Annotated in this window: 57 protein-coding genes (1 of these 57 running past the window's edge); 23 read left to right on the top strand and 34 right to left on the bottom strand. The window is 42.9% G+C overall.

Annotation, left to right across the window (positions count from 1 at the left end; translation table 11 throughout):
• Positions 1-66: 66 nt before the first annotated feature.
• The 4 genes from DKT75_RS18955 to folD form a co-directional block, all read right to left on the bottom strand.
• Positions 67-873: a TatD family hydrolase gene (locus tag DKT75_RS18955; protein WP_109825758.1), complete on the bottom strand. Its 807-nt coding sequence runs from the start codon at positions 871-873 to the stop codon at positions 67-69.
• A 12-nt stretch (positions 874-885) separates the two neighbouring features.
• Entirely contained in the window at positions 886-2,010 is a 1,125-nt protein-coding gene (locus DKT75_RS18950) for a mechanosensitive ion channel family protein (protein ID WP_109825756.1), read from the bottom strand.
• Positions 2,011-2,073: 63 nt separating this feature from the next.
• Positions 2,074-3,390, bottom strand: a complete 1,317-nt coding sequence (locus tag DKT75_RS18945) for a hypothetical protein (RefSeq protein WP_109825754.1) — start codon at positions 3,388-3,390, stop codon at positions 2,074-2,076.
• A 64-nt stretch (positions 3,391-3,454) separates the two neighbouring features.
• Positions 3,455-4,327, bottom strand: a complete 873-nt coding sequence (gene folD, locus DKT75_RS18940) for a bifunctional methylenetetrahydrofolate dehydrogenase/methenyltetrahydrofolate cyclohydrolase FolD (RefSeq protein WP_109825752.1) — start codon at positions 4,325-4,327, stop codon at positions 3,455-3,457.
• Positions 4,328-4,486: 159 nt separating this feature from the next.
• On the opposite strand from folD, the gene DKT75_RS18935 reads away from it, so the two are divergent.
• Positions 4,487-5,947, top strand: a complete 1,461-nt coding sequence (locus DKT75_RS18935; RefSeq protein ID WP_211665497.1) for a cobyric acid synthase — start codon at positions 4,487-4,489, stop codon at positions 5,945-5,947.
• A gap of 13 nt (positions 5,948-5,960) precedes the next feature.
• On the opposite strand, the gene DKT75_RS18930 is transcribed toward DKT75_RS18935, so the two are convergent.
• The 8 genes from DKT75_RS18930 to DKT75_RS18895 form a co-directional block, all read right to left on the bottom strand.
• The gene (locus DKT75_RS18930) at positions 5,961-7,202 is read right to left on the bottom strand and encodes an RDD family protein (RefSeq protein WP_109825750.1); all 1,242 of its coding nucleotides are present in this window, start codon (positions 7,200-7,202) and stop codon (positions 5,961-5,963) included.
• Positions 7,202-8,902, bottom strand: a complete 1,701-nt coding sequence (locus tag DKT75_RS18925; RefSeq protein WP_109825748.1) for an Hsp70 family protein — start codon at positions 8,900-8,902, stop codon at positions 7,202-7,204. Before DKT75_RS18925 ends, DKT75_RS18930 begins: the two co-directional genes overlap by 1 nt.
• A 116-nt stretch (positions 8,903-9,018) precedes the next feature.
• Positions 9,019-10,161 (bottom strand): methyltransferase, encoded by a 1,143-nt coding sequence (locus DKT75_RS18920; protein ID WP_211665496.1) that lies wholly within the window; start codon positions 10,159-10,161, stop codon positions 9,019-9,021.
• Positions 10,162-10,248: 87 nt separating this feature from the next.
• A complete protein-coding gene (locus DKT75_RS18915; RefSeq protein WP_109825746.1) occupies positions 10,249-10,668 on the bottom strand; it encodes a hypothetical protein in 420 nt (139 codons plus the stop codon).
• A gap of 168 nt (positions 10,669-10,836) precedes the next feature.
• The gene (gene scpB, locus DKT75_RS18910; RefSeq protein ID WP_109825744.1) at positions 10,837-11,508 is read right to left on the bottom strand and encodes an SMC-Scp complex subunit ScpB; all 672 of its coding nucleotides are present in this window, start codon (positions 11,506-11,508) and stop codon (positions 10,837-10,839) included.
• Positions 11,495-12,331, bottom strand: a complete 837-nt coding sequence (locus tag DKT75_RS18905) for a segregation and condensation protein A (protein WP_109825742.1) — start codon at positions 12,329-12,331, stop codon at positions 11,495-11,497. The genes scpB and DKT75_RS18905 overlap by 14 nt, the downstream gene beginning before the upstream one ends.
• An 18-nt stretch (positions 12,332-12,349) precedes the next feature.
• Positions 12,350-13,573, bottom strand: coding sequence for a tryptophan--tRNA ligase (locus DKT75_RS18900; protein ID WP_109825740.1), 1,224 nt, complete (start codon positions 13,571-13,573; stop codon positions 12,350-12,352).
• Between the two features lie 48 nt (positions 13,574-13,621).
• Positions 13,622-14,248, bottom strand: a complete 627-nt coding sequence (locus tag DKT75_RS18895; RefSeq protein ID WP_109825737.1) for an L-threonylcarbamoyladenylate synthase — start codon at positions 14,246-14,248, stop codon at positions 13,622-13,624.
• 164 nt (positions 14,249-14,412) lie between these two features.
• Between DKT75_RS18895 and DKT75_RS18890 the strand changes: the two genes are divergently transcribed.
• From DKT75_RS18890 to DKT75_RS18835, 12 genes are all read left to right on the top strand, one after another.
• A complete protein-coding gene (locus tag DKT75_RS18890; protein WP_109825734.1) occupies positions 14,413-14,712 on the top strand; it encodes a YciI family protein in 300 nt (99 codons plus the stop codon).
• 20 nt (positions 14,713-14,732) lie between these two features.
• Positions 14,733-15,641, top strand: coding sequence for a peptidylprolyl isomerase (locus tag DKT75_RS18885; protein ID WP_109825731.1), 909 nt, complete (start codon positions 14,733-14,735; stop codon positions 15,639-15,641).
• 4 nt (positions 15,642-15,645) lie between these two features.
• On the top strand, positions 15,646-16,686 hold the full coding sequence (gene ygfZ, locus DKT75_RS18880; RefSeq protein WP_109825728.1) for a CAF17-like 4Fe-4S cluster assembly/insertion protein YgfZ: 1,041 nt from the start codon (positions 15,646-15,648) through the stop codon (positions 16,684-16,686).
• Complete coding sequence (locus DKT75_RS18875; RefSeq protein WP_342767374.1) at positions 16,673-17,299, top strand: esterase/lipase family protein; 627 nt, start codon at positions 16,673-16,675, stop codon at positions 17,297-17,299. The genes ygfZ and DKT75_RS18875 overlap by 14 nt, the downstream gene beginning before the upstream one ends.
• 327 nt (positions 17,300-17,626) lie before the next feature.
• Entirely contained in the window at positions 17,627-19,228 is a 1,602-nt protein-coding gene (locus DKT75_RS18870; protein ID WP_109825723.1) for a cytochrome ubiquinol oxidase subunit I, read from the top strand.
• Positions 19,229-19,239: 11 nt separating this feature from the next.
• Entirely contained in the window at positions 19,240-20,385 is a 1,146-nt protein-coding gene (cydB, locus tag DKT75_RS18865; RefSeq protein WP_109825721.1) for a cytochrome d ubiquinol oxidase subunit II, read from the top strand.
• A 12-nt stretch (positions 20,386-20,397) separates the two neighbouring features.
• The gene (cydX, locus tag DKT75_RS18860; protein ID WP_109825718.1) at positions 20,398-20,508 is read left to right on the top strand and encodes a cytochrome bd-I oxidase subunit CydX; all 111 of its coding nucleotides are present in this window, start codon (positions 20,398-20,400) and stop codon (positions 20,506-20,508) included.
• 2 nt (positions 20,509-20,510) lie between these two features.
• Positions 20,511-22,334 carry a thiol reductant ABC exporter subunit CydD gene (gene cydD / locus DKT75_RS18855; RefSeq protein WP_109825716.1) on the top strand — a complete coding sequence of 608 codons (1,824 nt, stop codon included), beginning with the start codon at positions 20,511-20,513 and terminating at the stop codon, positions 22,332-22,334.
• Positions 22,331-24,007 (top strand): thiol reductant ABC exporter subunit CydC, encoded by a 1,677-nt coding sequence (gene cydC / locus DKT75_RS18850; RefSeq protein ID WP_109825713.1) that lies wholly within the window; start codon positions 22,331-22,333, stop codon positions 24,005-24,007. Before cydD ends, cydC begins: the two co-directional genes overlap by 4 nt.
• A 63-nt stretch (positions 24,008-24,070) precedes the next feature.
• On the top strand, positions 24,071-24,778 hold the full coding sequence (locus DKT75_RS18845; RefSeq protein ID WP_109825710.1) for a Crp/Fnr family transcriptional regulator: 708 nt from the start codon (positions 24,071-24,073) through the stop codon (positions 24,776-24,778).
• Between the two features lie 407 nt (positions 24,779-25,185).
• On the top strand, positions 25,186-26,664 hold the full coding sequence (locus DKT75_RS18840) for a mannitol dehydrogenase family protein (protein WP_109825707.1): 1,479 nt from the start codon (positions 25,186-25,188) through the stop codon (positions 26,662-26,664).
• 15 nt (positions 26,665-26,679) lie between these two features.
• On the top strand, positions 26,680-27,762 hold the full coding sequence (locus tag DKT75_RS18835; RefSeq protein ID WP_109825704.1) for a class I mannose-6-phosphate isomerase: 1,083 nt from the start codon (positions 26,680-26,682) through the stop codon (positions 27,760-27,762).
• Between the two features lie 132 nt (positions 27,763-27,894).
• Here DKT75_RS18835 and DKT75_RS18830 read toward each other — a convergent pair whose 3' ends face one another.
• The 3 genes from DKT75_RS18830 to DKT75_RS18820 all read right to left on the bottom strand — a co-directional run bounded on the left by DKT75_RS18830 (position 27,895) and on the right by DKT75_RS18820 (position 30,209).
• Positions 27,895-28,098: a hypothetical protein gene (locus DKT75_RS18830; RefSeq protein ID WP_109825702.1), complete on the bottom strand. Its 204-nt coding sequence runs from the start codon at positions 28,096-28,098 to the stop codon at positions 27,895-27,897.
• Positions 28,099-28,230: 132 nt separating this feature from the next.
• Positions 28,231-28,632, bottom strand: coding sequence for a hypothetical protein (locus tag DKT75_RS18825; RefSeq protein WP_109825700.1), 402 nt, complete (start codon positions 28,630-28,632; stop codon positions 28,231-28,233).
• Positions 28,633-28,760: 128 nt separating this feature from the next.
• Positions 28,761-30,209 (bottom strand): FAD-dependent oxidoreductase, encoded by a 1,449-nt coding sequence (locus DKT75_RS18820; RefSeq protein WP_109825698.1) that lies wholly within the window; start codon positions 30,207-30,209, stop codon positions 28,761-28,763.
• 193 nt (positions 30,210-30,402) lie between these two features.
• Here DKT75_RS18820 and DKT75_RS18815 point away from each other — a divergent pair, with 193 nt between their 5' ends.
• Together DKT75_RS18815 and DKT75_RS18810 are read left to right on the top strand one after the other, a co-directional pair.
• Complete coding sequence (locus tag DKT75_RS18815; RefSeq protein ID WP_109825696.1) at positions 30,403-30,693, top strand: putative quinol monooxygenase; 291 nt, start codon at positions 30,403-30,405, stop codon at positions 30,691-30,693.
• Between the two features lie 4 nt (positions 30,694-30,697).
• Entirely contained in the window at positions 30,698-31,129 is a 432-nt protein-coding gene (locus DKT75_RS18810) for a MarR family winged helix-turn-helix transcriptional regulator (protein WP_109825694.1), read from the top strand.
• Between the two features lie 25 nt (positions 31,130-31,154).
• Here DKT75_RS18810 and DKT75_RS18805 read toward each other — a convergent pair whose 3' ends face one another.
• The gene (locus tag DKT75_RS18805) at positions 31,155-31,418 is read right to left on the bottom strand and encodes a hypothetical protein (RefSeq protein WP_146201407.1); all 264 of its coding nucleotides are present in this window, start codon (positions 31,416-31,418) and stop codon (positions 31,155-31,157) included.
• A gap of 249 nt (positions 31,419-31,667) precedes the next feature.
• Positions 31,668-32,321 (bottom strand): peroxiredoxin, encoded by a 654-nt coding sequence (locus DKT75_RS18800; RefSeq protein ID WP_109825690.1) that lies wholly within the window; start codon positions 32,319-32,321, stop codon positions 31,668-31,670.
• Between the two features lie 240 nt (positions 32,322-32,561).
• Here DKT75_RS18800 and DKT75_RS18795 point away from each other — a divergent pair, with 240 nt between their 5' ends.
• The gene (locus tag DKT75_RS18795) at positions 32,562-33,272 is read left to right on the top strand and encodes a rhomboid family intramembrane serine protease (RefSeq protein ID WP_109825688.1); all 711 of its coding nucleotides are present in this window, start codon (positions 32,562-32,564) and stop codon (positions 33,270-33,272) included.
• 19 nt (positions 33,273-33,291) lie between these two features.
• On the opposite strand, the gene DKT75_RS18790 is transcribed toward DKT75_RS18795, so the two are convergent.
• Positions 33,292-34,131, bottom strand: a complete 840-nt coding sequence (locus DKT75_RS18790) for a protein-tyrosine phosphatase family protein (RefSeq protein ID WP_109825686.1) — start codon at positions 34,129-34,131, stop codon at positions 33,292-33,294.
• 150 nt (positions 34,132-34,281) lie between these two features.
• Complete coding sequence (locus tag DKT75_RS18785) at positions 34,282-35,157, bottom strand: LysR family transcriptional regulator (protein ID WP_109825684.1); 876 nt, start codon at positions 35,155-35,157, stop codon at positions 34,282-34,284.
• 128 nt (positions 35,158-35,285) lie between these two features.
• Here DKT75_RS18785 and DKT75_RS18780 point away from each other — a divergent pair, with 128 nt between their 5' ends.
• Positions 35,286-35,960, top strand: a complete 675-nt coding sequence (locus DKT75_RS18780; RefSeq protein ID WP_109825682.1) for a type 1 glutamine amidotransferase domain-containing protein — start codon at positions 35,286-35,288, stop codon at positions 35,958-35,960.
• 15 nt (positions 35,961-35,975) lie between these two features.
• Complete coding sequence (locus DKT75_RS18775; protein WP_109825680.1) at positions 35,976-36,404, top strand: organic hydroperoxide resistance protein; 429 nt, start codon at positions 35,976-35,978, stop codon at positions 36,402-36,404.
• Between the two features lie 76 nt (positions 36,405-36,480).
• Here the strand turns inward: DKT75_RS18775 and DKT75_RS18770 are convergent, their stop codons facing one another.
• The gene (locus DKT75_RS18770) at positions 36,481-37,260 is read right to left on the bottom strand and encodes a TSUP family transporter (RefSeq protein WP_109825678.1); all 780 of its coding nucleotides are present in this window, start codon (positions 37,258-37,260) and stop codon (positions 36,481-36,483) included.
• A 545-nt stretch (positions 37,261-37,805) separates the two neighbouring features.
• On the opposite strand from DKT75_RS18770, the gene DKT75_RS18765 reads away from it, so the two are divergent.
• A complete protein-coding gene (locus DKT75_RS18765; protein WP_109825676.1) occupies positions 37,806-41,249 on the top strand; it encodes a pyruvate carboxylase in 3,444 nt (1,147 codons plus the stop codon).
• A 353-nt stretch (positions 41,250-41,602) separates the two neighbouring features.
• On the top strand, positions 41,603-43,144 hold the full coding sequence (locus DKT75_RS18760; RefSeq protein WP_158278920.1) for a PcfJ domain-containing protein: 1,542 nt from the start codon (positions 41,603-41,605) through the stop codon (positions 43,142-43,144).
• A gap of 357 nt (positions 43,145-43,501) precedes the next feature.
• Here the strand turns inward: DKT75_RS18760 and DKT75_RS18750 are convergent, their stop codons facing one another.
• The 13 genes from DKT75_RS18750 to DKT75_RS18695 all read right to left on the bottom strand — a co-directional run bounded on the left by DKT75_RS18750 (position 43,502) and on the right by DKT75_RS18695 (position 53,735).
• A complete protein-coding gene (locus DKT75_RS18750; RefSeq protein ID WP_109825672.1) occupies positions 43,502-44,188 on the bottom strand; it encodes an RluA family pseudouridine synthase in 687 nt (228 codons plus the stop codon).
• 9 nt (positions 44,189-44,197) lie between these two features.
• Positions 44,198-44,440, bottom strand: a complete 243-nt coding sequence (locus DKT75_RS18745) for a Rho-binding antiterminator (protein WP_109825670.1) — start codon at positions 44,438-44,440, stop codon at positions 44,198-44,200.
• A gap of 96 nt (positions 44,441-44,536) precedes the next feature.
• A complete protein-coding gene (locus DKT75_RS18740; RefSeq protein WP_158278919.1) occupies positions 44,537-44,854 on the bottom strand; it encodes a polymorphic toxin type 17 domain-containing protein in 318 nt (105 codons plus the stop codon).
• Entirely contained in the window at positions 44,851-45,177 is a 327-nt protein-coding gene (locus DKT75_RS21860; RefSeq protein WP_158278918.1) for a hypothetical protein, read from the bottom strand. The genes DKT75_RS18740 and DKT75_RS21860 overlap by 4 nt, the downstream gene beginning before the upstream one ends.
• Before the next feature lie 80 nt (positions 45,178-45,257).
• On the bottom strand, positions 45,258-46,610 hold the full coding sequence (locus tag DKT75_RS18735) for a DUF3696 domain-containing protein (protein WP_109825666.1): 1,353 nt from the start codon (positions 46,608-46,610) through the stop codon (positions 45,258-45,260).
• 82 nt (positions 46,611-46,692) lie between these two features.
• Entirely contained in the window at positions 46,693-47,325 is a 633-nt protein-coding gene (nth, locus tag DKT75_RS18730; RefSeq protein WP_109825664.1) for an endonuclease III, read from the bottom strand.
• Positions 47,318-48,043 (bottom strand): electron transport complex subunit E, encoded by a 726-nt coding sequence (locus tag DKT75_RS18725; RefSeq protein ID WP_109825662.1) that lies wholly within the window; start codon positions 48,041-48,043, stop codon positions 47,318-47,320. The genes nth and DKT75_RS18725 overlap by 8 nt, the downstream gene beginning before the upstream one ends.
• On the bottom strand, positions 48,043-48,720 hold the full coding sequence (gene rsxG / locus DKT75_RS18720; protein ID WP_170310686.1) for an electron transport complex subunit RsxG: 678 nt from the start codon (positions 48,718-48,720) through the stop codon (positions 48,043-48,045). Before rsxG ends, DKT75_RS18725 begins: the two co-directional genes overlap by 1 nt.
• Positions 48,717-49,766, bottom strand: a complete 1,050-nt coding sequence (locus DKT75_RS18715) for an RnfABCDGE type electron transport complex subunit D (RefSeq protein WP_109825660.1) — start codon at positions 49,764-49,766, stop codon at positions 48,717-48,719. The genes rsxG and DKT75_RS18715 overlap by 4 nt, the downstream gene beginning before the upstream one ends.
• The gene (gene rsxC, locus DKT75_RS18710; RefSeq protein WP_109825658.1) at positions 49,756-51,558 is read right to left on the bottom strand and encodes an electron transport complex subunit RsxC; all 1,803 of its coding nucleotides are present in this window, start codon (positions 51,556-51,558) and stop codon (positions 49,756-49,758) included. The genes DKT75_RS18715 and rsxC overlap by 11 nt, the downstream gene beginning before the upstream one ends.
• On the bottom strand, positions 51,555-52,130 hold the full coding sequence (gene rsxB, locus DKT75_RS18705) for an electron transport complex subunit RsxB (RefSeq protein ID WP_109825656.1): 576 nt from the start codon (positions 52,128-52,130) through the stop codon (positions 51,555-51,557). Before rsxB ends, rsxC begins: the two co-directional genes overlap by 4 nt.
• 7 nt (positions 52,131-52,137) lie before the next feature.
• Positions 52,138-52,722, bottom strand: a complete 585-nt coding sequence (rsxA, locus tag DKT75_RS18700) for an electron transport complex subunit RsxA (protein WP_109825654.1) — start codon at positions 52,720-52,722, stop codon at positions 52,138-52,140.
• A 119-nt stretch (positions 52,723-52,841) separates the two neighbouring features.
• Positions 52,842-53,735, bottom strand: coding sequence for a LysR substrate-binding domain-containing protein (locus DKT75_RS18695; protein ID WP_109825652.1), 894 nt, complete (start codon positions 53,733-53,735; stop codon positions 52,842-52,844).
• A 106-nt stretch (positions 53,736-53,841) separates the two neighbouring features.
• Here DKT75_RS18695 and DKT75_RS18690 point away from each other — a divergent pair, with 106 nt between their 5' ends.
• Positions 53,842-54,066: a hypothetical protein gene (locus DKT75_RS18690; RefSeq protein WP_109825650.1), complete on the top strand. Its 225-nt coding sequence runs from the start codon at positions 53,842-53,844 to the stop codon at positions 54,064-54,066.
• Between the two features lie 407 nt (positions 54,067-54,473).
• On the top strand, positions 54,474-55,874 hold the full coding sequence (locus DKT75_RS18680; RefSeq protein WP_109825646.1) for a cytochrome-c peroxidase: 1,401 nt from the start codon (positions 54,474-54,476) through the stop codon (positions 55,872-55,874).
• Here the strand turns inward: DKT75_RS18680 and tsaD are convergent.
• Positions 55,839-56,852 (bottom strand): tRNA (adenosine(37)-N6)-threonylcarbamoyltransferase complex transferase subunit TsaD, encoded by a 1,014-nt coding sequence (gene tsaD / locus DKT75_RS18675; protein WP_109825644.1) that lies wholly within the window; start codon positions 56,850-56,852, stop codon positions 55,839-55,841. The two genes, DKT75_RS18680 and tsaD, sit on opposite strands and share 36 nt — an antisense overlap.
• 77 nt (positions 56,853-56,929) lie before the next feature.
• Between tsaD and creD the strand changes: the two genes are divergently transcribed.
• Positions 56,930-57,671, top strand: the 5' portion of a protein-coding gene (gene creD, locus DKT75_RS18670) for a cell envelope integrity protein CreD (RefSeq protein ID WP_109825642.1). 629 nt of this gene lie beyond the right edge of the window; 742 of the gene's 1,371 nt are visible here — the first part of the coding sequence; it begins with the start codon at positions 56,930-56,932; the stop codon falls past the right edge of the window.

The following is a 57,671-nucleotide window of genomic DNA, read 5'->3' as shown; positions in this document are numbered from 1 at the left end:
ACAAGTGTCAGACTATTTCCCAATGCCTTATTTGTGGCTATTTTGTGCAGATTTCGCGTAAAAAGTTCAAGTATTAAAGAAAAGCCCCATACTATTTTTCCAAACTTGAGGTAATAACTCTTCAACGGGTACCTGCTTCACACTAGCTATATGCTCAGCAATAAATGGTAAGTACTTTGGCTCATTGACTGTGCCGCGATACGGTACTGGTGTTAAGTACGGTGCATCCGTTTCAAACAGAATCTTTTCAACGGGTGTAAGTTCGACTATTTCACGAACATTCTCAGCCGTTTTAAACGTGCTAATGCCGTTAAATCCTAAGTGAAACCCCTCGCCTAAGCAATACTCTGCAAGCGACTTGCCTGAGGTGAAGCTATGAATAACGCCTCGCTTTGGCATTTGACCAACAAAGTTTTGTAGAATTGCCTGTGTGTCTTCATCTGCTTCACGCGTGTGCACAACAATTGGCATTGCCAAATCAATGGCAATTTGTAACTGACTTTCAAATGCAGCACGTTGCTTCGCTCTATCACAGTGGTCGTAGAAATAATCTAAACCAATTTCGCCAATCGCTACGATACGCTCATTAGTCGCGTTTTCACGAATCTTAGCTTCTACATCATCGTTATACTCGTCAGCATCATGTGGATGAATACCCTGAGTCCCCCAAATCGTTTCATTGGCCTGAGTCATCGCTAAGACTTTATCTAAATTACCCGCTGAAACAGCAATGGTTATAATGCGCTCGATGTTAACGAGCTTTGCATCATTAACGACTTCATCCAGCGTACGGTCTTCAAGATAATCCAAGTGACAATGCGTTTCGATAATAGGATGCTCGAAAACTGGGATATCGCGTTTTTTCTTAGCCATGTAAATTACTTGTTATGGGTTCGGGTTCAGATTGTCTTCAATTTTGCTGTTAGAAGCAACGGTGCAGACCTCTGGAATTCGTTGATATAAATCAGGTGTTGATAAACTAATGCCTGATCGTATGGATTCTTTAAGGGCCAGTTCTTTAAATAACTGTCTTGTTTTAAGCATATAACGTACTTTTTTGGTGTAATAAAACACCGCCCACTCAACGGCGTAGTCGCCAGTATCTTGGACTCTGATTTCTAAGGCATGATCACCTTCAATTGCTATTTCACTGTCAGTCAGTGCAAGCTCATAGGTGCGTTCAAACAGCGCTTTAACCTCGGCGACATCCGCATCATAACCAATCTTAAACACCAACTTTTCACGGTAACCTCTCGCAGAAGAAAACTTAGAAAGGTTATGAATGGTCATGTCTCGTAACTTAGCGTTCTTAATCAGGATACGGTTGTTATGTACCAAATCAAGCAACTCGGTGTGGAATAGCTTTATTCTAAAAACTTGGCCAACGATTTTGCCATCATCAATCTCCACAATTTCACCACTGTTCAGTAAGTCACTGTTTAGAATAACTAAGCCGCTGATAATGTCAGGTGCCCATGCCCCTTGAGTCAGCGCTAACATAACGCCGATAAAGCCGATGACTCCACCTGCTTCTAGCAAACTATCTAAACCCAGTAACTGCACAATACTAATGATCGAAAATATCACCACTAGTACCGTCACAAGTACGCTCAATAAACGGCTATTGTAACTATCAGTAATGATTTTTTGTCCTGACACTTCAGTGTTTTGTCCGTACTGGCGTCGGATTAAAAAGTGTAGGATTTGTACCGTCCAGAACGCACAAAAAATGATAATGATAATGCCTAGCAATTTTGTGGCAACACTGTCGTGACTAGCATCTGAGAATATTAGGCGATTAAGTACTATTGCCGCAATCGTCAGAAAAGCGATGTCTCTAAATGTTTGTAGCTTATTAGAATACTGATTGCTATCGACGGGCAATCGGAAGATATGTTTGAAAATGAGTCGAGCAGTAGTAATCAATAAGATACAACTGGCTAATAAAATGTATTCTAAGGTAGATAAGTGACTCAACTGCTGCCAACTGTTTTGTAAAAATTCTGACATGATTATTATTTTTTAAGTGAGTAGCTTGAAGATACGTGAAGAAAAAACCGCATGCAAGTGATGCTACTCAATAGTCTTTATCGAATTATCATCGCCTGTAACCACCCCATTCCCAGATTCATTACTAGGCTTAACGCTAGTGCCTACTACAATACTATTAGTGGTTCTATATTGAATGAGCGCATTACTGGTATCTTTATCAACTGGCTCGAGAGTATTAAAAAAGTTATCTTTAACGGTTACAAATCTAACATAACCGTGACCCTCATTTGCATCTTCAGTATTGTTTGGGTTGCAGTCAATATTCTTGTCTTCAAGGTAGCCAGTCTCAGCGTAACCACCTAAAAGCAAGTCGCCATAATAGCTTCTTGATGCGGTATTTCCAGTCAATGTAATGTGACTCGATGTAAGGCAATTTTCAGAGCCGACATCATAAGCCCAAGGTGCGTTTACAACGGTGTTATCTTTAATTTGAATATGGTGTCCACCGTCCACGTATATCGCTCCAGCCCAAGTGTAATCATTGCCATAGGCGGGATTATCTTTGGTACTCATATTGGTCACAGAGTTACCTTCGATAAAGCCATTTCGAGCGGCATCAAATTTACCGGGTAGTTGACGACCATGCTCGTCAGTGGCGAGTTTCGTTGAAACACCTTCACCACCAATTGCATCTATCGCGATATTATTAACATCGTAAATTTTGTTGTTGGTGATTTCCCAGCCACTGACATTACCATTCACCACTAGGCTTTCACTGGAACCCGTTCTCATGGTGTGAATGGTGTTGTTATCAATCACTACGTTTGTAATAGCCTCTTGTTCTGTAATGCCCGTACCAAAAACTGCAATACCATGAGCATTTTCATCACTATTAAACTCAAAAATCATATTGCTTTTGATGAGAATATTATTGATTTTTTTGCCTTCAACAACGATAGCGAATAATTCGTCTTCACCGACATGACGCCCTTTAAGCGTTAGGCTTTCAATGACTACATTTTGAGTATTTTCACCTATATAGATAAACGTACCATTTTTACTGGGTATGAGAGGTGTTGTTCTATTTGAGCCGATAATCTTGGTATTAGAGCGAAAAATGTCAACAGCAGCGCCCGTTGTTGAATCACTGACTGTAACCACACAATATTTATTACCCCCCGCAACTTCATCACAAGCATCGATAGCTTCACTCAGAGAGCCGTCCGCGGTTACAACTTTTGCATCGCTAAAATTATCGATCCAGTTCAATGAAGGACGATAACGCTGATCGACTGAGTCACTTCCCCAACCCTCTTGGTTGATATCTGTGTTTGCAACGCCGCAGGCAGATAACGTTAAGAGTATCGGTAGCGCGAAAAGCTTGTGATCAATAATCATTTTAAATAACCAATAAAAAAGCGGACTAAAAAGCCCGCTCTTTAAAATACACAACAAACAATAGTTACGCTATGCCAGATAATTTCTTAGCCGCTGCAACCGTGTTATACATCAAGCAAGCAATGGTCATTGGACCTACACCGCCTGGAACAGGAGTGATTGCACCTGCCACATCTTTTGCCGCATCGAAGTCAACATCACCAACCAATCTGTTCTTACCTGTTTCAGGATCTTGAATGCGGTTGATACCAACGTCAATAACTGTAGCGCCTTCTTTAATCCAGTCAGCTTTAACAAAATGAGGAATACCCACTGCCGCTACCAAAATATCTGCACCGCGACAAACTGCCGGTAAGTCTTTGGTACGTGAATGAGCTACTGTTACTGTGCAGCTTTTCTGTAGCAATAAGGTAGCCATTGGCTTACCAACGATATTAGAACGCCCAACGACAACAGCATTTAGGCCGCTTAAATCACCTAGCTCATCTTCTAATAGCATCATCGAACCAAGCGGTGTACATGGCACCATATTATTCTGGCCAACAGCCATTGCGCCAACGTTACTGATATGAAAACCATCGACGTCTTTATCAGGGCTGATTGCATTGATCACCGCTTCTGAATTGATCTGCTTAGGTACAGGCAGTTGTACTAAAATGCCATGTACTGCTGGGTCATTATTTAAGCTATCAATTAGAGAAAGTAATTCCTCTTCGGAGGTAGTTACATCCAAATGATGAGAGCGAGAGTCAATCCCTAATTGCTCGCAACGTTTTACTTTTGCGCCAACATACGTTGCACTAGCAGGGTCTTCACCAACGAGAACCACGGCAATACAAGGTGTAAGCTGCTTTTCGCTTTTCAGTGATGCAACCTCTTCAGCTAAGGTTTCACATAGGCGGTTAGCAAATGCTTTGCCATCGATTAATTTACCCATTAATTAGCTCCAATTCATACATGTTTTAAATAGATGCCAATAGTGTTCATGTGACTATTTAGAGTCAATATATTTCCTCACTTTTTAGATAATTGTCACAGAAGCGACACGTTCGCGTTATGATTCGTCACGCATTTTCACTCACGACTATAAAACACTATGCCTAACTCAAAAAAACTCTCCCCACTGATGATACAAGGCTGTACCTCTGATGCAGGTAAATCTTATATTGCCGCTGGCTTCTGTCGACTCTATGCTAATCGCGGAATCAAGGTGGCTCCTTTTAAAGCGCAAAACATGAGTAATAATGCAGGTGTCACCATCGATGGCGGAGAGATCGGTCGCGCACAGTTACTACAAGCACAGGCGGCACGTGTTACTCCAACCGTCTTGATGAATCCTGTCCTACTAAAACCAGAAGCAGACTCAATGTCGCAAGTTATTCTGCTAGGTAAAGCCCAGCCTCATTTGAAAAAAATCCCGTGGCAAAAACGCAAAGAACACTTGTGGGAAACGGTTAAAAGTAGCATTCACACCATGAAGAATGACTATGATCTTGTCATAATCGAAGGTGCAGGCAGTCCTGCTGAAATAAACCTACGCTCAGGTGACATCGTTAATATGAGTGTGGCTATTGAGGCTGATGCACAAGTCCTTATTGCTTCTGACATTGATCGTGGTGGTGCATTCGCGCATCTGCTAGGTACATGGCACTGCCTTGCGGCTAATGAGCAGCAACGTGTTGCAGGTTTTTTACTGAATAAATTTAGAGGCGACTCGACGTTATTAGGTAACGCGATGGATTGGTTGGAAGAAAAAACTAATATCCCAACCGTTGGCATTATTCCCATGTTGAATCTACCCTTGCCCACTGAAGATGCTTACTCTCACAACACACACGTTGAGCATTCTGAGAAGCCTGAAGTGGCCATCATACGAACGCCTTATATGTCGAATTTTGACGAGTTTGATGCGTTGGTTAATGACTCAAGTATTCAGCTAAACTTTGTCGATAAAGTCAGTGATTTAAACAATGTTGCTGCGGTTATCTTGCCTGGTTCTAAGCATGTGAGTCATGACCTAGACTTTCTTAAGAAAAATGGTTTTGCAGCAAAACTTCATGAGTTAGCCAATCAAGGTGTTCAGATATTAGGAGTTTGCGGTGGTATGCAAATGCTGGGTAAAACACTCCAAGACCCGCACAACTTAGAAGGCGGTTTTACTAGTCAGGGCCTCAATCTACTCAGCATCGATACCACTCTAGAATCTGAAAAAATCACACAGCAAACACAAGCGAAACTGGTTGATGGCGGTGCGCAGGTGCTGGGTTATGAGATTCATCACGGTAAAACAGTTGCAGACATTAACGCTAAACCTTATTTGCTAAACCAACAGCAGAAAGTCATTGGCTATATTCAGGGCAATATTGCGGGCATGTACGCTCATGGTTTGTTTGATAATGCAGTCTACCGTCAGGTTTTCTTACAGAAAATTGGCATTCAAAGTGAGTCAGGTGAATGGGCTGAGCAAGTCGATGCAGCGCTAGATACACTCGCGCTACACCTTGAAACTCATTGTGATATGGATGCCATTGATCGTGCCATTGGCCTAATTGATTAGGCCAGAATATTGCTTAATCTTTTCTAGCATTTAATACAATGTAAGAACGACTGAGTCTGTCTTGAAGTAACTCGTTTTTCCACCACGATAGAATGAGATTGATCCAAAGCACAAATTTAAACAGTGAGCAGCAAATTATGGTTGTAAAGCTTCTGCCCAATGCATGAAAGAAGCCTAAGCGCTTACCTTTCATGTCAATCACTTGCAGGTTCATTATCCGTTTGCCTATCGTCGCTTGGTGGTGAGAACATTCTTGAATCGGTGTCAGCACTAGTTGGTAAATAAAGCCCCACCCTATTAGCCATAGAACACCATCTTCTGTCGAAGTAAGGTTATTACCGATTGTAAAAAGTAAAAAGCCAATGACTGCAAAAATGGCGACATCAATAGCAAATGCAGCAATACGACGGTAGTAATGCACTTCGCGGCTGATATAGGATCCCGGTACCACTTTTTCGGTTTCTTCAAGGTAGGGAAAAACGGCTTCGTGTAACGAAGCAGAGTAACGGTATTCGTATTCTTGCCAGTGTTTATCCCACTTAAATAGATTGTTTAAATGGTTTATAACCGGACGTTTAATGTAGAGGCTTTTCTTCTTAAGTGACTCTTCATTAAGCTCAGAAACGACTTCAAATAGACTGTCCGCAACATTTTTGCGGAATTCTAAATCCTGCATCGCTGGCATTTCTTCTAAAAATGACCAGTTCGCCACTACATTACAGGCTTTGTGATCTGCAACTAAGGTATTCACTTGTTCACGGAATGACTCCCAGCTTTCTGCAAGTGCGTCCTCTTGCTCTCGAATATCATCAAGAAGCTGTAAGTCTTCTTTACTCAATTGTTGAACGGGTTCTTCTATCAAATCCACACTGGGTAGCGTTGACTCAATTGTTTCTGTGACTGAGTCATTATCCATACTTTCCGAATAAGTAACTGTTACCTCTAAGGGTTTAACATCTTCAGAAAAGACGTAGTCAGCACTAGGTGATGCAAGTGTCACATCATTTGGAGACTCACTATTATCTACCGAAAGTACAGCAGGTTCAGAGGCGCTTTTAGTTGAGTCCCACTCTGACTCATCCTCTTCGTAATAATAGTCTTCCCAGCTTTGCGCTTCTTTATAAGCAGAGTGCAGTCTTTGAAAACCTTCAGGGTCTTCATCAGGACGCGTCTTTTTAAGCAGCTTTGCATACGCAATTTTAATTGTCTTTTTATCAGACCTAGGCTCAATACCTAATACTTCCCAGCAATCCATCAGAATAACCGATCCTGTTCAAAACGCTCTAAAAAGTCAGAGAATTCGACCTGACCTTCTTGAATCTCACGTTTATCCTGTTTTTCAAGTAACTCTTCAAACCAACGTAAACTGTTTTGAATGGTCACTCGGTCATCAGCAAGTCGGCTTTCAAAGAGTCGCTCAGCACGGGCAATTAGCAACTGATTAGTTTCTTCTTCACGTGGGTGAAATTTCAACTTAGACAATTTTTTGCGGGATGCTTCAAGCTCCGCTTCCGATAGTTCACCGGGCGCATTTTGAATCATCTTATTATAGGTTTCGCCGGTACTAATCACTTTGATGTCGACTTCGAGTAAGCCGTTCATGTCATAACTAAAACGTACCTCTGCACCCTCTTCGCCTTTTTTGTTTTTAGGGATTTTAACGGTTATCTCACCGAGTGGGATGTTGTTTTTTACGAGGCGGCTTTCACCTTGGTAAATATTGAACTGTAATGCTTTCTGATTATTTGCGACAGTGTAATAACTCGACACACGACTTGCTGGAATCACGGTATTGCGCTCAAGTATCGGGCTAAACAAGTCACCTTGAACACCGCTCACATCCGCTTCGTTATGAGTACCTGTGCCTAAGGTATAAGGACACACGTCCGTCAAAACCACATCATCTAACGCTTTATCTTTTGCTTTTAAACCACCTTGAATAGCGGCGCCCATTGCAACCACTAAGTCAGGGTCAAGATTCGCCATTGGCAAACGTCTAAACATCTTAGCGACCGCAGAACGCAAACTTTGCATACGGGTTGCGCCTCCGACTAAGATCACTTCATCCAAATCAGAAGCGCGTAAGTTGGCATCACGCAGTGTAGTTTCAACTGGCACTTGAATACGTTGTAATAAGCTCTCTGTCGCTTTTACAAACTCATCTCGAGTCACGGTTATTGATTCTGTTTGTGACGCTAAAATAGGTTCGATATTTACTGTGTCAGCAACATTGAATTCGCGCTTTGCTAATTCCATCTGCATTTGGATTTTTTGTAATTCTTGACGACTTAATTTTTCACGCTTTAACGATGCTTTTTGCAAATAAAGATCAACAAGCAGATCAAGAAAGTCCTCGCCACCTAAAAAGTTATCACCCGATGAGGCGTGAACTTCTAATACACCAGAGAAATACTCCATGATAGAGACGTCAAACGTTCCACCACCAAGATCAAGAACCATAAATTGTGAGTGTTCAGGCTTATCGTGTAGGCCATAAGCTATAGCCGCTGCGGTAGGTTCGTTAACCAAACGCTCGACGCTTAGACCTGCCATTTCACCGGCCTGTTTAGTCGCTTTACGCTGCGTGTCATTAAAGTAGGCGGGAACACTAATAACGGCCTGCGTTACAGTCTCACCTAAGTGCTTTTCTGCGTCTTCTTTAAGACGAGATAATACAAAACTAGATAGCTCTACGGCAGTGTATTCACGTTTGCCAAGCTTGATTTGCTTGCGTGAGCCCATATAGCGCTTAAATACTTGAGCAGTATCATTAGGGTGGGTAACAGAGCGTTCACGGGCAACTTTGCCGACATGTACCCGTTCATCACTATCAATATAAATAGCGGAGGGTGTCAAAAAGTCGCCTAAAGAGTTAGGGATTAGCTCAACTTTGTCGTCACGCCACACGCCACACGCGCTATTGGTCGTACCAAGATCGATACCTAATATTGTCATTTATTTGTTCACTTAATACTGAAAGTCAATAATAGCTCAAGTATAGCAAACTAGAAAAAACTTGCTGTTTTTTCGGATAAACAAAATATATTAAGTATCGATTTATTGGCTGATAATTAGCGCTTAATTACTTTCATGACAGCGAATCGCTTATCGCTATCAACCGTTCTGCAATTTCCGAACATTTGAGTCAGTTTAGCTTGGTAAGCGAGATGTACATTCGCTACTACCCAAAGTGAACCACCTTGAGCTAAGCAACGCTTGCTCTCAAGAAACATATCCATCGCGATTTGCTCGCCCACGACATGTTGCTGGTGAAACGGAGGGTTACATAAAATCAAGTCAACAGACTGAGACTCTATGCCTCTTAAGCCATCTGTTGCTAAAAAGCTTGCCGCTGCTTCGATATCAGGAAACGTTGCTTCGTAGTTCTCTTTAGAAGACGCAACCGCCATGTATGACTCATCAAGAAAGCTGATTTGCGCATCTGGACTCATTTGCTGATATTTAATACCTAGCACACCATTACCAGAGGCAAGGTCGATCACATGCTTTGCGTTCTTTGGCATCTCAGTGTATTGCGTTAAAAAGAAACGCGCACCTAAATCCAAGTGCTCACGAGAGAATAAATTAGCGTGGTTACTCAGCGGTACACCAACATCAGGCTCAATGTAAGTCGTTGGGTAAGGACTTACCTGCTCTGCTAGGCTTTCATCAACTTCAGCAAAAAGTAAGCGCGCTTTTTTCTTAGCTAATGAAGTCGTCACCGGCCCCATAATGCGTTCGAAACACTGGAACGCCGACTTTTGTAAATGCTTAACCATGCCAGCCGCAATAATAACGGTGTCTTTCGTGACATGAGGCTTTAAACGAATCAGCTGCTCTTCCAAGAATGACGTCGTTTTAGGGATTTTAATGATCACTACGTCATAATGACCTTCTAGGTCTTGTAGTGACTCAATGGTGTTGAGGTCCGTACTGAATTCATTTGCCTTCAGGTTTTCTTTAGCTGCCATGTGGGCAATGCTAGAGTCTGACCAGTTATCTGGCGCAAAAGAATGCAGTGCACAAGAAAGTGCTCCGAAGCTATCGTTTACTATTAAAGTACGTTTAGATGTATCTGGAGTCAGAACGGCTTGTTCGTGTAGATGATTTAAGATGTACTCATCTGCAGCATCCCAAGCACGTAATAACTCCATTTTACGTTGTGGCCAACGCGCTAATTGAATCTCACCAAACGGTGATAGAAAGGTTTCCACTAATCTTGAAGCTCCAGAATGTCTTAAAATACAGTGAACACTTTGTATTATTTAACAAAGTGTTCACGCTGGAGTTATTTTAACATATTAAATGGTACTACTCGCTTGAATATAAGCAGTACAACCGCTTCCAGTTGGGATTTTTTGGTGGTAGCGAGCGCGAAGTGTTACTTTTTTATTCGGTAATAAGCGGGACAGCTTACAACTCACTACATTGTTATCACCAATAGACTTGGCTTTACCGCAATTTGCAGAGGTTTTACTCGGCGAAATGACACGAGCATCGAGTAACCGAGCGTTCTTTGGTAAAAGAATCAGGGCGGTTGTCGTACTTGAGTGTCGCGAATACTTACTGTCAACAGTGACTGAGCAAAAGCGTGTGCCTTGGTTTCTCAAATTTCGGCCTGCGGCGACGTCCATTGTTGATGCCAGCACTGGTAATGATTGTGCATAAACCGAACTCACCAACATAGACGTCGTGAGTATTATCATAGTACAAATTTTCATGAGAATTCCTTTTCCTATTAATTTATCCGGGGGAGATAAATACATGCTGCAACACGTCCTTGTGCTGCAGCGGACTAAGAGTTCTTCCTCCATATCCTGAGACTACAATCAGAACACAAAGTTTAAGACATTGCGCTCGTAGTTTTTTATGAAGGTATTTGAAAAATTTTATTCTTTGTTATCGAAAAGATCTTCAGTGATACTTTCTGATGTTTCAATTGGTTTGTTTTTAAGCGGTTCTGGGGTTTCGCTGTTAACAGCACTCAAAAGTGGCTTTTTAGGCGCATCTTTAGTTAGTTCAGGGTAAATCTCATCAAGGTTCTTTAGCTCTGGTAGTGCTGGTAGCTCATCTAGCGAGTTAAGGTTGAAATAATCTAATAGTTGCGGCGTTGTACCAAACATCTCAGGACGACCTGGAACTTCTTTGTGCCCAACAACCCTAATCCACTCACGCTCAACCAGTGTTTTGATGATGTTAGAACTCACCGCTACACCACGCACTTCTTCAATTTCAGCACGAGTCGTAGGCTGGCGGTAAACGATCAAAGCCAATGTTTCTAGTAGCGCACGTGAATAACGCGGTGGCTTTTCGTCCCAGTGCTTAGATACCCAGTATTTATACTCTGAGCGTGTTTGATAGCGGTAACCATTAGCTACCTGCTTAAGCTCAAAACCACGTCCTTCACAACGTCCAGATAGCTCAGCCAAAGCTTGTCGTACCGCCACTTTAGTCACTAATTCTTTCACGGGGAAATACTTCATCAGTTCTGCAAACGATAGTGGCTTTTCAGCACTCATTAAAATCGCTTCAAGTACTCTGACTAACTCACTCGGATTCATCTAAACCAACCTCTTCTGAAGCACTAACGGGTATTACATATATTGAACCAAAAGGCTCATCTTGCTTTAGATCAATCACTCGAGATTTTAGTAGCTCAAGTATCGCCATAAACGTCACAACAACACCCAAACGGCCTTGCTGACTGAGTAGTAATGACTCAAATGATACAAACTCACCAATCTTTAAACGATCAAGTACATCCGTCATACGCGCGCGTATTGAAATAGTTTCACGTTTGATTTGATGACTAATCTTGAGGTCAACACGCTGTAAGATATCGTTAAATACGTGCATTAACTTATCTAAACTGACCTCTGGCTGTGGGATTTCTTTTTCCTCAGTCACAGGGGTAATTTTAATAACACTAAAGTCACGCTCTTCACGATCTAGGTCATCAACGTCCTCAGCTGCTTTTTTAAAGCGCTCATACTCTTGCAAACGACGGACTAACTCAGCACGAGGGTCTTCTTCCTCTTCTGCGTTAGATCGTTGTGGTAGTAACAAGCGCGACTTGATCTCAGCTAATAAAGCCGCCATCAGCAGGTACTCTGCTGCAAGGTCAAGGTGCTGTTTATGCATAACTTGGACATACGCCATGTACTGAGTGGTTATTTCAGCAATAGGAATATCTAGGATATTGAGATTTTGGCGACGAATCAGGTAGAGCAAAAGATCGAGCGGCCCCTCAAAGCTATCTAAAATAACTTCAAGCGCATCCGGAGGAATGTATAAATCCTCCGGAAACGTAGTGAGCTGCTCGCCTTGCACAATAGCTAACGGTAGCTCCTGCTGAACAGGCGCTGTCGTATCAGTAGTAGACACTAAGTTTTATCAGCCGTATTAACGAGAAAAGCTTGAGAAGCGCATTGCTTCAACAACGTCATCCAATGTTTCGCGAGCAACATCACGTGCTGCTTCACTGCCATCGGTAATGATTTGACGGACTAGCTGGCGGTCTTGTTCAAACTCTTCAGCACGGTCACGCATTGGCTTTAGCTCATTGATGACTGCATCGATTACTGGTTGCTTACACTCAAGACAACCAATACCCGCAGAGCGACAACCCGTTTGTACCCAGTCTTTAACTTGGTCATCGGAGTAAACGATATGGAACTGCCATACTGGACACTTATCTGGATCACCCGCGTCAGTCAAACGAACACGTGCTGGGTCCGTTGGCATTTTACGAATTTTTAGCTCAACGTCTTCAGGCGCATCGCGTAGTGCGATAGTGTTGCCATAAGACTTAGACATCTTTTGACCATCAAGACCCGGCATCTTAGACGCAGGCGTTAAGCGAGCTTGAGGCTCAGGTAGGATGATCTTACTGATTCCTTCAAGGTAACCAAATAGACGCTCTTGATCACCGACAGAAATATTCTGCTGCGACTCAAGTAATGCTTTAGCCACTTCTAGTGCTTCAGCATCGCCCTGCTCTTGGTAAGCTTTACGATAGTTACGGTATGCCTTAGCATTTTTCTTACCCATCTTTGAAATAGCTTCTTCAGCACGCTTTTCAAAATCAGGCTCACGACCATAAATATAATTAAAGCGACGGGCTACTTCACGCGTCAGCTCGATATGTGAGACTTGATCTTCACCTACTGGTACGTAATCAGCTTTATACATAAGTATGTCAGCAGATTGCAGTAGTGGATAACCTAGGAAGCCATAAGTCGCTAAATCTTTCTCACGTAACTTAGCTTGCTGGTCCTTGTAAGTAGGGACACGTTCTAACCAACCAATCGGCGTCATCATAGACAACAGCAAATGCAACTCTGCATGCTCTGGGACTTCTGACTGCAAGAAGATTGTTGCTGAGCTTGGGCTAATACCTGCTGCCAACCAATCGATAACCATATCTTCAACATGTTCAGGTGTGCGACTTGGGTCATCGTAATGCGTGGTTAGCGCATGCCAATCTGCCACAAAGAAGAAGCACTCATAGTTGAGTTGCATTTCCACCCAGTTCTTTATAACACCGTGGTAATGTCCAAGGTGAAGTCGACCAGTGGGGCGCATGCCAGAAACGACACGTTCATTGTGTGATGGATTGGTGCTCAAGAATTTACTCTCATTAGTTAATATATTAGATACAGTATAAAACAGCTATCAGTGACGTACCAGCCAATCAACCTCACCTTTACCTTCACGCAGTACAACTGGATCATCATCAGTTAAGTCAATCACGGTAGTAGGCAGGTGCCCGCTATAGCCGCCATCAATAATTAAATCGACATGATTTTCAAGTTGTAGCTGGATCTGGTATGGATCAGTCATTGGAAACTCGTCATCTGGCATTATTAATGTACTCGACATTAAAGGTGCTTGAAGCTCTGTTAACAATGCTTGTGTAATTTGGTTGTCAGGTATGCGCAAACCAATCGTTTTACGACGGGCATTTTGCAAACGCTTCGGCACTTCCCCGGTAGCCGGCAATATAAAGGTAAATGGGCCGGGTGTCTGTGCTTTAAGTAGACGGTAGTTAATATTATCTACCTTAGAATACTGCGCAATCTCCGACAGGTCACGACACACTAGTGTGAAGTTGTGATCTTTGTTTAATTGACGGATTCTACGGATTCGTTCTGCTGCTTGCTTATTGCCTAACAAGCAACCAATTGCGTAGCTAGAATCTGTAGGATAGACGACCACGCCACCTTTGTTTATAATTTCCACAGCCTTGGCAATCAAACGGTGCTGTGGATTATCTGGGTGGATCTGAAAATACTCGCTCATATCACTGCCAAGCTCGGAAAAATCGGTTATTCTACACTATGATTTTTTAGGTTTGTACGATAGATGTGCATCAATCTCTATATTAATAAGGCTTAATTTGCGAAACTGCTCTAAAACTGTTCGAATAGAGTGGCAATAAAGGCTTTGTATTACAGGAATTTTTTATGCTCTATGCAGTTATATCTCAAGATATTGCAAATAGTTCAGAAAAACGGGCAAGTGTTCGCTCAGCTCACCTTGAGCGATTAAATAAGTTGAAAGATGAAGGACGCTTAGTAATAGCGGGCCCTCATCCAGCAATTGACAGTGAAGACCCGGGTGAAGCTGGATTTACTGGCAGTTTGATCGTTGCGGAATTTGATACCTTGGATGCCGCTCAGGCTTGGGCTGATTCAGATCCTTATATTGCCGCGGGCGTTTATAAAAAAGTGACCGTAAAACCATTTAAAAAAGTGTTACCTTAAACTTAGGATTATAAAAAGACATGATAATTACAAAAAAACTACTTATTGCGGGTATTAGCGTTGCATTAGCAGCTGGCTTATCACAGGTTGCATTCGCAGATAGTCACGCAGAAAAGAAGCCTGCTGAAACGACAATTGAAGTTATGGCACCAAGCAAAGCGGTTGTTGCTGTGGTAAATGGTAAAGAAATTACGCAAGACGTACTTAACCAGTACCTGAGTGTTGTACAGCGCTCTGCAGATCCTAAGAAGAACGACCCTCGCGCTGCACTTGATGACCTTGTTGCAACTGAGATTGCACTTCAAGCCGCTGGTGAGACAGATATTCTAGAGCGTGCTGAGATCAAGCAACGTATCGAAGACTTTACTCGTAATATTCTACTAACGACTTGGACGAAAGAAAAAGTTGAAGGGTTTGAGGTTACTGATGAAGAAATCACAAAGGTTTATGAAGAGCGTGTTCAGAAAGACGCGAATGACGAGTTTAAAGCACGTCACATTCTTCTGAAGACTGAAGACGAAGCAAAAGCAGTTATCGCTGAAATTGCAGCGGGTGCAGACTTTGTTAAAGTTGCTGAAGAAAAATCAACAGGCCCTTCTGCAAAGAACGGTGGTGATTTAGGTTGGTTCAAATCAGCGACAATGGTTAAGCCATTCTCTGATGCGGTTAAAGGCATGAAGAAAGGCGATGTATCTGCAGAGCCAGTTAAGACGCAGTTTGGTTTCCACGTAATCAAACTTGAAGAAACTCGTCCTGCTAAATTGCCGCCAATGGACTCTCTTAAGCCACAGCTAACGCGTATGTTGGCACAGCAAAAGATGATGGCATTTATGGATGAGATGAAAGAAAAAGCTGAGATCAAAATCATGCTGCCAGAAATTAAAGTACCAGCCGTTGAAGTAACTGCTGAACCAGCAAAATCGGAGTAATAGTATGAAGTCTGCATGGAAAGCATTTCTGATCGACCAAGGTGCAGAGTTCGAAGAGGAACGCCTAGTATCATTTGGCAACCCTAACCGTGAAAGACGTATCGCACCTCAGGGTGCGGTACTGTCTAACTTGGCTGATCGTGGTTTACTTGAAGTGAGTGGCGCTGACGCTGAAAGCTTTTTACAAAATCAGCTGACAAACGACATCACAAAAATTGACGATAAAACGCATCAGCTTACTGCTTGGTGTAGCCCTAAAGGCCGTGTTATCGCTAACTTTCGTGCGTTTAAGCGTGGTCAAAGCATCTTCTTGATTATGTCTCGCGACATGGTTGAGACGGTTATGACTAAGCTAAGTCGTTACATCATGATGTCTAAGGTATCGATCAGTGATGCTACGGACAGTCTTGTACACTTTGGCTATGCGGGTGAAAACGCACAGTCTGACCTAGAGTTGATCTTGGACAAAGTACCGACTGAACCCAATCAAACAATGAGTGTTGGGCAGTTAACGATTCTTCGTTTGCCGGGCAATACACCACGTTTTGAAGTGTTTGGTGATGTTGCTGAAGCTTCTGCGTTATGGGTTAAGTGCAACGTTCGCGCTGCGCCTGTGAGTAGCCAAGCATGGGATTACATTAATATCCTTGCGGGTCGCCCTGTGATTACGGCTGAAAGTACTGAAGTCTGGATTCCGCAGATGATAAATCTGACGGATATCGATGGCGTAGACTTTCAAAAAGGCTGCTACCCAGGTCAAGAAGTGGTTGCCCGCTTGCATTACTTAGGTAAAAACAAACGTCGTATGTTTAATGTGGAAATCACAACACATGACGTGCCGAAAGCTAATGACAGTATCGTTTTAGAAGACGGAACTGAAGTTGGTAAAATACTTAATGCAGTTATTAATCCTGATGATAATGTGCAAGCATTGGTAATCCTTAAGATTGCAGATAGTGAAAAGCCATTGTTTTTAGCGCAAGGTGAAACCCTCGCTGCGATTAAGGTACTCACACTGCCTTACACCGTTAATGACGACAGCTAATATTGTATTAATCCACGGAGTTCTCATGAACTCTGTGGAAATGCTCTACCTTAATCACCAACTCTCCAAGGCTAACTTCACTGTTCACAGCCTGTCCTACCCTAGTGCTAAGCACGATATCGCTCACAACACTCAGTTGCTCAAGCAAAAGCTCCTAGCGCTTAACTTAGATAGTACTTACATTGTTGCACATAGCCTCGGCGGCATAATGTCCATGCACTTGTTGGCGCTAGATGGCTTACCAAAAATAGAACGCATTGTTTTGTTAGGAAGTCCGCTTAATGGAAGTTATATCGCTGATAAGTTTATGACTTGGCCACTTGTTAATAGATTGCTGAAAAACAGTATGGGTAATGGCTTAGACGGAAACTTCACAATGCCCAGTATGCCTTATGAAATCGGCATGATTGCAGGGGTAAGTGATTCATTAGGAGTTGGTACGCTAGTAGGTGGTTTACCAGAAGAAAGCGACGGTACGGTTCTCCTGAGTGAAACACAGCACGAAATCTTGAAAGAACACATAGTGGTAGATAAGAACCATACTGGTTTATTGTTTTCTAAAGATGTGGCTGATTTGACGGTTAGTTTTTTGAATACGGGCAGCTTTCAATAAACTTAGAAACTAACTTATCAACTTCACACCTACTCAAAGTAGTATTAATCTTCTTTAAAAGGCTACCTCTAGCCTCTAAAACCCTAAAGGCAACTTCCCCGTTTCCTCACCAAATATCAGCCCAGCTTTATATCATATTTTCACCTTTTAATTAGTATAGTTTTGCTCATCCAACGAGTTACTTTTATGCCTTAAAAGCCTAGTAAAACCTCCCTATTTCCACCTTTCTACCACTTCTTGATATATATCAAGGACGACTTCCTAGTTCTCATTTATAAAGCAGTTTAAACCACCCTAATAGATGAGTTACTAAGGAGCATTAGTATCATGATCGCACAAGAAATAGTCGATATATCGCGATTGCAGTTCGCAACAGTAGCGTTATATCACTTTATATTTGTACCCCTAACCCTAGGAATGACCTTCCTGCTAGCCATTATGGAGTCGGTCTATGTCATGACCGGTAAGCAGGTCTACAAGGACATGGTTAAGTTTTGGGGAAAGCTATTCGGTATCAACTTCGCTTTAGGTGTTGCTACTGGTTTGACCATGGAATTCCAGTTCGGAACTAACTGGTCGTATTACTCACATTATGTGGGTGATATTTTCGGGGCCCCGCTGGCTATTGAAGGTCTGATGGCTTTCTTCTTAGAGTCTACCTTTGTGGGTATCTTCTTCTTCGGTTGGGATCGTTTAAGCAGAGTGTCGCACTTAACGGTTACTTGGCTGATGGCGATTGGAACAAACTTTTCTGCGCTTTGGATTTTGATCGCAAACGGCTGGATGCAAAATCCTGTTGGGGCTGAGTTCAATGTCGAAACCATGCGGATGGAGATGACCAGTTTCACCGAGATTCTATTTAACCCAATCGCACAGGTGAAATTCATTCACACCGTGTCTGGTGGTTATGTAGCGGGTTCTATGTTCGTTTTGAGCATCAGTGCTTGGTACTTGCTAAAAGGTCGTGACACAGGCTTTGCGAAGCGTTCATTCGCGATAGCAGCCGGTTTCGGTCTAGCGTCTATTCTGTCCGTTATCTTGCTGGGTGATGAGAGTGGTTATGAGACGGGTGAGCTACAGAAAGCTAAGCTAGCAGCGATTGAAGCTGAGTGGGAAACAGAGCCTGCACCTGCAGCGTTCACCCTATTTGGTTTTCCTGATCAGGAAGCTAAAGAAACACATAATGCGGTTAAAATCCCTTATGTGATGGGCATCATCGCTACTCGCTCTTTTGATGAAGAAGTAAAAGGCTTAAACGACATCATCAAGGAAAACGAAGTTCGTATTCGTGATTCTAAAGACACTTACGCGCTGTTTGAGAAAGTCCGTAAAGGTGAAGCGACTGAGGCTGAAAAACAAAGCTTTGAAGAAACCAAAGGTGAGTTAGGTTACGCGTTACTCCTTAAACAGTATGCACCGAACGTAGTTGATGCGACTGAAGAGCAGATCAAAGCGGCTGCTGAAGGTTCTATACCTCATGTAGCACCTGTGTTCTGGTCATTCCGCATCATGGTTGCTTGTGGCTTCGCTATGCTGGGGCTTTTCTTGCTTGCCTTTATATTCACGGCTCGCCGTACTGCGTTTAAAAAGCGTTGGTTCTTATGGTTATCATTCATCAGTCTGCCACTGCCGTGGATTGCGATTGAAACCGGTTGGGTAGTTGCTGAGTATGGTCGTCAGCCTTGGGCAGTCGGTGAAATATTACCAACTTCTGCAGCAGTATCATCTCTGACTTACAACGACATCTTGTCTAGTTTGATTGGCTTTGTGATTTTCTACACCATCTTGTTGATCATCGAAGTTTACTTAATGCAGAAATTCGCGCGTCTTGGACCGAGCAGCCTACACACTGGCCGTTACTTCCACGAAAAGCCTGGTGGCTCTATGTACCATGCGCCTTCGACTAACCCAGAAGCTGAGCTACTGTAAGGAAATTTGTTATGGAATTTATTGATTATCCAACACTGAAAATGGTGTGGTGGTTATTGGTTGGGATCCTCTGGTTAGGCTTTGCCATGACCGAAGGCTTCGACATGGGTGTCGGCATCCTGTTGCCTTTCGTAGGTAAATCAGATGAAGAGCGTCGAGTGGCGATTAATGCAGTTGCGCCTCACTGGGATGGTAATCAGGTTTGGTTGATTCTAGCCGCTGGTGCAGTGTTTGCAGCTTGGCCAATCTTGTATGCGACGGCTTTCTCAGGCTTTTATTTAGCACTGATGCTGATGCTGTTTTCATTATTCTTCCGTCCGGTTGGTTTTGATTACCGCTCTAAGCTAGAACACAAGCAATGGCGCAGCACTTGGGATTGGGGGTTATTCATCGCCGGTGTGGTTCCTCCGCTCATTCTTGGTGTCGCGTTTGGTAACTTGTTCTTAGGGATACCTTTTCATTATGACGACTACTTGCGTTCTTATTACGAAGGTAACTTCTTCGGCTTGCTACACCCATTTGCAGTACTGTCTGGTTTGCTAGCAATCTCTATGTTCACAATGCATGGTGGTGCTTACTTGATGATGCGTACGCGTGATGATGTTCAGTCACGTGCTCGCAAATACACACAGTGGGCTGCTTTAGCGGTATTAGGTTTGTTTATCATTGAGGGTATTTGGTTGTACTTCGGTATTGATGGCTATGTCATCACTAGCGTAATTGATCAAGCTGCTCCAGCAAACCCATTGAACAAGACTGTTGAGATCGTTGAAGGTGGTTGGTTTAATAATTACTCTGAGTACCCACTCACTATGATTGCACCAGTGGTTGGTATTGCAGCGGCAGCGGGCGCTTACCTAATGGCTAAGCTTAACAATGCTGGGACTGCATTTGCTTTCACGACTGTTAGCATGTTCGCTATTATTCTGACTGGCGCATTTGCATTGTTCCCGTTTGTGTTTCCTTCAAGCACTGACCCTAGCCACAGCCTGACAATTTGGGATGCTGCATCAAGTGAGCTAACCTTATCGATTATGTTGTTTGCAACGGTATTGTTTATCCCTATTATTTTGATCTACACCGTATGGTGCTACGTCAAACTTTGGGGTTCTTATGGTGTTGAAGATATCCGTGCTAACGAGCACTCACTTTACTAAAAGGAGCTAATCATGTGGTATTTTGCTTGGTTACTAGGCGTTTTATTGGCCTGTGCTTTCGGCATCATTAACGTGATGTGGTTAGAACTAAACGGCTTGGATGATGATGAGAAAGAAGACTAATAATGTCTAAGGTGACTGATGCAGCTATCCCTGCATTTTTAAAGGCCCAAAAGCCATTGGCAGGTTCATATTTGAAACTGTCAGTGGGTTTGGGTTTGCTTTCAGGTCTGTTGCTTATCGCACAGGCCTGGAGCCTTGCCAGTATTATTAATGCAGTGATTTTTGAGAAGGCAGCACTTGCTGATGTCGTTCTCTATCTCGCTGCATTACTGGCCATATTTTTACTTCGCGCTGCACTAAACTGGGCGTCGGAGCAAACGGCTGTTATAGCGGCCATGCGGGTCAAACGTGACGTACGTAAAAGGTTACATCAACGATTGTTTGATGGTGGCCCGCTATTATTAAATGATGAACGCAGTGGCGAGTTGGTCAACACGCTCGTTGACGGTGTTGATGCGCTTGAAAATTACTACGCACGATACCTCCCAGTTATGTCATTAGTAGCGTTAATTCCTTTATCAATTCTTGTGTTTATCTTTCCTATTGATTGGATTTCAGGACTAATCTTAATGGTGACAGCACCATTGATTCCGTTCTTTATGATCATGATTGGTAAAGGCACTGAACGGCTTAATAAGAAGCAATGGCGCAAGCTGGCACGTATGAGTGCGCACTTTCTGGATATGATTCAGGGTTTAACGACGCTTAAGTTGTTTAATGCGAGCCGTCGTGAAGCAAAGGTCATTGCAAAAATTTCAGATGATTATCGTCGTAGTACGATGTCAGTATTACGTGTGGCATTTTTGTCATCACTGCTGTTGGAGTTTTTATCAACGGTGAGTATTGCGATGGTCGCGGTGATCATTGGTTTCCGTTTGATGTATGGTGAAATGGACTTCTTTTTTGGGTTCTTTGCGTTGCTATTGGCACCGGAGTTTTATTTGCCGTTGCGCAATATGGGAACGCATTATCACGCACGAATGGAAGCGATTGGTGCGGCTGAGAAGATGGTTGAAGTACTTGGGGACTCAGTTTCTGACCCGAAACTAGCTCCTACTGTTGATCTCAAATCATCAACAAAGACAACGGAACAGGTGAACACTGCCACTTCTAGTGAACGAGATGCATCTAGCCAACTTAATACATCAGGCTCTGTCAGCATTGATTTCAACGGGGTTAGTTTTGACTATGAAGTTGGCCGCCCTGCACTTAAAAATATTAGCCTCAGAATAAAGCCTAATGAGAAAATTGCTATTGTTGGCGGGAGTGGTGCAGGTAAAAGCACGCTAATGAATTTGTTATTAGGGTTTATCACGCCACAATCTGGTGAGATTCAAATTAATAACACACTACTACAACCTCAACACCTCGAAGCATGGCGTAAGCAAATCGCTTGGATGCCACAGAAAGCGCATTTATTCCATGGCTCGGTTCGAGATAACATTTATTTAGGCCAAGACGACGCCAACCAGCCAGCAATGGAAGCGGCCGCTAACGCTGCACAAATTTCAGATTATATAGAATCACTTCCAAATAGGTACGACACGCATGTCGGAGAGCGTGGCGCAGGTTTATCGGGTGGGCAAATTCAACGAATCGCACTAGCACGCGCATTTCTAAAAGATGCGCCTGTGATGTTGTTAGATGAGCCGACGGCACATCTTGACCAAGAAAGTGAGCAGAAGATTCGCCAGAGTTTAAAGAGACTGTCTGAGAATCGTACGGTGATTAGTATTGCACATCGTTTAAATACGGTTGAGCAAGCGGATCGTATTGTATTGCTAGATGCTGGTGAAATACTGGCGGTAGGCACTCATGAAGCGCTACTTGCAGAACAGCCATTGTACAAAGAAATGGTGTCACGATTTCAAGAAGGTGCACTATGAGTAACTGGCAAGTCACCAAGCGACTTCTAATACTGATGCGTCCTTGGTACGGCTGGATGTTGTTAGGCACCCTGCTTTCGTTGATTACTATTATTGCCAATATCAGTTTGATGGCACTGTCTGGCTGGTTTATCGCGACCATGGCGATGGCGGGTATTTCGGGAGCGAGTGTTAATTACTTCACCCCTGCTGCTGGTATCCGTGGGTTTGCTATCGCGCGTACTGCGAGTCGTTACGGTGAGCGCCTAGTAACGCATGAAGCCACATTCCGACTGTTAGCCACATTGCGAACTTGGTTTTATGAGCACCTTGAGCCGCTTGCACCTGCTATTTTACAAAATTACCGAAGTGGTGACTTGTTAAGTCGTATCCGTGCAGACATTGATGCATTGGAGAACTTCTATCTGCGAATTTTAGCGCCGCTCTTAGTGGCCGCGATTACCAGTCTAATCATTCTATTGTTCTTATTGCAGTTCAGTACTTTATTAGCCTTAATCGAGCTGGTGTTTTTAATGATCGCAGGCATCGTGGTGCCGCTATTTGTTAACAAGCTAGCGCAGCAAGCCTCGACACGACAAATTGAAACCAATTCTGAACTACGCTCTGCGGTTATTGATAGCACGCAAGGTATGAGTGAGTTATTGATTTACGGTGCGGCAGTTAAGCAAACTGAGCGTGTGAATGCGCTCAGTGATCAGTTGTTAGATGATCAACAGCACTTAGCAAAATTGAATGGCGGCTCAGCCTCAGCACTTGGTTTATGCGCCAATTTGACAATGTGGTTGATGTTGATTGTGGCTATTCCAATGGTGACATCAGGTAATCTTGCCCCGGCAAATCTACCCATGCTTGCGTTATTTGCGCTCGCTAGTTTTGAGGCGATTTTACCGTTGCCTCTAGCATTTCAAACACTCCCCGGTACGCTGGCTGCAGCTCGGCGCTTATTCGAGATAGTGGATACAAAACCAGCAGTAATTGAGCCTGTTACTCCAGCGGTTATGCCGGAACGGTTCGATATTGAAATAGACAATGCCAGTCTGTGCTACCCAATTAGCCAAATCAATGCGCTAGAGTCTATTAGTCTCAGCATTCCCCAAGGTACTCACCTTGCGATTGTTGGTCCAAGTGGTTCTGGTAAAAGTACATTGATCAATGCGTTAATGCGTTTTTGGCCTATCGAGTCTGGCAGCATTCAATTGGACGGTGTCAATATCGAGCAATTTAGTGGTGAAGACTTACGCTTACAGTTTGCCGTAGCGACACAGCAAAGCACCCTATTTAACAGCACCATCAAACGTAATTTGTTATTGGCTAAGCGTGATGCGACTGATGACGAAGTTGTACAGGCGTGTAAGTTGTCACAGATTCATGAGTTTATTGAATCATTGCCCGAAGGCTATGAGACTTGGATTGGTGAAGCGGGGCATAAATTATCTGGCGGGCAGATTCGTCGATTAGGTATTGCGCGTGCGCTATTAAAGCCTGCGTCGGTATTGATTTTGGATGAGCCAGGTGAAGGCTTAGACAGTGTCACTGAGCAGAAAATGCTTCAAGCGATTAGTGAAAATGCTAAAGGTAAGACCTTAATATTGATCACTCATCACTTGGTTGGGCTTGAGAATATGGATCAAATAGTTCAATTAGAACAGGGGCATATTGTAAAAGACCAATAATCTAGACTATCCTATACCCTCGAATTAATAGTTACGCGGGTGCGTTTGGGAGTCTGGGGAAACATGGCAAAACTACAAGGTAAAGGCAACTGTCAGACCTGTCCTATCCGCTATCGCAGTATTTTTGCAGACATCCCTGAAGATAAACTACCAGAAGTTATAGGTGACTTTCGCACATCTATTCTCACTTTAACGCATAATGAAGTCATTTATTCTGAAGGTGATGCACCAACACATACCTATACTTTGCGCAAAGGCTTAATCAAACTCACTAAATCCTTACCCGATGGTCGCATCCAAATCGTGCGAATTATTGGTCACGGAGAGCTATTTGGTTTTGATGGTTTGGCTAACGAAAATCATAACCATACTGCTTTAGCACTGACAGACATTGAAATTTGTAAACTACCCATGTCAGGTTTAGAGAGAATTCGTATCAATAATCCTTCGGTTGATAAAGCCATGATGCAAGGCTGGATTCAGGGTTTGAGAGCTGCGGAAAACATGCTGTTGGATTTGGGTGCAAAGAAAGCACCAGAGCGCCTCGCCAGCTTCTTGCTTAAATGGTGTAAAGATACAGAGCAAGGCCAGTGGATAGATTTACCATTGTCTCGTACTGAAATAGCAGAGCTATTAGGGTTAACCGTTGAAACAGTGAGTCGGTTTTTATCTGACTGGAAGCGCAAAGGCTATATTGAAGACACCCGTAGCACTGTCCGATTAGTTGATTCTGACGGGTTAAACCAAGTGGTTGATGGTTATTCTAAATAAGCTTCAACTTCACAATCGTTGGTAATTGCTTAGTCACTTTAATCCGCCCTATAGCGTTAAAAGTCAGGTAATCAGAGCTTCTAAGGCAGGTTTTTGAGCCAATCCAGCGACGAGCCATCCCATACCTGAATCTCAATAAAATTTTCAAAGTCTTCATTAGCATAGTTCTTATACTCCTTTCGAAAGTCATCATTCGGAAGTCCGTACTTCTCAATTAGCCTATGCAATTTTTATATATCTGTTAGTAATGAAGCTTCTTTGTCAGCCAATAATCCTATTGGAATACCATTTTCGTTCACCACTACTACCTTTTCTATTCATACTGTAGTCATTAAGTAATATACTAGGCACTGCATTGAAAACGATGCTCTAATATTACCTGAAATTTAAACCATAGGAGGCAAATCGTGGGCCAAAATATCTCGAATACCGAATTGAAAACTCAAGTTGTACGCCCGAGTTTCGATAGGTCAGCTTTAAAGTCCCGAATTGTCCACATTGGTTTTGGCGCATTCCATAGAGCGCATCAAGGTTTATACACCAGTGAAATGCTAGAAAAAACAGGCTTAGACTGGGGAATCTGTGAGATTAGTTTATTTGGTGTTGATCTCATTAAGCAGCTACGTGCTCAAGATCACCTCTACTCAGTATTAGAAAAAGACACAGACACCATCACTGCAAAAATCAGTGGCTCAGTGGTCGAGTCAGTACATCCTAAGCTAGACGGCACACAGGCCGTTTTAGATAAAATGGCAGAGCCTCAAGTCGCTATCGTCTCGTTAACGATTACTGAGAAAGGCTATTGTGCTGATTTAAGTACAGGTCACTTAGACCTAAATAACGCATTGATCATCGCTGACCTAGCAGAACCACAAAGTCCTAAGTCTGCCATTGGTTATATTGTCGAAGCACTGCGCATACGTAAAGAAGCGTCAATCACACCGTTTACGGTAATGTCTTGTGACAACGTACCTGACAACAGTCGTGTTGCTAAACAAGTCATTCTTGATTACGCAAACCAGCTTGATAAAACACTGGGTGCATGGATTGAGCAGAACGTCACCTTCCCTTGCACAATGGTTGATCGCATCGTTCCTGCAATCACCGACGAAAGCTTTACCGAGCTAACCGAACACCTAGGCGTTAATGACCCTTGTGGTATCGTTTGTGAGTCATTCTCCCAGTGGGTTATCGAAGACGATTTCGTCAACGGCAGACCCGAGTGGGATGCTGCCGGCGCAACGTTCGTTAAAGACGTTAGACCCTTTGAAGACATGAAGCTTCGTCTACTTAATGGTAGTCACTCATTCTTAGCCTATCTAGGTTATTTGGGTGGTTACCGCTACATCTACCAAACAATGGCTGATGACGCCTTCCGTAGTGCGACACTAAAGCTCATGTTGGATGAGCAAGCAGTGACATTATCAATGCCTGAAGGTACAAACCTTAGCGCATACGCAAATATGCTAATTTCACGTTTTTCAAACGCAAATATCAAGCATGAGACATACCAGATCGCTACTGACGGTAGTCAGAAATTGCCACAACGCATGTGTGAATCACTTCGTTTCCACCTAGAAAACGGCACGCCAACGCCTTGGTTGATTCTGGGTATGGCTGGCTGGATGGTTTATGTCGGTGAGCAAGATGAAAAAGGCGAAAAAATCATTGTTAACGACCCTATGATCGAACAGCTTAGAGAAGCTTATAGCGGTGCGGAAACCGCTGACGAAATCGTGCTTGCCCTACTCGGTTTAAGCAATATCTTTGGCACAGACTTAATCACGAACAAGACGTTTGTAAGCACCCTTACCAACGCTGTCGATCAATTGAAACAATTTGGCGCTCAAGCCGTTGTTGTTAAAACGCTCCAATCCACTCTTTAAATACGCGGAATTATTATGAATTACACAAACAAGCTCGTTCGTTTCCCACCAAACCGCGTATGGCGCACCTACACAGGTGGCATGATTCTGGATCAGATGGAAAACAAGGAAGTACCAGAAGATACTCACTTCCCTGAAGACTGGATTGGTTCAACAACACAAGCACTAAACCCTGATAGAGAACACATCGTTGAAGGTGTTTCTCATGCGGTTGTTGGTGAAGACACTATCCGTTTTGATGAGCTACTTAAGTTAGATCCTAGTTACTTCTTAGGCGCAAAGCACACAGAAGCATTTAAGCTAAACCCAATGCTACTAGTGAAGTTTTTAGACTCATCGGTTCGTTTGCACTTTCAAGCGCACCCGACAGCTGAGTTCGCGCGTGAGTTCCTAGACAGCGACCATGGTAAGGCTGAAGGTTATTACATCCTAGATGTGCGTGAAGGTCATGACCCTTACGTTTATGTTGGCTTCCAGCACCCGCCAACCCGCGAAGCGTTTAAGGAAATGATTGAGTCTCAAGACATTGACGCAATGGAAAAGTGTTTTGAGAAAGTCCCTGTAAAAGCGGGTGATTGCTTATTTATCCCTGGCGGCTCACCTCATGCGATTGGTGAAGGTATTTTGATGGTTGAGATCATGGAGCCTTCTGACTGGGCTGTACGATTTGAATTTACAAAAGCCGGTTACACGATGCCTGAGTCTGCGCGTTTCATGAAGCGTGACCTAGAGTTCTGTATGGATGTGTTTGACTTCACACAGTTATCAGTCGCAGAAGCGATTGAGAAGTTCTATCAGCAACCACATCCTGCGCGTAATTACTCTGACACGTCATTTCAGGAAACATTGATTGATGAGTCTGCGACGGACAAGTTCCGCGTTAAGAAGTCGACGATCAATGGAACAGTTGATAAAGCTGAAGATGACTTTTATATCGGTATCGTAGTGAAAGGCGAATGTACGATTACGATTGGTGAAGAGACGACTAAGCTTAATAAGTTAGACCGATTTCTCTGTCCAGCAGGTGTTGATGCCGCGACTATTAGCTCTGAAGCAGGTGTTGAGATTCTTGAGTGTTACCCGCCAGCAGTTAAGTAATAACTGGATGAGGTAATATTTAGACCAAAAAAAGGCGCCTACTAAGGGCGCCTTTTTTATGCGTTGTGTGTCCCGTCTTGAAAGACGTTTAATCTCAGATTACTGAGGTTAATGACACAAAACAGGTATTCATTACTTTGCGTTTTGAAGCACTCTAAGCTCTTCACTTAGTACTTTAATTTTTGCTTCTAGTGACTGAGTCGTTAGCTTTGACGAAAAAGCAATTCCATTTGTCTTTGTACGCTTTGAGTTCCAGCTTTCAGCGCCTCTTTTAGAGTCAGCTAGCTGAGCTTTCATGTCATTTATTTCTTTTAGTAGTGTTTGTTTTTGAGTCATCTGTTGTAACCAACTTATAATTAATAAACGTAGCGCCTTATTTTCTGCATAAATAACTGATTTATCTATGAAAAGGCACTACTAAATACGTATGGGTCGACATTATACAGGAATTATATAAATTGTTAGCGCTTATCGACTGCTTTTACTCGGGTAAAGTGACTTCAAAAACAGTCCTAAACCACCAAAAGCCAATACAAGAATGACGATCAAATCAAACGCTGACATGCGTTGGAAGCTAAAGTTTACGCTAGCAATAGCACCGAAGATAAGTGAAGCGACAGACCCACCAGCCAGTATCCAGCCTAAATAACTCTTTGAGTTATAAAAGATAAAACCGACACCAAAGATAAACGGAATCATAATCATACCGCCGGTAATATTCAAGCCACCTGCGTTAAAAATGCTACTTCCAAAGCCAAATCGGGAACGAATAACGATTGAGCTTAGTAACATATAGAAACCCGTACACATCATGATTAGTCCAACAAAAAACGACATGAGTCCACCGTCTGAACCGCCTGCTCCACGCATAGTGTTTACCTGATTTATGGTTATAATTAATTCTAAACTGTATGTTATCAAACTACGCCACTGAAACGAATTTTTCAAAATGAAAGGTATCAAGTCAATTAGGCATACGCTGCCAACATCTAACGTTGTCACCCTTTCTTTAGACTGCGACCTCTCGGCTCATCCCCTTCGTGTAGTACAGCGTCAGAATGCAAAAACTCAGCAGCATCAGCAGAGTCCTTAACTTTGGCCGCACTGCGTTCTAGCATTTCTGATTCAAATTCCGTTAATACACTTTTCCTAATTCCCTCTCCTCGCCATTGTTTATAAGGACCACAACCCTTAGAAATAGCACGAGCCAGCGCTAACGCATCTAACAATGCTTGATTAGCACCCTGTCCTTTAAATGGACTCATAGGGTGAGCCGCATCACCGATCAAGGTGACTTGTTGCGCTTTTTCCAATAACTCTGATGCAAGCAATGCACGATCATATACAGGGTAACCCGTAATATTTGACTCTAGTGTAGCCGACAATATCTGAGGAATAGGATCGTGCCACTGCGTTCTACGACACGCTTCCTGTTTAAGTGCTTTCACTCCTAGCGTACTTAATGCTTTAGCCTCATCTTCTGGCATTGGGAAGCTTAGCTGCCACATGACTGACTCTGAGTCATAAGGCATCATGTAAATACGCTCATTGCCATTAGCAGTTTGAAACACGGTGGCTGAGTCTAGTAGCTCACTCTCAAGACCATCAAGTGCAGCTAATGGGCAAATACCTAAGATGACAATACAACCGAGGTAGCGTAATGGACTAACGTCCTCACCGATTAATAAACGTCTTACGGTACTGCGAATCCCATCAGCACCTACAATAATATCTGCCTTGGCGTGTTTAAGTGTGCCATTAACTTCAAACGTTAACTCAGCGGCATCACCTTTGTTCTGGCCTTCCTTAAATTCGACGAGTTGGTGCCCCCACTTTATTGCATCATCGCCATCGAGTTGTTCCAGTAGCGCTAAACGTAAAGACTGTCGGGCAATATGAATATTAGTTCGCTTCACCGATGTTTTCGCGTCTGACTCCAGCCACTTTCTCATGCCCCACTCGCCGATGACTTTGCCATCGGTTGTGTGAACGACGTGTCGTGTAGAAATCACGCCTTTATCTAATGCAAAAATGCCTAACCCTTCAATCGCTTTACTCGCTTGTTGTAGAGTCAGTCCATAACCCTGAGAACGGGCTTCAAAACCATTATCTCGCTCATACAGCGTAAAAGGAATGCCTCGGTGTAAACAGGAAGTAGCTAGCGCACCCCCCCCTATTCCTCCGCCGATGATGGCAACATGGGGATAGTTTTCTTTATCGGGTAGTGGGTAGTTTGCAGCAGGAATCAGGCTTGAGCCGGAACAGTTTGAACAAGCGTCTAAGTGACCGACAGGACGAACAGGCGCAGGCCCTTCTTTATTCGACTTCTCAAAGGTTTCTAACTCACGTTGAAAGCGGAGCTTCACTTTTTTTCTGAGTCTTTTGTTCTTTTTGCCACGCCCCTGACATTCTGGACAAATAATCCAGCAAGTCTCTTTATTTTCCAAGATGTTCACTTCCGATTAGTTTGGTGAACGATATCAGATTTACGAGGTAGTGATATAGAAACAGTGATATCACAGCTCAGTTTCAAATTAAATGAAGCATAAAAGGGTTAACGTAAAAGTACCTAGTTTCAATTGACTTGGCATTTAAACTAGTTATCATGGTAACTATATTTAAATCAAACGAGACAAAGTCATGAATAAGCACACTTTTATCTTTGCAAAGATAACTCCAAAGAATGAATTTTTTGACGCTGCAAGAGACGCCATCACAGAAATTATCCCACAAACTCGCAATGAATCTGGTTGCATAGAGTTCACACTTCATCAAGATGGAAGTGGTAGTTTATATTTATACGAAGAGTGGGCTAGTGATGAGGCTCTAGAGCTTCATCATTCGATGGATTACACAAAAGCTGTTTTTGAAGCGTACAAATCTTGGTTAGCTGTAACACCAGAAATTACTAAGCTTATGAAACTAGCATAAGGGCGTGTTCTTTTTAAAGGAATTGCCAACAAAGGCAATGATAGATAAATATACAGGTCATTTATCTACTCATGAAAAAGATTCGATCGAAGAAGCTCTCAGGGTAATGAGAAAAGCTAGTCTATTAGTAAGAAATATAGAAACCTATTTCTCAGCTCATAATCTTTCTCAGCTTAGATTTTTGATACTTATCGTTATTGATCGTGAAGCAAATAGAAGTAGTCTTTATGCTCACGAAATAGCCACACGGCTTGATGTATCAAGACCAGTCTTAACAAGGACACTAAAAAAGTTAGTTGAAGATGGTTTACTTACTTCAAGTAATGATGAAGAGGATAAGAGATCAAAGAAAATAGCGCTAACTGAAAAAGGTGCTTCATGCTTATCAGAAGTCCTTCCCGGTTATTTCAGCGAAATTAATAAACTGATGGGTTGAATACGAAAGAAAATATTGTACATGGCTACCACTCACTACCATCTGGGTAAAGCTGCTCAAATTTAGCGTATTGATCAGGGTGATTTTTAGCAATCCAAGTGCGAATATTTTCGACGTTTCCTTTATACCTTAAATAATCCACTAAACTATTAATCGTAATATCAGTACCTTGTGATTGAGGGTGCTCATTCATCTTTATAATGACTCCATGGTCCCTCTTTTTCATTTCCATATACAACATCAACTCATCATGCTCACAATTAGTAATTTCATATTCCCAACAAGACATCAAATTACCCTTAACTCTTTTCATGAAAAAAGCATGCTTTAATGCGACTTAGTTACGTCTATTTAAGCATAATAGTGAGGCCGTCAGTAAACATTGGGATTGGGCGGCTAAAGTTATGGACTATGACAAAGAAATTACCAGCCTTTAAACGCAAAAACGCCAGCGCTAATTGTTTTACTAGACCCTTCACAGTTGCTAGTTACAATTAACGCTGACGTTCTCAGTAAGTCTTATTTAATAAATAATGACTTACTTAGGCGCTTTAGCGAAACGTAGGTAAGGCAGTTTGATATCTAGGTCGCCGAACTGCTCTTTACCTTGCTCATCACTTAAACCAAGACCAACGATCACGTCTTGACCTGGTACCCAGTTTGCAGGTGTTGCAATTGACGCACCATCTGTAATTTGGATTGCATCTAGCGCACGTAAAATCTCAGCAAAGTTACGGCCAACAGCCATAGGGTATGACATCGTTAGACGAACTTTCTTGTCTGGCCCAATGATGAAAACAGTACGTACAGTTGCGCTATCAGCAGGTGTACGACCGTCTGGCATGTATGCATCAGCGGGTAACATGTCATAAAGCTTAGACACAAACAAAGTCGTGTCGTCGATGATTGGGAAATCAGCAGGAGCACCAGAAAAAGACTCAATGTCACGCTTCCACTTCACATGCTCTTCAACAGTGTCTACAGATACGCCCATAACCTTAGTGTTACGCTTGTTAAACTCTGGTACTAGTTGAGAAACAGCACCAAACTCTGTCGTACATACAGGCGTAAAATCTTTAGGGTGTGAGAAAAGGATCGCGTAGCTGTCGCCAATCCAATCGTGAAGGTTAAGCTCACCTGCCGTTGAATCTACAGTGAAATCAGGTGCAACATCATTAATACGAATAGACATAATTTTATACTCGGTTGTAGGTTATTAGCCTTTAACTATAGTCTGCCCTATATTGAGCACATTGATATTTATCAAGTAAGGTAAATATAATTGCTAATCGTTAACTATCCGTATTACCCACAAACTGTAGACAGCAGGTATAGTTAGATTTAACAACTAACAACGTTAAGTACTGATGCATTTGTCCTGTGTCGTACTACTAAAAACGAAAAATACCCCAATCAAGTCGACTGCTATTTTATGAACAATATGACACCCGCTGTACGTATTTTAATAGTGATTAATATTGCACTGTTTTTATTCAGCCGTGTGATGCCTTACGATATGACTGAACTGCTCGGCTTGTACTTACCGGCCAATGAAAAATACGCGGTTTGGCAATATCTCACGGGTATGTTTATGCACCATGGGGTGATGCACCTCACCTTAAACATGGCGGGGCTATTCTTCTTTGGCTGCGCTGTAGAGCGGGCGTTTGGCAGCAAACGATTTGTAATACTTTATATTTTGGCAGGTATTGGCTCAGGAGTTATCTACACCTTGGTCGAGGGTTACGAATACTCAAAAGGGCTTGCAATAGTTAGTGCTATTGAAGCGCTTGAAAGCAATGTTCAAGCACTTTCAGGGAATTACACTTATCAAACCATGACTCGTCAGTTATCTCGCATGTACCGAACAGAAGTCGTTGGCGCTTCCGGTGCTTTATATGGGGTAATCGTTGCGCTTGGAATGCGCTATCCCAACGCAAAGGTGTCATTTCGTTTGCTCCCATTCCCAATAGTAGCCAAGTACTTTGTTCTGGGATTAGTAAGCATCGACTTAATATTACAACTAACAGGCTTTTCGCCGTTTGGCCGTTTTATGGTCGCACACTCTGCCCATTTAGGAGGTGCGCTTATTGGGATGCTTATAGTGCTTTACTGGCGCTATCTGCTTCCTAAGCACTCTTAATAACAGACTTTCAGGAGTACTATTTTTTACCAAATAATGAGCGCCACGAACGTGACTGTTTTTTCTGTGTCTTTGCTTGAGACTTGGAGCGCATCTCATCCAGCTCCATCAGCGTCTTCATTTGCTGAGGTGTTTGAATGGTTTTGTTATTACGCGACCGTCTTAAGTCTTTAATAATCGAAGCCAACGATAACTCAGGAAACTGTTTCATTGCCATTGCCGCGAGTGTCTGACCTGTACGGCCTACCCCTGCTTTACAATGCATGACAGGCAGTGCTTTCGCTAAATCACTTATTGTTGGGCTCTGATCTTTTTTAAACGCAGTCATGCTCTGTTCAATCTTAGACTCGATTAATGACACTAAATTTGTAGTCACTTCGGTACTTACTGTTCGATGATCAGGCCAGTTATGGACATGGATTACCTGTATTTCTAATGACTCTTTATAGCCACTAACCGACAAATTAAATATTTTCGCTTCTATGATGCTATCTAGATCAACGTAATCTAAAAACTTAGACTGTGTTTGGATGGCGCCATAAGTGGCTGAGCCTTTAAAGTACTCAATCAATTGATTATTCTGAATATCATTTATACTCGCTAAAACAACTAACACGGGCGTCTGGTTGTCTATCAGCAATTGAAGTTGAGCTTCTATCTGCTGATCAAGTGGGAACTGAGTCGCAATGGCAAAATCCTTTCCATCTATAACAATACGGTTCGCATTTAACGCATTACTAATGTTCGTCTCAGCCGCATGAGGCATATTAAAACGATCACGCTCAGAGTCATACGCAATGCTCTCTGCTTCGCCTTTTATAGCCATTAGTTGCTCTACAGGACTCAATTTATTACTCATAGATTCATCTATATATTACTAAAACACGGAGTGTCACGGACGAAGAGGATATCTTGAATGTACCTTGATCTCTACTGCATGTTGTTAATGGAGTTAATCAACTATTTATTAGTGGTACTTTCTATACAAAGAGTTCGATACCAACAAGCTTTAAGGCTTGGAAAGGTTCTCAACCAAGTAATCAATCGCCATACGTGCCCGCATCGGTAGAAAGCGTCGGTTCTGATACACCACCCAACTGTGCGAGTCACTGTGCCAATAATCTTTAAGTACCGACACCAAATCACCACGCTCAACTGACGGTAAGAAGTTATGCTGCGGCATATAAGCAATGCCCAAACCGTGCTCACAAGCATTCACTACCGCATGTGCATTATTACTCTTCCACCTACCCTGCACTTTTATATTCTGTGGTTGGCCGTCATGCTCAAATAACCAGTGATCATTATTAGCAATAATGCAGCTATGATTTTTTAGGCTATTAGGGTTTTTAGGCTCACCGTACTGTTCTATGTAGCCTTTACTTGCGACCGCCATCATTGGGTGAGCTTGTAATTTACGTGCGACTAAGCCCGAGTCTTCTAACTTACCGTAGCGAATGGCAAAGTCGATGCCGTCCTCAACAAGGTTAACATTTCGACTGTTAAAGTCGATTTCAATGGATAACTCAGGATGTAGCAAAGCAAATTGCATAAGCGCAGGAGCGACTTGCTGCTCAGCAAACGTACCCGCTGCACTGATACGTAAAGTACCCACGAGTGTCAGTTGTTGAGTCGTGACTTGCTCATTGGCTTGATGAAGTCCCGTCACCAGATCTCTGCATTGGTGGTAATAGTTTAAACCAATGGGTGTCAGGCTGACTAAACGAGTCGTCCTTGCAAACAAAGCACAGCCTAATCGCTTCTCTAATTTAGAGATTTGGCGACTCACATGACTAGTACTACAGCCAAGCTGTTTAGCTGACGCAGAAAACCCCTGACTCTCGGCAACACTGACAAACTCAATAATGCCTTCGAAATTATCCATAACACCTTCTCTATTGTTGCTATATGGCAATAGTAATTTGCCATTTCACTATATTGTTGTCAATGCTGCTTGCTATTAAGATACATCCATCGCTCAAGAGATCAGCTAACAACATAAAGGACAACACCATGAAAAAGATTCTTATCCCAGTAACAAACCACGCAACACTAGGCACAACTGATCAAGCTAACGGTACATATGCACCAGAGCTAACTCATGCACTAAGCGTGTTCCTAGAGGCAGGTATAGAATATGACATCGCGTCTATTCACGGTGGTAAAGCACCACTTTATGGAACAGACGTTGAAGGTGACACGGTTAACGACACGATCTTAAGCAATGAAGAGTTCACAAACCGCATCAACAACACTATCCCAGTGTCTCAAATCAACATTGAAGACTATGACGCAGTGTTTTACCCAGGTGGATTCGGCTTGCTGTCTGACCTAGCGACTAACGAAGACTTCGCAGCACTAAGCGCTAAGCACTATGAAGATGGCGGCATTATCTCTGCGGTATGTCACGGCCCGGGCGCACTACTTCCGATCACGCTAAGTAATGGCGACAAGCTACTAGCGAATAAGTCTGTGACTGGTTTTACTCGTGAAGAAGAAATCGACTTCGGCACAATCAACGACATTCCGTTCCTACTAGAAGAGTCATTGACTCGTGTAGCGGCACGTTACAATAAAGTACAGCCTTGGGGCGAGTTTGTGATCGAAGATGACCGTGTTATTACTGGTCAGAACCCTACAAGCGCACACGCTGTCGGTGTTGCAGTAGCAAAGCATTTAGCTAAGTAATTAAATAGGTGAACTATGAACGTATTAAAAACAGTCCTATATACGGCTGAAGTAAGCACAACAGGCGGCCGTGACGGCGCTTCAAAATCAAATGACGGTCACTTAGACGTATCGCTATCTACACCAAAAGGTTTAGGTGGCGCGGGTGGCGAAGGTACAAACCCTGAGCAATTATTTGCTGCTGGTTACTCTGCATGCTTTATCGGAGCATTAAAAGTAGTCATGGGTGAAGCGAAGATTAAGCTGCCAGAAGACTCTTATGTGAATGCTAGAGTATCAATCGGCCCTATCGAAAATGGCTTTGGTATTGCAGCAGAATTGGATATTTTCTTAGGCGATATCGATAAAGTAACCGCTCAAGACTTGGTTGAGAAAGCGCATGTTGTATGCCCTTACTCAAACGCAACTAGAGGCAATATAGAAGTAATTTTAAACGTTCTATAAGTCGCTAACCTGAGTGATTAGGTGAGTTGATCATGCCCTTGTTCGTAATGAACAGGGGCATTTTTGTTGGAAATCACTAGGCGAATGTTAGCCAGCCCATGTCATACGAATACTTAATCAACATCCCCGTACACATGAAGACAACGACAAATCTTAAATGTGAAGGATTAACTTTATAGAGCAAGTGGGAACCTAGCCATGCGCCAATAAACTGACCTAACATCATTAGAATACCGACAACCCAGACAACTTTACCTGCCGCCAGAAAAACAATCAAAGACGCGACATTGGTTGAAAAGTTAAGCGGTTTAGCGATAGCCGTTGAGGTTATTATTTCCTGACCTTTGCAAGATACACCCGCCAAAGTAAAAAATGAGCCTGTGCCAGGACCAAACATTCCATCGTAAGCGCCAATCGAGGGAATAATAATGTTTTTATACTTCTGTTCTGATACTGAGGCTGTGCCTCTGGGGTGTTTTGACTTTGGTGAAATGAGAAAATACACGGCTATAAATAGCAGGACAATTGGGACTACAAAAGACAAAATATCAGTATCAATAAATTGCACGATGATTGTTCCTATGACAGAACCAATGAATGCCGAGATCATTAGCGGCTTAGTTTCAGACAGGCTTATTTTGTTTTTCTTAATAAGCATGTAAGTCGCTGTTGCCGTCCCCATGCTACCTTGCAGTTTATTAGTCCCCAATGCTGCCAAGGGTGGTATGCCACTCAGGATTAACGCAGGAAGAGTGATTAAACCTCCTCCACCAGCTAGTGTATCTAGTAAGCCCGCAATAACTGATACAACAAATAACAGAGCCAATAGCTCGACTGAAAAACTCGCAAAATCCATGGGGTTCCTTGGGTGGTTAATAAGTCTTTAGAACAAGAAATTGGGCTTACATATACTATCTTAAATAGTATTGAGCAGGTGTGTTGCGATTCAGAAATGTTTCCATGGCTTCTCTAGTAGCGACTAGCGAAATAAAATTATTTTGGTGTAGGGTGACAAGTGAGTAACATGGGTATGCTTGCAAGCATCACTGTAACGATGTTATATGTATTCTAAGATGGAGGAGTCATCTGCACCCATAATGCTTTTTTAATGGGTGGTATGAGCCAAAACGGTTCTTTGGAATATTAGTTAACTTAGTCGTGACACACTTTGCTTTCTACAATGACAGTTGAAATTCCAAAAGGTGTCCAAAATTTAATTGAGCATACTCGTGTCCCTAAAGGTGCCGACGCAGCTCATGTAGACAAACCTGATAGGCAAATAATTACGTAGTCTTAATAGAAGGCTCCTTTTTTTTATGCGTAAACTCGGTTGATGGCTTTAATGGTTATGGTTGAAGCTATTCATTTCCCTACTACTGACATTTTATACCCTTAAAAATTATGCTTACTAACATCAAGAAATTACTAGTCGCTAATCGAGGCGAAATTGCTATCCGCATATTACGTGCAGCTGCTGAGCTAAATGTAACTACGGTATCCGTGTACACCAACGAAGATCGATTTTCTCCCCATCGCTATAAATCCGATGAGGCATACCAGATCGGTTCTGATGAAGAAGCTTTAATGCCCTACCTCGATATTGAGGGTTTAATTGAAGTTGCTAAAGTTAACAATGTGGATGCTATCCACCCTGGTTATGGGTTTCTTTCCGAAAATGTACAGTTTGCAAGACGCTGTAGAGAGGAAGGTATTATTTTTGTTGGTCCTGCCCCAGAAGTCATGGAGCAGCTTGGAGACAAGGTTCAAGCAAAACAAAATGCAATTGATGCGGGCATTCCCGTTATTCAAGATAGCAATGAGTCACTCACTTCATTAGCTATTGCAGAAAAAGAAGCAGAAAGAATTGGCTACCCGATGATGTTAAAGGCCGCATCAGGTGGTGGCGGACGTGGTATGCGTATTTTGCGTTCTGCCGACGAATTACCCACTGCGTTTAATGACGCTCGAAATGAAGCCGCAAAAGCGTTTGGCGATGATACGGTATTTTTAGAAAAATACATTGATTCCCCTAAGCATATTGAAGTTCAAATTCTTGGAGATACCTTCGGAAACCTTGTTCATTTATACGAGCGCGACTGCTCTGTACAAAGACGTTTCCAAAAGGTTATTGAAGTTGCCCCAAGCGCGACACTTAAAGAAGAAACACGTCAAAAGCTTTATGATTACGCATTAAAAATAACGCGACATGTTAATTACAGTAATGCAGGAACGGTAGAGTTCCTTGTTGATAGTGACGAAAAAATCTACTTTATAGAAGTAAATCCTAGAGTTCAGGTAGAGCACACCATCACCGAAGAAATCACTGGCATCGATATCGTTCGAAGCCAAATTCATATCGCTGATGGCGCAAAACTGTCTGACCCACAAATAAACATCAAATCACAAGATGATATTTCTGTGCGTGGCTTTGCGGTTCAATGTCGAATTACTACAGAAGACCCTTCAGCAGGCTTCAAGCCAGATTTTGGAACAATCATTGCTTATCGAAGCGCTGCTGGTTTCGGTATACGTCTAGACGTGGGAGCAGCCTATGTCGGTGCAAAGGTATCTCCATTCTATGACTCTATGTTGGTTAAGGTATCTGCCTCTGGAAGAAGCCTTGAAGATGCGATTCAACGCGCTCATCGTGCGCTAAGAGAATTCAGAATTCGTGGAGTAAAAACGAATATAAACTTCCTGTTAAATGTACTAGAACACCCTACCTTTAAAGCCGGTAACGTCAAAGTTACTTTTCTTGAAAAGCACCCTGAGCTTTTCAATGTTTCGTCTCAACTCGATCGTGGAACAAAAACACTGAGCTATCTATCGAATGTTATCGTTAACGGTAACCCAGATATAAAATCTTACGACCCAGATCGTAAATTTAGAAAGCCTGTTGTTCCACCTTTTAATAAATTAGACAAATACCCAGAAGGTACTAAAGACAAACTAAATGCTTTAGGCCCCGATGGTTTTGTTCAATGGATTAAAGACCAAGATAATATTCTTTATACCGATACAACCTTACGTGATGCGCATCAATCACTACTTGCGACCCGCGTAAGAACAAAAGACATGCTAGAAGTAGCAGAAGGTTTTGCCAAGAATCACTCTCAATTATTCTCACTAGAAATGTGGGGTGGCGCTACTTTTGATGTATCCATGCGTTTCTTGCACGAATGCCCATGGCAGCGCTTAAGACTTCTTCGTGAAGCAATTCCTAATATCTTATTCCAAATGCTATTTCGTGGTTCAAATGCGGTTGGTTACAAAGCATACCCGGATAACTTGATTGAAAAGTTCATCATTGAAGCCTCTGAAAACGGCATTGATGTATTCCGTATCTTCGATTCTCTAAACTGGATTGAAGGCATGAAAAAGTCTATTCAAGTGGTTCGTGAGAAAACGGGCGGTATTGCTGAGGCCACGATTTGCTATACCGGCGATGTGTTAAACACTGACCCTAGTAATAAATTTAACCTCCAATACTACCTTGATTTAGCTAGACAGCTTGAAGATGCTGGTGCACATACGCTAGCGCTAAAAGACATGGCTGGTTTGTTGAAGCCTTACGCAGCGGAAATACTCATCCCTGCACTAAAAGATGCGACCGACTTACCGATCCACCTTCATACTCACGATACCTCTTCCATGCAGTCAGCAATGCTGCTAAAAGCTATCGAGAAGGATGTGGATATCGTCGATACATGTTTAAGTTCTGTTTCTGGCTTAACCTCACAGCCTAGCTTAAATTCTATGGTTGCTGCCATGCAAGGGCAGCCTCGTGAGCAAGCATTTAACCTAGAGTCACTGAATCAGTATGCTAACTACTGGGAAGATATTCGCGAAATCTATTACCCGTTTGAGTCAGGTTTAAAAGCCAGCACCGCTGAAGTTTACAATCATGAAATTCCAGGGGGACAATATTCAAATTTACGTCCTCAGGCGACTGCACTAGGGCTAGAGCACAAGTTTGAAAAAGTAAAAGAAAACTATGCCATCGTAAATAAGATGTTTGGCGATATTGTAAAAGTTACCCCGTCATCAAAAGTTGTGGGTGATATGGCAATATTCATGACATCAAATGATTTAACTGAAAAAGATGTGATGGAACAAGGTGGTACTTTAGCGTTCCCAGACTCTGTACTCGATCTTTTCAAAGGTAACCTAGGACAAGCACCAGGAGGTTTCCCAGAAGAGCTCAGCCGTTTAGTACTAAAGAATGATAGTGCTTTTACAGATCGTCCCAATGATCACCTAGAGCCTATCGACTTCGATAAAGAATTTGCCGCTTTCAAAGAAAAGTTTGATGACCAGCGAGAAATGACTGACTTTCTTTCTTACATGATGTACCCAAAAGTCTATGAAGACTTTTATCAGCATCAACAAGAATATGGAAACATCTCGGTCCTACCAACAACGGCCTTTTTCTATGGATTGAAACAAAGAGAAGAAGTGGCTGTAGAGCTTGGAAAAGGTAAGGTCATCATCATTAAAATGCTGTACTGCTCACCGCCAGATGAAGGTGGAATCAGAACAGTTACCTTTAACCTAAATGGTCAAACACGAAGCCTCACCATTCGAGATGATTCTGCTGTTTCTACCAAAAAGGTTAATAGAAAAGCAGTCGATGAAAACGAAGTAGGCACACCTATACTTGGTCGTTTAGCGGTAGTAAACGTTAAAGAAGGCGAAACCGTTGAAAAAGATACGCCGCTATTTGTCATAGAAGCAATGAAAATGGAATCAACCATCACAGCGCCTTTCGCAGGAACGATCAAGAAGGTACATTTAGACGCTGGTGAGATTCTGGAGCAGAATGATTTAGTTATTGAGTTTGAATAATATTTGAGCCATGACTGAACATACGCATTGTTTGATATGAGCTAATGCAGCTTCAACTTGAAAACGCACGCGCTAGAATATAGCGCGTGCACATCAAGTAAAAAACTCTTTCGTATATTCCGCACAAAGCCTGAAAAATATCCTTAAAAATAGATTCGTATATAAATAAATATTTATCATAACATTGCCTAAGGCCTAAGAATCAACGTTAAACCTTGGAAAATAAATTATTATTGATAAATAACAATCACTTAAAGTATACCTTTAAGACTTGCATCACCTTTTGGCACACCCTTTGCCTTTCCATCTCTGAACGAAATAATTAATAACAATCGATCTAGATGGAGGTCAGCATGAACACCGCAACGGCAAAGCAAGCTATCAAGCAATGCTTTCAGTCCTTAACGGATGAGCAATTACAGCAGTATCATTTGAATCACGATTACTTCACAGGACGGCCACTGGGGAAACCTCAAGTGCCGCACAATAGAGTGGAAGTAGACCCAAGTATTCAAAAGAAACAGCGTAACTTGAGCCGTTTAAACGAAGTGCTATATCCGACACCTACCTTAGGAAGTGTCATGGGTGATGCGTTAGCGGCGTTAAAGCTGGTTCCTGAAAAGTCGATATCAACTGATACTGTGCTACTTAAAAAGCCATCAGAAGGTTTGGTTGATCGCGCTAAAAGCTGGTTCGATCAATACCAAGTAGATGGTCTAGAGTCGTTATTGCCAGCACAAGCAGATCAGTTAACTGAGATGAATCTAGCTGTTATCAAACGTGCTTTTTCACATAACACGGTACTCATTCAGAACGTATGTATGCTATCGCCTTTTTGGCTTCGTAGCCCATTAGAGTGGGACGAGCAAAGTGATGGTGACTTACTTGAGTATCTGTTTGTCCAGTATGACGCGCCCGCATTTCTTAAAAGCTGCTGGTACGATGCGGCCGATGAGGAGAGTGTGCGTTGGTTGCTGTGCTTTGTCATGTATGCGCAAGGTGGAAGCCTTAAAGCATTGGCAAAACACTTTAACTGGACGTTAGTGAGTAACAAGTTATGGCATGAACTGTTTAGCTGCCCTACTGATCTCTCACCACAGCATGCGGTGCTTTATGCTGAGTTTTATCGACTAGGCGGTTGGACTGAAGACTTTAGCTGTTTGATGGAAAATGAGTCATATGTCATTGACTTGTTGGAACCTATTTCAGAGGAAAGTCGTGACTTTTGGTATGACACTTGCCGATGGACGATTAGTCATCAGCTTGAGTTAGCGGCTGAAGAAAACACTAAGGTACTTTGGTGGGCGCGACATCAATTTACGGAGCATGCACGTAATGGTGAAAGCTATCGTTTACAAGGTCGAAGCCAAGCAAAAGTACTTGATAGTATTGCTGAGTATGAGCTAGAAAAGCATCGTTTTGAACAAGCGCGCGCTCGAATGGCAGCACGTGCGGTTCAAGTCTCGATGGCACGAGGCGCTGAGCGTGAACGTTTACGGTTGGAGAATATTGAAGAGCAAGCGGCTCGCAGAGAGAGACAGCACTTCAATTACTTTGACTACGAAGAAATGGATGCTACTTGGGCAAGCCATGGTTGGAACTGGTCTACCTTTATTCATGGAAAAAACTGGCGCTTCACTGAGCTTACGACGAGCCAACAGCTTCGAGATGAAGGTAATGCGATGAGTCATTGCGTCGGTAGTTATACTGGCTCATGTGTTAATCAGGACTCTGCTATTTTCTCTCTTCGAGACGAGGCAGGTAGAGTAGCAACTGTTGAAGTTGATCCTGTGCTTAAAGAAGTAAATCAAGCTCAGGGAAAGTGTAACTCTGACCTGAGAAAAGCGGCTCAATCAGTGATTGAAAAGTGGATTAAGGAAGTTGTATTGCGCTAAGTATGTCAGTCGCGACAGGGTTAACCTTTCGCGGCTGGTTTTGCGACTCAGAAATGTTTCTGTGGTCTCAATAAAGCGCCATACATTACCGTTATTTAGGTAAGCTCTTTAATTATGTTACGCAACCAAATATGGCTCGCTTTACTGCTATTCAACCTATGCCAATATAGCGCTTGATAACCATTGCGGTCGCTTTGAATGGAGTTGCTTAGATTGGAATAAGCCTTCTCGTGATTTTTATGAAGCAGTTGGTGCTATAACTCAAACGGAATGGGTAGGTTATCGCTTAAGCGGGCAAGCTCTTTCTGATTTTGCGAAACAACCATAAATAGTCTTGTGGTTGGTTTTTAGACTCACTTAAAACGGACTCGGACAATGCTGATGTCGCTGCTCACCACTGGTAGGATGCTCAAAATACAAATCACTCGCGTGTAACATCAAGCGACTTGCCATATGCTCACTATGATCATTTTTATAAAGGTCACACCCTAAGATTGGATGCCCTATTTCTAAGCTGTGAATTCGCAATTGGTGTGTGCGACCAGTAAGCGGCGTGAACTGTACCAAGGTTCGGCGTGGATTATCTAATCGTTGTAACACCGTGTATTCACTCGTGGCTGCTTTGCCTGTTTCAGCACAAATTTTCACGCACGGGAATAACGTTTTATCTTTCGCGATGGGTGCTGATATTTCACCGTGATCATCGGTCAACCAACCCTCTAGCATCGCAACGTAGCGTTTTTGAATGGTGCGATCTTGGAATTGCTTATTAAGGCTTTTTGATGACGCTGCATTTAAGCCGACAACCATAACGCCTGATGTGCCCAAGTCTAAACGGTGTGGGAGTTTTGCATCGGGAAATGCAGGTGTGACACCTTCTTGGCCGTGTACTAAGCGGTGATGTACTGAGTCCCAGTTTTGTGGGTTTTTGCCTGACAGGCTAAGTAAACCACTGGGTTTGTTGATTAATAAGATATCAGCGTCTTGGTATAAAACCTCAACAAAGGCATCGCAAGTGGGCGCTACGAAATCATCAACAATCATCAGTGGTCTTTAGAAGGTAACTTCAGTGAAGTGTGGGTTTTCTGTAGTGACTTCTAACTTAGCGATATCGGTTAGTATGACTAAGGTATCTGCTTGCCCTACTTTGATTAGAATGCATTCTTCTCGGGCATCGTTGCGTTTTGTGTCTTGGGCTATGCCTTCTATTATCGAGTCAGATCGCATGGTGATTTTGACTGGGTAGCGGTGCATGCAGGCTATTTCAATGTAGTCGTATTGGTTGCAAGTTATCATGTTCAGGAATAATGCCTCTTAGCTCGATAGGTCTATTTTTAAAAACATGAGGTCGTGATACTGATCGTTTTTTTGCTTTTCATAATCATGAAAGCACTAAAGAATGACCCCCTCTGGAGAAACATTTGTATAATCACCAGTTTTACTAGAATGCTGCACATCCCAATGATTGTCGTGCAAACGATCCCACTCCCAAGAATTACCTGACTCATCTAGAAAACCACGTTGTGAGCCTTTAATAGGTGCAGCAAAGTTTCTCCAATTAGATGGTGGTATGAAAGGAAACTCTCCAAAGCATGGTAAAGGCTTTTGATAAATTCGCAGCCATGGGTATATCACTTTAAGATAATCATTAGCATTTTCAACTGAGCAAAATTTAAGAGCTGAACTTGAGTAAGAGCAATTCTGACTCAAGAAGAGGCCTTCTTCATGCTTCCTCCATGCATCGAACCAGAACCAAAGAGAGCCAGAAAACGAGAAAAAATTTCTGAAACTCTGGTAGAGATTAATGAGCAATTTAGATCAGATCTAGCGCTATTTATTGGTACCTTTATAAAGGTGGCTTTTAATATGCTTGGATATATCAAGGTGTGCCAATCACGTATATGTCCAGCCCATAAATTGTTATTCATTTGATCCCAAGGCCAAGATGTTTCGAAAATTTCAAGTATCTCAACAGATAAAACCAACTCAATATTATTGCTTACACACTCTTCAAAGCAACTATTAAGTGGCATAATGATATCCCTAAGAATTTCATCTGGGTCAGTAAGACTGTACTCAGTTAGGTAGTGAGGGCAAATAGTTAACCTAGACATTAAAGGCTATTCATCCTAGCTTTTAAAATTTCTTTCGCAAGCTTCTCTGACTCATCTATAAATCCACTAGGCCATTCAGGGAACATACCTTTTTCATCTATTTCAAATTGCTTAATAGTTGATGATTCACCCTCATTTTGCTCTACAAAAACAATATTTATTTTACTTTTCAATTCAGGGTTCTGTATGACGCGAAGTCTTAGTTTATTGATGAATTCTTGACTATGAGTTTCTATTATAAATCTTTTTCCATCATCTACAAAACCTAAAAATAGATCAGCCAAATTTCCTGCACTTGAAGGGTGTAAGTGAATTTCAGGCTGTTCGATAAGCATTAAGTTTTCTTTAGAATTTAATAAACCTAATAAGACTATCGGTAATACTTGTGAATATCCAAAACCTACATCCGCTAAAGAAACATCTGAGCCTGAGTTACTTTCGCTTATGCCGACCTTGTAAACAATATCACTTACTTTATCAGGTGATATGACTTGAGATAGACCGATAGTTTTTATACATTTGTTAACAGCTTCAATTAGCTTATATGTCTTCTTTTTCCATTGAACTTTATGTTCTCTCTTAGCCCACAAAATATGAGCAGAGTTTGACCCATCTTCATTTAAAAGTGATACATCTTGTGAATAATGAACATATGCTCTTTTTGGTGCAGCACGTATTGGACTCAAGTACCGAATATTTTTAAGATCTTGACTCAACTGAAGAATCAAATGATTACTTCCATCATCCGAAGCCATTAAAATTGGTAATGGTAAAGTCCTAATTTTCTCATCAGAATTTGGTTTATTTATTTTATATACTAGGTTCAAACTTTCAGGCATGAACTTGTCAAATATGACTTCTGATTCTGATAAAGAAACCTCACTTTCTTTACCGAAAAAGTGAGAGTATTTTTTGTAGGTAGCCTTTATTTTTGGTTTACTCATGGGGAGGAATGGCGTTGAGGTTGTTTTACCATCCTTTTTGAGATAAGTTGTAAATTCAGATAACTGTGGTGTATATAAATCATCTTTCTTTATATTTCTATATGAAATTTTCACATTACCAGAAGCTGCAGTGTTATCTAAAAAAATGTCATAACCTATTTTAGCGGCATTAACAGCAGGAAGACCATAAGACAGCTCTTTCAGATTAGAGAATTTTAAATACTTCCCCTCTAAACACAAAGGGTTTTCGCTTGTTGAGTCTAACGTTTGCTTTAAAAGCAAGAGACTCTGCATTAAAGAAGATTTTCCACAGCTATTTCTCCCAACAATGACAGTTAAATCTCGAATTTCAAGGTCATTCATTTCTTGGAAAGCTTTGAAGTTACTTAGACTAATTTTCGATATCATTTTGTTCTCAACAATTTAGTTTGTTTATTAGGGATTTTTAATAAAATTATTATCACTTCGACTGAAGAAAACAAACAGTAAATTACAATAATTTTTCTTTAAAATCACACAAATCACTAATCAAACACGCCCCACATTTAGGTGTACGTGCCACACAGATATAACGCCCATGCAAGATCAACCAATGATGCGCATCCAACAAAAACTCTTTCGGTATATGTTTCATCAACCCCTTCTCAACCGCGACCACATCTTTACCCTTAGCAATTCCCGTTCGATTCGCTAAACGAAAAATATGCGTATCAACCGCCATCGTTAGTTGTCGAAAAGCAGTATTCAACACCACGTTTGCAGTCTTTCTGCCTACACCGGGTAACGCTTCTAAGTCTTCACGATTATCAGGCACTTCTCCGCCGTGTTTCTCAACCAATATTTTGCAGGCGGCAAACACATTCTTAGCTTTGTTATTAAACAGCCCGATAGTTTTGATGTAATCGCGCAAGCCATCTTCACCTAAGTCTAAAATCGCTTGCGGTGTGTTAGCGACGGCAAACAGCTTATCGGTAGCTTTGTTCACGCCCTTATCCGTTGACTGCGCGGATAAGGTCACAGCAACTAACAGTTCAAATGGGCTTGAGAAGTTTAGCTCAGTTTCTGGGTGTGGATTTTCCTCACGCCAGCGTCTGAATATTTCGTATCGTTTATCCTTATTCACTTGCTACCCCTCCAACTACATTACTCGCGTCTTCTTCTGCTTGTTTAGTCGCTTGACGCTCACGTTTTTTCTTTTGCTCTAAACGATCATCAATGATGTTTTTCACTGCGATGATCAAGCCTAAACCTAAGAACGCACCCGGTGGTAATATCGCCAGTAAGAACCCAGGATAATCATCACCAAACACTTGCAGCGTCATGCCGCTAGCGCCTTCGCCAAACATCACCGATGCATTGGCAAACAACGTGCCGCTACCAATCAATTCACGCATACCACCTAGCAACACGAGTAGCACTAAGAAGCCAAAGCCCATCATAAACCCATCAACAATCGACGGTAAGATCGGTTGCTTTGAAGCAAACGCTTCAGCACGGGCAATAATCGCGCAGTTGGTTACGATCAGAGGGATGAAAATCCCTAAGACGTTATGAAGTTCGTGCAGATAGGCATTCATCAGCAGGTCAACCACCGTCACATTCGCCGCGATCACCATGACGTAGAAAGGTATACGGATTTCACGCTTTACCCAGTGACGACTAAACGACACTGAGCCGTTAGAGATCACCAAGGTAAGCAAGGTCGCTAAGCCAAGGCCTAGGCCGTTAACGGCATTATTAGTGACGGCAAGTAGTGGGCAAAGCCCCAGTAGTTGCACAAGCCCTGCGTTGTTCGTCCAGAGACCATCAACGATAATTTTTTTGTAACTCACATCACTCATTAATTATTACCTGCTGGATCTGCTTTGGCTGGCATTAGTCGAGTAGCACCCGTGTAATCATTATTATTTGAAGCTTCGTAATAAACTTGGTGAAACTTTAAGACTTCGCGCACTGCATTCACCACTGCACGAGGTGTGATTGTTGCTCCAGTGAATTGGTCAAACTCTCCGCCATCTTTACGTACTTTCCACAGCGCTTCCGTTGGGTTTTCGAGTGACTTTCCGACAAACTCCAAAATCCAATCCGATTTATTGGTGTCAATTTTATCACCCAAGCCCGGGGTTTCTTTGTGTGTTACCACGCGTACACCTGTCAAAGCGCCTTGTTGATCAACTGCGACTAACAAATTGATCGGGCCACTGTAACCTTGTGTGCTGACAACTTCATAAACGATCGCAGTAACGTCATCACCCTGCTTTGCTGTGTAAATATTCGCGACGCTACCTAAGCCTTTAAGTGCCAAACTTTGTTGTGAAATAGTCGCTAGCATATCGTTGTCATAGAGCGAGGCTGGGACAACTTCTTGCAAACGCTGTAACTTCGTTTGGCGCTGGTTTTCTATGATCTGGTCTTTAGTAAACCACTGCACAACAACCAGCAACACAACACCCACCAAGGCAAATAAGCCCAAGGTAATGCCTGAGGTTAATATCGCTTTTTTGTTAGTCGTTATCATGAGCGGCCTCGCTGGCGACGTGCGTTAGCCTGTCCGAATACTTTAGGCTGTGTGTAGTAGTCAATCATTGGCGCGGCCATATTCATAATCAGCACCGCAAATGCGACGGCATCTGGGTAAACGCCCCATGTACGAATCACGTATATAAAGAAGCCGATACTTGCACCATAGATAAGCTGCCCTTTAGGCGTGGTGCTTGCCGACACAGGGTCAGTCGCAATAAAGAATGCACCGAGCATAGCTGCACCACTGAGTAAGTGAAAACTCGGTGATGCGTAGCTGTCACTATCAATCAACCACATTACTAAAGCAGAAACGGCTAAGCCTAATAACATCGATACTGGGATTCGCCAGCTAATAACACCTTGTTTAATAAGGTAAACGCCCCCTAGCAAATAAGCCAAAGAGACGACGGCCATCGGGTGGCTAAACAATATGAAATCAAACTTTTCTTCTATAATGATATCGGAGTACGGTTGGCCGCTAATCAAGCCTGTACGTACGATATCCAAAGGTGTAGCACGAGTTATGGCGTCCCAGTCTGTATCGGCAGCGCCAAATACTATGTTCAGGCTTTCACCCAAACCAATCCATTCACCAGTGAATATAAACGACCCGGGCCACTGACTCATTTGTAATGGGAGCGACACGATAAGCACGGCGTACGCGACCATCGCTGGGTTAAATGGGTTGTAACCGATGCCGCCATACAGATGCTTAGCCACGATAATGGCAAAGAATAATCCAACCAGTAGCACCCACCAGCTCACTAAAGGCGGCAACGTTAGTGCAAACAAACAGGCTGTAACCACCGCGCTCCAATCGTTTAAAAACGGTTTAAGTGGACGGTTTCTAACTTTCAGCGCAATAGCTTCTAGTGATACGGCGAATACGATGGCCAGTACAAGGTTGATCAGTACGCCCCAGCCGTAAAACATAAACAGCGTGACGATACCTAAGGATAGCCCCACTAATACTTGTTTCATCAGATGCGAAATATCTGGAGCGTCGTTAACTAATCCCGCTGTTCGCGTATCAAACTGCATTATTAGAGTCTTCCTGTTGGGCGTTTTGTTTGTCTGTGGTTGGCTTTATTGTGTCAGTCTCAGCGAGCCGCGCAGCTTTCTTGGCTTGAGCGCGCGCCATGGCTGCTTTTATAAGGTCTTGCTTGTCTTCTACTACCGGCTCGGCGACAGCTGTACCGTCTTTCTCAGCTTGTCGTGCTGCTTTTTTAGCTTTAGCACGTGCCATCGCGGCTTTTATTGCATCTTGTTTGTCATCAACCGCTGGAGTTTCAGCAGCTCCTGATTCAGCACTTTCTTTAGCTTTCTTTGCTTGCAGGGCTTCTTTCTGTTTACGGCGTTTTTCTTCACGTTCTTCTTTGTCGCGTACCTTGCGGTACTCATTAAATTCGTGTCGTTCACGAGATTGATCCGCTTTAACGGCCGCTAGCTTTTGAGCGCGTATTTCTGTCTTAGCAAACTTAAAGTAATCAACTAATGGGATATGACTTGGGCAAACATAACTGCATGCACCACATTCAATACAGTCGCTAAGCTTATGTTCTTCAACCTTTTCAAAGTCTTTAGCACGGGTGTGCCAGTACATTTGTTGAGGTAATAATGACACGGGGCAAGCGTCCATACACTTACCACAGCGTATGCATGGCATCACTATTTTTTCAGTCTCGGTGACGTCATCATCACTTAGTTGAAGCTGGTCAACTGAGCTTACTAAAATGCAGTTAGTAGCTTTCACAACAGGCACATCATCGGTAGATAAAGCGAAGCCCATCATTGGCCCACCCATGACTAAGCGCTCTGCCTTTTTGGTGTAACCACCCGCTTGCGCCACTAGGAAACTAAACGGTGTACCAATTAATGCTTCAAAGTTTTGAGGCTGCTTTACACCATTTCCCGTCACTGTCACGATGCGTGACACCAGCGGTTTTGATTCAACCACTGCTTGGTAAATGCTGTAAGCCGTCGCCACGTTATGACAGATAGAACCAAGGCTTGGTGAACGTACGTTTTTAGGTATTTCCACACCTGTCAGTATTTTGGTTAGCTGCCTTGCATCACCACTTGGGTACATGGTCGGTACACTGGCTACAGCGATTTTATCGATTGATTTTAAGTTAGACTGCATCGACAAAGCCACTTCAAGCGCATGAATAGCATCAGGTTTATTGTTTTCTATTCCGATCAAGCAACGCTTTGCGTTCAGTAGCTGCATTAAGATATCAATCCCTATTAATATCTCATCTGCTCGCTCACGCATCAGTTGATCATCGCAACTTATGTAAGGTTCGCACTCTGCACCATTGATGATAAGCGTATCAATTACTGACTCACCAACGGATGCTAATTTCACAGCACTTGGGAATGCTGCACCACCTAAGCCGACAATACCTGCGGCTTCAATGAGGTCTAACAACTGCTCATTAGCGACACTCTGGTAGTCGTTATTTGTTGGCGAAGCAAGGCTTTCATCCCAAGCATCTAAACCATCGGTGTCGATAACAATACACTGACCTGATAACCCTGAAGGATGCGGCAGTAAACGTTCTTCTATTGCAGTAACAACACCGGATGTTGGCGCATGAACTGCTGCACTCGGTGACACCGCATTGGTTGCTGCTAATAACTGCCCTTTAAGTACCTTTTCACCCACGACTACTTTTATGATCGATGAACGACCAATGTGTTGTTGTAGCGGTATCACTAACTCAGGTGGTATAGGTGCTGTTTGAATCGGTTGATGTGTTGACTCATCCTTATGAAACGAAGGATGCACGCCACCACGCATTCGCCAGAGCTTTTGTATTAAGGAAGTCATGATTTCGCCTCAACACGTACAGGTATTTTGGTTAACGCTGACACAGGTTCAGGTGCTACCCATGTATCAATGCGCTGTTTCAGTGGAATGATGTCGATACAGTCAACTGGACAAGGCGGTAGGCACAAATTACAGCCAGTACACTCCGACGTAATAACCGTGTGCATGAGCTTAGCCGCACCGACAATCGCATCTACCGGACAGGCTTGAATGCACAAGGTGCAACCAATACATGTTTCTTCACGGATGATAACGACAGTGGGTTCGTCAAGATGCTCGCCCATTTCCTCATTTAAGGGAATGACTTCAACATCTAATAAGTCAGCCAAGGCTTGAATAGTAGACTCGCCACCAGGAGGACATTGGTTTATACCGACCTCACCTTTAGCGATTGCGTCGGCATAAGGACGGCAGCCAGGATAGCTACATTGACCACATTGTGTCTGTGGCAGTAGCTGGTCGATTTGGTCGGTTATTGGGTCGCCCTCGACTTTAAATCGTAGTGACGCGTACCCCAGCAAAGCCCCGAAAAAGACTGCCAAGCCAACCATGATTAGAATTGCCATTAACATATCTGAGTTACGATGCCTTAATTAATCCGGTGAAACCCATAAACGCCAGCGCCATTAAACCAGCTGTAATCATACCGATAGCGTTACCTTTGAATGCTTTAGGTACGTCTGATACAGCGACTCGCTCACGCAAGGCTGCGAACAGTACCAATACCAGCGTGAAGCCAATAGACGCGCCAAAACCGTACAAGGCTGACTCTAAGAAGTTATGACTTTGCTGTACGTTAAGTAGTGCGACACCGAGTACCGCACAGTTGGTAGTAATCAGTGGAAGATAGATTCCTAACACGTTGTAAAGCATCGGGCTTTTCTTGTGGACGACTAACTCAGTAAAGCCAACAATAGCGGCAATGACTAGAATAAAGCTGATGGTTCGTAAGTACTCTAAACCGAACGGGGCAAGTAAATAATCATTTAATAAGTAGCTTGTGATCGACGATAAGGTCAGTACGAAAGTCGTTGCTAACCCCATGCCCATGGCGGTTTCCAGCTTACGAGACACACCCATAAACGGACACAGTCCTAGAAACTGTGACAAGACAATATTATTAACCCAGACGGTGCCGACGATGATCAGCAGATATTCACTCATTATGGTATTCAAGCAGCAACAAATAGGCGCGCATTTTGACATAGCCCGAGGCTTAACACTAGATACCATACCAATGGCTTAACACTACTTAGCAAAGTAATTGGGCTTAACTACTAATACTAAACTCCGCGCAAGACTTGAGTCTTTGCCACTATAGACAGACTGATACTCATTTTCTGGCTAATATGCTCAGCAAGTTTGCGTGCCGCTGGCGATAGCAATGTAGGTTTCTGCACCAAACCAATTGAGGTCTGTGGCAATGCTGGGAAACCGTCAATTTCTCTCAAAATGCGTAATGTGGGTGGCACAGTACGTTGCTCCATAACAGAAATGGCAAGACCAGATTCAACGAATGCCAAGATCCCCGCATGATTAAACGTCGAATATGCTAAGCGATAAGACTTGCCAGCATGATCAAGCGCCTGTTGTGCCCACTTCCCCCAGAGACAATCATTTTCTACCACCAGCGGTAAAGTCTCTTGCTCATGAGTGAGCTTATTGGGCGCGCAGACCCATACCAGAGGGTCTCGAATCAAAGTCTCATGTTCGGCATGGCTACCCAGCATATTTACGAGTGAAAAATCTAAGTCTCCGCGCAATGTATTTTCAATTAATTCACCACTGCTTTGCGAGCTGAGCTTAATGTGAACATTTGGGTACTGCCCAGCATAGCTGACCAATATCGGCGGCATAAGATTCGACACGTAGTCATCGCAGACACCTAACCGAACGTCTCCCTGTATTTCAGGATTCGATAGCGTTGACATAGCTTCATTTTGTAATTTTACAATTCGACGGGCGTATAACAAAAGATTTTGTCCATGAGGCGTTAATACTGAGCGACGACCCTGCTTTTCAAACAAAGGTTGTTTTACTGTCTCTTCTAAACGCTTCATCTGCATACTTATCGCTGACTGTGACCGATGCACTGTCAGTGCAGCATTGGCATGACTACCTGAGTCGTCAATAGCGATGAGTGTTCGTAGTAATTCAATATCTAGATTTTCTGTCATTTTCAACACTTCATATAAATTGATGTATTACGTCAAATCTATTTGTTTGTTTAATGTATGTCAAACTTCTAATCTAATTGCTAAATCAATTAAAGGAAGTAACACCATGAAAACATTACTAACAGTTTTAGCAGTTGCATTAACTTTGACACTAGCAGGTCAAGCTGTACAGGGTAACAACATCACAGAAAGCCATGCTGATTGTCTCTCACAGGAAGATGTCACGTGGTATACGAATCGCAGTAAATCTGGTATCCCAAGAACATGTACTAATGCCGTTTTGAAAAATAATCTAGATCAGGGAAACAGCCAATGGGGGGTTAACCGATGAGCGCTCCTTATTGCAATGTTGAAGTTGTACAACAGAAAGCCCCTGATCAAGTAAGTGTTACGCCTAAACAGGGTTTATACAATGCATTTGCTACCTTGAGTCTCTGGCATGCGAGAGCCCAGCAAAGACATCAGTTAAGAATGTCGCTTGAAGATCCGGACTTTCTGAATGACATTGGAGTCTCGTTATGGGATGCACGAATCGAGGCGAATAAACCCTTTTGGAAATGATAAAGAAAAACTGAATTAAGCCCTGTGTGAGATTTTTCAATTACATAGGGTTTAATTCAAAACTTACTCCCTCACGCACTTTATCCAAGTTAACCCTCCGTTAAGCCATCATAATTTGCACACCTTTTATTCAAAGCGATAAGATTCGCTCATAATTAAAAAATAGCGAGTTAACTAATGAGACGCCCCCATCTCTTTACTGCTATCGCCTCAGCGTTACTGCTTATGGCTGGCAATACTGCATACGCGCAGAACAATACAACACAACCTATTGATGCAGAGCTTAGCGCTCTAATCAGTGAGCTAAATCTGACTGGCAACCCGGCTAAAGGTATTCAAATACCTTCTATTCAATCGCCAAAAGCACAGTTAGGTATGAAACTGTTTTACTCCAAAACGCTTGGCGGAGACCAAACAACAGCCTGTGTTAGTTGTCATCACCCGGTACTGGGTGGTGGAGACGCATTATCGCTACCTATAGGTGTTGGCAGCGTGAACCCTGAAGTATTGGGTCCAAACCGTGTCATGAAGAAAGATGAGATGGTTTCAGTTCCTCGCAACTCACCGACTACCTTTAATGTTGCGCTCTGGAAACAACACATGTTTCATGATGGCCGTGTGAAGCGCTTGGATAAGTACTCTATTAGCACCCCTGACGTAAAGCATGATCAAGGTGACCCTTTAGCAGGTGATAATCTTGTACAAGCACAGGCACGCTTCCCTATTACTTCAATGGAAGAGATGCGTGGCGAGTACATGAAAGGATCGTATAACCAGACGTTACGACGTGGCCTGACAGAGCGCTTACAAGATAACTGGGAAAAGTCATTCCGAGTCGCTTTTAAAGATCATGACTCACCTATTCGTGATGTGGTTAACGAACAAAACGTGTCAGTCGCAATTTCAGAATATGAACGCTCGCAGTTATTTATTAAAAACTCGTGGAGTGAATACGTTGAGGGAAACACACAGGCTATTTCAGAACAAGCAAAGCGCGGTGCTGCTTTATTCTTTAAGACTCAAGCCAATGGTGGTGCTGACTGTGCAAGTTGTCACAGTGGCGACTTCTTTAGTGATGAGCAGTTTTACAATACGGCCATGCCACAGATTGGCGAAGGCAAGATTGCAGAAACTAAAGAAGACCTTGGTTGCTACTCAATCACTGGTGCTGAAGATGATAAATATCAGTTCCGCACACCAAGTTTGCTAAATGTAGAAGTCACTGGTCCTTGGGGTCACAGTGGTGCGTACCAGACGCTTGAAGGTGTAACAGCTCACATGCTTAACCCTAAGAAGGCGGTACGTAGCTATGATATGGGTCAGTTGAAGCAGAAAGGAATTGATTTAGAGCATACACGCAAGCACACAGCTGACGCGTTGATGGCTAATGTCGATATCAAGCCGATGCCTAATCAGGCTAAACAAGACGTGAAAGATCTAGTCTCGTTTATGAAAACACTCACAGACCCTTGTGTGAAGAGTCGTGAGTGTTTGAGTCCTTGGATTCCAGATCAGAACAGTAATGATCCGGACAATAATATGTTACACGGCTTGCGAAAGGCCGGACAACGACTCTAAAGACCAACGAGGTTGTGGTGATATAACTGCAGCCTCGCTTTCACCAGCATTCAAACGTAACGCGCCAGCATAAGCAATCATCGCCCCGTTATCTGTGCAGTATGCTTGTCTCGGGAAGAATACAGTCCCTTGTAGTTCTGCCAGTCTTTCACGTAAGCGTTTATTAGCACCTACTCCACCAGCAACCACTAAGCGCTTATAGCCTGTCTGTTTTAGCGCACGATCACATTTGATTGCGAGTGTTTCTACAACTGCTTCTTGGAATGCGTAAGCAATATCTGCTTTCGCTTCATCGGTCTGTGAAGACTTAGTCCAAGTCTGTAGTGCAGATGTTTTCAAACCACTAAAGCTAAAGTCCAAACCGGGACGATTCACCATAGGTTTTGGGAATTTGATTTCGCTTGGCTTCCCTTTTTCTGCCAGTGCTGCCAACTCTGGGCCACCGGGGTAAGACAATCCTAATAACTTAGCTGTCTTATCAAATGCTTCACCGACCGCATCATCCAGTGACTCACCGAGTATTTTGTATTCACCAATTGCTTTTACTTCTACCAGCATGGTGTGGCCACCAGAAACAAGTAATGCTACGAATGGAAACTCAGGTGCATCATCTTCAAGCATTGGTGCGAGTAAGTGCCCTTCCATGTGATGTACAGCAACCGCTGGAATATCTAAACTCCACGCCATTGTCCGTCCGACCGAAGCACCTACCATCAGTGCACCAATCAAGCCTGGGCCTGAGGTGTAAGCAATGCCGTCTAGGTCTGACATTTTCAAACCCGCTTCTGCTACAGACTCACGGATAAGCGGTACAATCTTACGAATATGGTCGCGAGACGCAAGCTCAGGTACAACACCGCCGTACTCGGCATGCATCGCTACTTGGCTATATAAGCGCTCGGATAATAGTCCTTTCTCGGTGTCATAAATGGCAACACCTGTTTCATCACAGGACGACTCGATTCCTAATACTTTCATTGTCTTTTCTGGACCTCTTCAATCCTGTATGCTGTTGCAGACTAATTAACCATGCGTTATACGCCAGACCTAATCTAATGGACAGACAATCTACAAAAGAAAAGCCCACAGGTAAACTGGATTCGATACGTCATTCACTTGGCTTTCGCACGATACTGATCGGTTTTCTCGCACTACTCATGCTAGTGCCGCTATTTATGGCAAAAGAAGTCGTTAGCGATCGTACTTTCTACTATCGTACCGCTATTGCAAGTGTGGCGGAAACATGGGGAAAAGAGCAAGTTATTGTTGGCCCTGTATTGGTCGTGCCGTATACCGAACACATTATTAGTATGGACACGGAGACGGACGAAAAAGGTGAAACACGTACGGTCAGTCGTGACATATTTAACGATAAAACCATGGTGATGTTGCCAAAAGAGCTAAAGGTTGATGCTGAGATTATAGAGAAACACAGAAAACGTGGCATCTATGACGCCCTTGTTTACCAGTCTGAAGTCGAGCTGAGTGGTCACTTTGACTTCACGCTACTGCCTAGTAAAAGCTCTAAAAAGAATCAAATGAACTGGAAGGATGCTTGGATTGCTGTTGGTATCAGTGACACTAAGTCCATTGATGAGACACGCCCATTACGCTGGGGTGCGGGAAGCAATACGCCCCTTAAGCCCGGCACGCTACTGCCTGAGTTATTGCCAAGTGGCTTCCACGCTAGCATGAAAGACCTTAACACTGACCTGACGCTAGCAAAGTTCAGCATCAAGTTTAGTGTTAATGGCAGTGAAGGCTTTAGTTTCTCACCAACGGGTGAAACGACTACCG

This window comes from Leucothrix arctica (assembly GCF_003172895.1).
GTDB classification, from domain to species: Bacteria; Pseudomonadota; Gammaproteobacteria; order Thiotrichales; family Thiotrichaceae; genus Leucothrix; species Leucothrix arctica.
Note: the sequence above shows the minus strand (reverse complement) of the source record. Positions and strands in the feature narration are given on the sequence as shown.

Excerpts from the sequence above, each read along its gene's own strand:
- scpB (WP_109825744.1), bottom strand. The coding sequence starts at position 11,508 with ATGAATCCGAGTGAGTTAGTCAGAGTACTTGAAGCGATTTTAATGAGT.
- DKT75_RS18805 (WP_146201407.1), bottom strand. The coding sequence starts at position 31,418 with ATGTCTTGTTGGGAATATGAAATTACTAATTGTGAGCATGATGAGTTG.
- DKT75_RS18680 (WP_109825646.1), top strand. The coding sequence starts at position 54,474 with ATGAGACGCCCCCATCTCTTTACTGCTATCGCCTCAGCGTTACTGCTT.
- DKT75_RS18725 (WP_109825662.1), bottom strand. The coding sequence starts at position 48,043 with ATGAGTGATGTGAGTTACAAAAAAATTATCGTTGATGGTCTCTGGACG.
- DKT75_RS18950 (WP_109825756.1), bottom strand. The coding sequence starts at position 2,010 with ATGTCAGAATTTTTACAAAACAGTTGGCAGCAGTTGAGTCACTTATCT.
- rsxC (WP_109825658.1), bottom strand. The coding sequence starts at position 51,558 with ATGACTTCCTTAATACAAAAGCTCTGGCGAATGCGTGGTGGCGTGCAT.
- DKT75_RS18775 (WP_109825680.1), top strand. The coding sequence starts at position 35,976 with ATGAACGTATTAAAAACAGTCCTATATACGGCTGAAGTAAGCACAACA.
- DKT75_RS18925 (WP_109825748.1), bottom strand. The coding sequence starts at position 8,902 with ATGACAATATTAGGTATCGATCTTGGTACGACCAATAGCGCGTGTGGC.
- DKT75_RS18745 (WP_109825670.1), bottom strand. The coding sequence starts at position 44,440 with ATGATAACTTGCAACCAATACGACTACATTGAAATAGCCTGCATGCAC.
- DKT75_RS18945 (WP_109825754.1), bottom strand. The coding sequence starts at position 3,390 with ATGATTATTGATCACAAGCTTTTCGCGCTACCGATACTCTTAACGTTA.
- DKT75_RS18930 (WP_109825750.1), bottom strand. The coding sequence starts at position 7,202 with ATGGATTGCTGGGAAGTATTAGGTATTGAGCCTAGGTCTGATAAAAAG.
- DKT75_RS18935 (WP_211665497.1), top strand. The coding sequence starts at position 4,487 with ATGCCTAACTCAAAAAAACTCTCCCCACTGATGATACAAGGCTGTACC.
- DKT75_RS18895 (WP_109825737.1), bottom strand. The coding sequence starts at position 14,248 with ATGAGCGAGTATTTTCAGATCCACCCAGATAATCCACAGCACCGTTTG.
- rsxA (WP_109825654.1), bottom strand. The coding sequence starts at position 52,722 with ATGAGTGAATATCTGCTGATCATCGTCGGCACCGTCTGGGTTAATAAT.
- DKT75_RS18795 (WP_109825688.1), top strand. The coding sequence starts at position 32,562 with ATGAACAATATGACACCCGCTGTACGTATTTTAATAGTGATTAATATT.
- DKT75_RS18695 (WP_109825652.1), bottom strand. The coding sequence starts at position 53,735 with ATGACAGAAAATCTAGATATTGAATTACTACGAACACTCATCGCTATT.
- DKT75_RS18830 (WP_109825702.1), bottom strand. The coding sequence starts at position 28,098 with ATGACTCAAAAACAAACACTACTAAAAGAAATAAATGACATGAAAGCT.
- DKT75_RS18770 (WP_109825678.1), bottom strand. The coding sequence starts at position 37,260 with ATGGATTTTGCGAGTTTTTCAGTCGAGCTATTGGCTCTGTTATTTGTT.
- ygfZ (WP_109825728.1), top strand. The coding sequence starts at position 15,646 with ATGAAGTCTGCATGGAAAGCATTTCTGATCGACCAAGGTGCAGAGTTC.
- DKT75_RS18845 (WP_109825710.1), top strand. The coding sequence starts at position 24,071 with ATGGCAAAACTACAAGGTAAAGGCAACTGTCAGACCTGTCCTATCCGC.
- DKT75_RS18955 (WP_109825758.1), bottom strand. The coding sequence starts at position 873 with ATGGCTAAGAAAAAACGCGATATCCCAGTTTTCGAGCATCCTATTATC.
- DKT75_RS18690 (WP_109825650.1), top strand. The coding sequence starts at position 53,842 with ATGAAAACATTACTAACAGTTTTAGCAGTTGCATTAACTTTGACACTA.
- DKT75_RS18870 (WP_109825723.1), top strand. The coding sequence starts at position 17,627 with ATGATCGCACAAGAAATAGTCGATATATCGCGATTGCAGTTCGCAACA.
- DKT75_RS18915 (WP_109825746.1), bottom strand. The coding sequence starts at position 10,668 with ATGAAAATTTGTACTATGATAATACTCACGACGTCTATGTTGGTGAGT.
- rsxB (WP_109825656.1), bottom strand. The coding sequence starts at position 52,130 with ATGTTAATGGCAATTCTAATCATGGTTGGCTTGGCAGTCTTTTTCGGG.
- cydC (WP_109825713.1), top strand. The coding sequence starts at position 22,331 with ATGAGTAACTGGCAAGTCACCAAGCGACTTCTAATACTGATGCGTCCT.
- DKT75_RS18750 (WP_109825672.1), bottom strand. The coding sequence starts at position 44,188 with ATGATTGTTGATGATTTCGTAGCGCCCACTTGCGATGCCTTTGTTGAG.
- DKT75_RS18760 (WP_158278920.1), top strand. The coding sequence starts at position 41,603 with ATGAACACCGCAACGGCAAAGCAAGCTATCAAGCAATGCTTTCAGTCC.
- DKT75_RS18785 (WP_109825684.1), bottom strand. The coding sequence starts at position 35,157 with ATGGATAATTTCGAAGGCATTATTGAGTTTGTCAGTGTTGCCGAGAGT.
- cydB (WP_109825721.1), top strand. The coding sequence starts at position 19,240 with ATGGAATTTATTGATTATCCAACACTGAAAATGGTGTGGTGGTTATTG.
- DKT75_RS18815 (WP_109825696.1), top strand. The coding sequence starts at position 30,403 with ATGAATAAGCACACTTTTATCTTTGCAAAGATAACTCCAAAGAATGAA.
- DKT75_RS18835 (WP_109825704.1), top strand. The coding sequence starts at position 26,680 with ATGAATTACACAAACAAGCTCGTTCGTTTCCCACCAAACCGCGTATGG.
- tsaD (WP_109825644.1), bottom strand. The coding sequence starts at position 56,852 with ATGAAAGTATTAGGAATCGAGTCGTCCTGTGATGAAACAGGTGTTGCC.
- DKT75_RS21860 (WP_158278918.1), bottom strand. The coding sequence starts at position 45,177 with ATGCCACTTAATAGTTGCTTTGAAGAGTGTGTAAGCAATAATATTGAG.
- DKT75_RS18735 (WP_109825666.1), bottom strand. The coding sequence starts at position 46,610 with ATGATATCGAAAATTAGTCTAAGTAACTTCAAAGCTTTCCAAGAAATG.
- DKT75_RS18890 (WP_109825734.1), top strand. The coding sequence starts at position 14,413 with ATGCTCTATGCAGTTATATCTCAAGATATTGCAAATAGTTCAGAAAAA.
- cydX (WP_109825718.1), top strand. The coding sequence starts at position 20,398 with ATGTGGTATTTTGCTTGGTTACTAGGCGTTTTATTGGCCTGTGCTTTC.
- DKT75_RS18715 (WP_109825660.1), bottom strand. The coding sequence starts at position 49,766 with ATGCAGTTTGATACGCGAACAGCGGGATTAGTTAACGACGCTCCAGAT.
- folD (WP_109825752.1), bottom strand. The coding sequence starts at position 4,327 with ATGGGTAAATTAATCGATGGCAAAGCATTTGCTAACCGCCTATGTGAA.
- DKT75_RS18825 (WP_109825700.1), bottom strand. The coding sequence starts at position 28,632 with ATGCGTGGAGCAGGCGGTTCAGACGGTGGACTCATGTCGTTTTTTGTT.
- rsxG (WP_170310686.1), bottom strand. The coding sequence starts at position 48,720 with ATGATAACGACTAACAAAAAAGCGATATTAACCTCAGGCATTACCTTG.
- DKT75_RS18875 (WP_342767374.1), top strand. The coding sequence starts at position 16,673 with ATGACGACAGCTAATATTGTATTAATCCACGGAGTTCTCATGAACTCT.
- DKT75_RS18800 (WP_109825690.1), bottom strand. The coding sequence starts at position 32,321 with ATGTCTATTCGTATTAATGATGTTGCACCTGATTTCACTGTAGATTCA.
- cydD (WP_109825716.1), top strand. The coding sequence starts at position 20,511 with ATGTCTAAGGTGACTGATGCAGCTATCCCTGCATTTTTAAAGGCCCAA.
- DKT75_RS18765 (WP_109825676.1), top strand. The coding sequence starts at position 37,806 with ATGCTTACTAACATCAAGAAATTACTAGTCGCTAATCGAGGCGAAATT.
- DKT75_RS18780 (WP_109825682.1), top strand. The coding sequence starts at position 35,286 with ATGAAAAAGATTCTTATCCCAGTAACAAACCACGCAACACTAGGCACA.
- DKT75_RS18790 (WP_109825686.1), bottom strand. The coding sequence starts at position 34,131 with ATGAGTAATAAATTGAGTCCTGTAGAGCAACTAATGGCTATAAAAGGC.
- DKT75_RS18885 (WP_109825731.1), top strand. The coding sequence starts at position 14,733 with ATGATAATTACAAAAAAACTACTTATTGCGGGTATTAGCGTTGCATTA.